63 protein-coding genes and 6 tRNA genes (2 of these 69 running past the window's edge) are annotated in these 55,325 nt (G+C 40.4%); 21 read left to right on the top strand and 48 right to left on the bottom strand.

Annotated elements, in window-relative coordinates; translation table 11 throughout:
• Together IMZ31_RS21705 and IMZ31_RS21700 are read right to left on the bottom strand one after the other, a co-directional pair.
• On the bottom strand, positions 1–73 hold the start of the coding sequence (locus IMZ31_RS21705; protein ID WP_371825519.1) for a YggT family protein. It extends 164 nt beyond the left edge of the window; only the first 73 of its 237 coding nucleotides appear in the window; the start codon lies at positions 71–73; the stop codon falls past the left edge of the window.
• Positions 74–107: 34 nt separating this feature from the next.
• Positions 108–902 carry a CheR family methyltransferase gene (locus IMZ31_RS21700; protein ID WP_207530527.1) on the bottom strand — a complete coding sequence of 265 codons (795 nt, stop codon included), beginning with the start codon at positions 900–902 and terminating at the stop codon, positions 108–110.
• A gap of 201 nt (positions 903–1,103) precedes the next feature.
• Here IMZ31_RS21700 and IMZ31_RS21695 point away from each other — a divergent pair, with 201 nt between their 5' ends.
• The gene (locus IMZ31_RS21695; RefSeq protein ID WP_207530526.1) at positions 1,104–1,568 is read left to right on the top strand and encodes a chemotaxis protein CheD; all 465 of its coding nucleotides are present in this window, start codon (positions 1,104–1,106) and stop codon (positions 1,566–1,568) included.
• 9 nt (positions 1,569–1,577) lie between these two features.
• Here the strand turns inward: IMZ31_RS21695 and IMZ31_RS21690 are convergent, their stop codons facing one another.
• Complete coding sequence (locus IMZ31_RS21690) at positions 1,578–2,219, bottom strand: M50 family metallopeptidase (protein ID WP_207530525.1); 642 nt, start codon at positions 2,217–2,219, stop codon at positions 1,578–1,580.
• A gap of 162 nt (positions 2,220–2,381) precedes the next feature.
• Between IMZ31_RS21690 and IMZ31_RS21685 the strand changes: the two genes are divergently transcribed.
• A complete protein-coding gene (locus tag IMZ31_RS21685; RefSeq protein WP_207530524.1) occupies positions 2,382–3,815 on the top strand; it encodes an RNA-guided endonuclease InsQ/TnpB family protein in 1,434 nt (477 codons plus the stop codon).
• On the opposite strand, the gene IMZ31_RS21680 is transcribed toward IMZ31_RS21685, so the two are convergent.
• The 3 genes from IMZ31_RS21680 to IMZ31_RS21670 all read right to left on the bottom strand — a co-directional run bounded on the left by IMZ31_RS21680 (position 3,812) and on the right by IMZ31_RS21670 (position 6,597).
• Positions 3,812–4,042, bottom strand: a complete 231-nt coding sequence (locus IMZ31_RS21680; RefSeq protein ID WP_207530523.1) for a hypothetical protein — start codon at positions 4,040–4,042, stop codon at positions 3,812–3,814. The two genes, IMZ31_RS21685 and IMZ31_RS21680, sit on opposite strands and share 4 nt — an antisense overlap.
• A gap of 146 nt (positions 4,043–4,188) precedes the next feature.
• Positions 4,189–4,695, bottom strand: a complete 507-nt coding sequence (locus tag IMZ31_RS21675) for a hypothetical protein (protein WP_207530522.1) — start codon at positions 4,693–4,695, stop codon at positions 4,189–4,191.
• Between the two features lie 93 nt (positions 4,696–4,788).
• Entirely contained in the window at positions 4,789–6,597 is a 1,809-nt protein-coding gene (locus tag IMZ31_RS21670; protein ID WP_207530521.1) for a monovalent cation:proton antiporter family protein, read from the bottom strand.
• A 128-nt stretch (positions 6,598–6,725) separates the two neighbouring features.
• Between IMZ31_RS21670 and IMZ31_RS21665 the strand changes: the two genes are divergently transcribed.
• Positions 6,726–7,286, top strand: a complete 561-nt coding sequence (locus IMZ31_RS21665; protein WP_207530520.1) for a hypothetical protein — start codon at positions 6,726–6,728, stop codon at positions 7,284–7,286.
• Positions 7,287–7,288: 2 nt separating this feature from the next.
• On the opposite strand, the gene IMZ31_RS21660 is transcribed toward IMZ31_RS21665, so the two are convergent.
• From IMZ31_RS21660 to IMZ31_RS21645, 4 genes are all read right to left on the bottom strand, one after another.
• Positions 7,289–7,561, bottom strand: coding sequence for a hypothetical protein (locus IMZ31_RS21660; RefSeq protein ID WP_207530519.1), 273 nt, complete (start codon positions 7,559–7,561; stop codon positions 7,289–7,291).
• Positions 7,562–7,613: 52 nt separating this feature from the next.
• Positions 7,614–8,609: a protease modulator HflC gene (hflC, locus tag IMZ31_RS21655; protein WP_207530518.1), complete on the bottom strand. Its 996-nt coding sequence runs from the start codon at positions 8,607–8,609 to the stop codon at positions 7,614–7,616.
• Positions 8,610–8,622: 13 nt separating this feature from the next.
• On the bottom strand, positions 8,623–9,570 hold the full coding sequence (hflK, locus tag IMZ31_RS21650) for an FtsH protease activity modulator HflK (protein ID WP_207530517.1): 948 nt from the start codon (positions 9,568–9,570) through the stop codon (positions 8,623–8,625).
• 170 nt (positions 9,571–9,740) lie between these two features.
• Entirely contained in the window at positions 9,741–9,908 is a 168-nt protein-coding gene (locus IMZ31_RS21645) for a hypothetical protein (protein ID WP_207530516.1), read from the bottom strand.
• Positions 9,909–10,213: 305 nt separating this feature from the next.
• On the opposite strand from IMZ31_RS21645, the gene glmS reads away from it, so the two are divergent.
• A complete protein-coding gene (gene glmS, locus IMZ31_RS21640) occupies positions 10,214–12,004 on the top strand; it encodes a glutamine--fructose-6-phosphate transaminase (isomerizing) (protein ID WP_207530515.1) in 1,791 nt (596 codons plus the stop codon).
• Between the two features lie 202 nt (positions 12,005–12,206).
• On the opposite strand, the gene IMZ31_RS21635 is transcribed toward glmS, so the two are convergent.
• Together IMZ31_RS21635 and IMZ31_RS21630 are read right to left on the bottom strand one after the other, a co-directional pair.
• Positions 12,207–12,902 carry a hypothetical protein gene (locus IMZ31_RS21635; RefSeq protein ID WP_207530514.1) on the bottom strand — a complete coding sequence of 232 codons (696 nt, stop codon included), beginning with the start codon at positions 12,900–12,902 and terminating at the stop codon, positions 12,207–12,209.
• A 91-nt stretch (positions 12,903–12,993) separates the two neighbouring features.
• Positions 12,994–13,686: a nuclease-related domain-containing protein gene (locus IMZ31_RS21630; RefSeq protein ID WP_207530513.1), complete on the bottom strand. Its 693-nt coding sequence runs from the start codon at positions 13,684–13,686 to the stop codon at positions 12,994–12,996.
• Positions 13,687–13,861: 175 nt separating this feature from the next.
• Here IMZ31_RS21630 and IMZ31_RS21625 point away from each other — a divergent pair, with 175 nt between their 5' ends.
• From IMZ31_RS21625 to IMZ31_RS21615, 3 genes are all read left to right on the top strand, one after another.
• Positions 13,862–15,508, top strand: a complete 1,647-nt coding sequence (locus tag IMZ31_RS21625) for a sensor domain-containing protein (protein WP_207530512.1) — start codon at positions 13,862–13,864, stop codon at positions 15,506–15,508.
• Positions 15,509–15,579: 71 nt separating this feature from the next.
• Entirely contained in the window at positions 15,580–17,412 is a 1,833-nt protein-coding gene (locus tag IMZ31_RS21620; RefSeq protein WP_207530511.1) for a tetratricopeptide repeat-containing glycosyltransferase family 2 protein, read from the top strand.
• Positions 17,413–17,441: 29 nt separating this feature from the next.
• On the top strand, positions 17,442–17,792 hold the full coding sequence (locus IMZ31_RS21615; RefSeq protein WP_207530510.1) for an Asp23/Gls24 family envelope stress response protein: 351 nt from the start codon (positions 17,442–17,444) through the stop codon (positions 17,790–17,792).
• Between the two features lie 119 nt (positions 17,793–17,911).
• Here IMZ31_RS21615 and IMZ31_RS21610 read toward each other — a convergent pair whose 3' ends face one another.
• Entirely contained in the window at positions 17,912–18,763 is an 852-nt protein-coding gene (locus IMZ31_RS21610) for a DegV family protein (protein WP_207530509.1), read from the bottom strand.
• Between the two features lie 129 nt (positions 18,764–18,892).
• Here IMZ31_RS21610 and IMZ31_RS21605 point away from each other — a divergent pair, with 129 nt between their 5' ends.
• Entirely contained in the window at positions 18,893–19,861 is a 969-nt protein-coding gene (locus IMZ31_RS21605) for an LCP family protein (RefSeq protein WP_207530508.1), read from the top strand.
• 67 nt (positions 19,862–19,928) lie between these two features.
• The gene (locus tag IMZ31_RS21600) at positions 19,929–20,948 is read left to right on the top strand and encodes an L-tyrosine/L-tryptophan isonitrile synthase family protein (protein ID WP_207530507.1); all 1,020 of its coding nucleotides are present in this window, start codon (positions 19,929–19,931) and stop codon (positions 20,946–20,948) included.
• Between the two features lie 8 nt (positions 20,949–20,956).
• Here IMZ31_RS21600 and IMZ31_RS21595 read toward each other — a convergent pair whose 3' ends face one another.
• Entirely contained in the window at positions 20,957–21,301 is a 345-nt protein-coding gene (locus IMZ31_RS21595) for a hypothetical protein (protein ID WP_207530506.1), read from the bottom strand.
• A gap of 453 nt (positions 21,302–21,754) precedes the next feature.
• Here IMZ31_RS21595 and ytvI point away from each other — a divergent pair, with 453 nt between their 5' ends.
• Positions 21,755–22,843, top strand: coding sequence for a sporulation integral membrane protein YtvI (gene ytvI / locus IMZ31_RS21590; protein ID WP_207530505.1), 1,089 nt, complete (start codon positions 21,755–21,757; stop codon positions 22,841–22,843).
• Between the two features lie 46 nt (positions 22,844–22,889).
• Here the strand turns inward: ytvI and IMZ31_RS21585 are convergent, their stop codons facing one another.
• Positions 22,890–24,146, bottom strand: a complete 1,257-nt coding sequence (locus IMZ31_RS21585; RefSeq protein WP_207530504.1) for a phosphodiester glycosidase family protein — start codon at positions 24,144–24,146, stop codon at positions 22,890–22,892.
• Positions 24,147–24,360: 214 nt separating this feature from the next.
• On the opposite strand from IMZ31_RS21585, the gene dapG reads away from it, so the two are divergent.
• The gene (gene dapG, locus IMZ31_RS21580; protein ID WP_207530503.1) at positions 24,361–25,584 is read left to right on the top strand and encodes an aspartate kinase; all 1,224 of its coding nucleotides are present in this window, start codon (positions 24,361–24,363) and stop codon (positions 25,582–25,584) included.
• On the opposite strand, the gene IMZ31_RS21575 is transcribed toward dapG, so the two are convergent.
• The 3 genes from IMZ31_RS21575 to IMZ31_RS21565 all read right to left on the bottom strand — a co-directional run bounded on the left by IMZ31_RS21575 (position 25,579) and on the right by IMZ31_RS21565 (position 27,267).
• Complete coding sequence (locus IMZ31_RS21575; RefSeq protein ID WP_207530502.1) at positions 25,579–26,061, bottom strand: hypothetical protein; 483 nt, start codon at positions 26,059–26,061, stop codon at positions 25,579–25,581. The genes dapG and IMZ31_RS21575 overlap by 6 nt on opposite strands.
• Before the next feature lie 67 nt (positions 26,062–26,128).
• A complete protein-coding gene (locus IMZ31_RS21570) occupies positions 26,129–26,335 on the bottom strand; it encodes a hypothetical protein (RefSeq protein ID WP_207530501.1) in 207 nt (68 codons plus the stop codon).
• A 68-nt stretch (positions 26,336–26,403) separates the two neighbouring features.
• Entirely contained in the window at positions 26,404–27,267 is an 864-nt protein-coding gene (locus IMZ31_RS21565) for a sigma-70 family RNA polymerase sigma factor (RefSeq protein WP_207530500.1), read from the bottom strand.
• 98 nt (positions 27,268–27,365) lie between these two features.
• Between IMZ31_RS21565 and IMZ31_RS21560 the strand changes: the two genes are divergently transcribed.
• Complete coding sequence (locus IMZ31_RS21560; RefSeq protein ID WP_207530499.1) at positions 27,366–27,905, top strand: hypothetical protein; 540 nt, start codon at positions 27,366–27,368, stop codon at positions 27,903–27,905.
• Between the two features lie 11 nt (positions 27,906–27,916).
• On the opposite strand, the gene IMZ31_RS21555 is transcribed toward IMZ31_RS21560, so the two are convergent.
• Positions 27,917–30,262 carry an AAA family ATPase gene (locus tag IMZ31_RS21555; RefSeq protein WP_207530498.1) on the bottom strand — a complete coding sequence of 782 codons (2,346 nt, stop codon included), beginning with the start codon at positions 30,260–30,262 and terminating at the stop codon, positions 27,917–27,919.
• A 139-nt stretch (positions 30,263–30,401) separates the two neighbouring features.
• Here IMZ31_RS21555 and IMZ31_RS21550 point away from each other — a divergent pair, with 139 nt between their 5' ends.
• Positions 30,402–31,271, top strand: coding sequence for a peptidylprolyl isomerase (locus IMZ31_RS21550; protein WP_207530497.1), 870 nt, complete (start codon positions 30,402–30,404; stop codon positions 31,269–31,271).
• A 22-nt stretch (positions 31,272–31,293) separates the two neighbouring features.
• Here the strand turns inward: IMZ31_RS21550 and IMZ31_RS21545 are convergent, their stop codons facing one another.
• A complete protein-coding gene (locus tag IMZ31_RS21545; protein WP_207530496.1) occupies positions 31,294–32,103 on the bottom strand; it encodes a tetratricopeptide repeat protein in 810 nt (269 codons plus the stop codon).
• 171 nt (positions 32,104–32,274) lie between these two features.
• Between IMZ31_RS21545 and IMZ31_RS21540 the strand changes: the two genes are divergently transcribed.
• Both IMZ31_RS21540 and IMZ31_RS21535 read left to right on the top strand, forming a co-directional pair.
• The gene (locus tag IMZ31_RS21540) at positions 32,275–32,625 is read left to right on the top strand and encodes a hypothetical protein (protein WP_207530495.1); all 351 of its coding nucleotides are present in this window, start codon (positions 32,275–32,277) and stop codon (positions 32,623–32,625) included.
• A gap of 72 nt (positions 32,626–32,697) precedes the next feature.
• Positions 32,698–33,003 (top strand): hypothetical protein, encoded by a 306-nt coding sequence (locus IMZ31_RS21535; RefSeq protein ID WP_207530494.1) that lies wholly within the window; start codon positions 32,698–32,700, stop codon positions 33,001–33,003.
• A 7-nt stretch (positions 33,004–33,010) separates the two neighbouring features.
• On the opposite strand, the gene IMZ31_RS21530 is transcribed toward IMZ31_RS21535, so the two are convergent.
• The 5 genes from IMZ31_RS21530 to IMZ31_RS21510 all read right to left on the bottom strand — a co-directional run bounded on the left by IMZ31_RS21530 (position 33,011) and on the right by IMZ31_RS21510 (position 36,546).
• Positions 33,011–33,664 (bottom strand): hypothetical protein, encoded by a 654-nt coding sequence (locus IMZ31_RS21530; RefSeq protein WP_207530493.1) that lies wholly within the window; start codon positions 33,662–33,664, stop codon positions 33,011–33,013.
• Between the two features lie 182 nt (positions 33,665–33,846).
• The gene (locus IMZ31_RS21525) at positions 33,847–34,158 is read right to left on the bottom strand and encodes a DUF3892 domain-containing protein (protein ID WP_207531574.1); all 312 of its coding nucleotides are present in this window, start codon (positions 34,156–34,158) and stop codon (positions 33,847–33,849) included.
• Positions 34,159–34,308: 150 nt separating this feature from the next.
• Positions 34,309–34,746, bottom strand: a complete 438-nt coding sequence (locus IMZ31_RS21520) for a hypothetical protein (RefSeq protein ID WP_207530492.1) — start codon at positions 34,744–34,746, stop codon at positions 34,309–34,311.
• 67 nt (positions 34,747–34,813) lie between these two features.
• Positions 34,814–35,086 (bottom strand): hypothetical protein, encoded by a 273-nt coding sequence (locus IMZ31_RS21515; protein WP_207530491.1) that lies wholly within the window; start codon positions 35,084–35,086, stop codon positions 34,814–34,816.
• A 296-nt stretch (positions 35,087–35,382) separates the two neighbouring features.
• Positions 35,383–36,546 (bottom strand): RNA-guided endonuclease InsQ/TnpB family protein, encoded by a 1,164-nt coding sequence (locus IMZ31_RS21510; RefSeq protein WP_207530490.1) that lies wholly within the window; start codon positions 36,544–36,546, stop codon positions 35,383–35,385.
• A 157-nt stretch (positions 36,547–36,703) separates the two neighbouring features.
• Here IMZ31_RS21510 and IMZ31_RS21505 point away from each other — a divergent pair, with 157 nt between their 5' ends.
• Positions 36,704–36,958: a hypothetical protein gene (locus IMZ31_RS21505; protein ID WP_207530489.1), complete on the top strand. Its 255-nt coding sequence runs from the start codon at positions 36,704–36,706 to the stop codon at positions 36,956–36,958.
• 40 nt (positions 36,959–36,998) lie between these two features.
• On the opposite strand, the gene IMZ31_RS21500 is transcribed toward IMZ31_RS21505, so the two are convergent.
• Positions 36,999–37,223 carry a hypothetical protein gene (locus tag IMZ31_RS21500; RefSeq protein ID WP_207530488.1) on the bottom strand — a complete coding sequence of 75 codons (225 nt, stop codon included), beginning with the start codon at positions 37,221–37,223 and terminating at the stop codon, positions 36,999–37,001.
• A gap of 235 nt (positions 37,224–37,458) precedes the next feature.
• Between IMZ31_RS21500 and IMZ31_RS21495 the strand changes: the two genes are divergently transcribed.
• Positions 37,459–37,641 (top strand): hypothetical protein, encoded by a 183-nt coding sequence (locus IMZ31_RS21495; RefSeq protein ID WP_207530487.1) that lies wholly within the window; start codon positions 37,459–37,461, stop codon positions 37,639–37,641.
• A gap of 13 nt (positions 37,642–37,654) precedes the next feature.
• Here the strand turns inward: IMZ31_RS21495 and IMZ31_RS21490 are convergent, their stop codons facing one another.
• From IMZ31_RS21490 to IMZ31_RS21475, 4 genes are all read right to left on the bottom strand, one after another.
• On the bottom strand, positions 37,655–37,822 hold the full coding sequence (locus IMZ31_RS21490; protein ID WP_207530486.1) for a hypothetical protein: 168 nt from the start codon (positions 37,820–37,822) through the stop codon (positions 37,655–37,657).
• Between the two features lie 485 nt (positions 37,823–38,307).
• A complete protein-coding gene (locus IMZ31_RS21485; RefSeq protein ID WP_207530485.1) occupies positions 38,308–39,528 on the bottom strand; it encodes a helix-turn-helix domain-containing protein in 1,221 nt (406 codons plus the stop codon).
• A 634-nt stretch (positions 39,529–40,162) separates the two neighbouring features.
• Positions 40,163–41,584, bottom strand: a complete 1,422-nt coding sequence (locus IMZ31_RS21480; RefSeq protein WP_207530484.1) for a hypothetical protein — start codon at positions 41,582–41,584, stop codon at positions 40,163–40,165.
• Positions 41,585–41,679: 95 nt separating this feature from the next.
• Positions 41,680–41,997 (bottom strand): hypothetical protein, encoded by a 318-nt coding sequence (locus tag IMZ31_RS21475; RefSeq protein ID WP_207530483.1) that lies wholly within the window; start codon positions 41,995–41,997, stop codon positions 41,680–41,682.
• Positions 41,998–42,102: 105 nt separating this feature from the next.
• On the opposite strand from IMZ31_RS21475, the gene IMZ31_RS21470 reads away from it, so the two are divergent.
• The gene (locus IMZ31_RS21470) at positions 42,103–42,537 is read left to right on the top strand and encodes a hypothetical protein (RefSeq protein WP_207530482.1); all 435 of its coding nucleotides are present in this window, start codon (positions 42,103–42,105) and stop codon (positions 42,535–42,537) included.
• Between the two features lie 16 nt (positions 42,538–42,553).
• Here the strand turns inward: IMZ31_RS21470 and IMZ31_RS21465 are convergent, their stop codons facing one another.
• Both IMZ31_RS21465 and IMZ31_RS21460 read right to left on the bottom strand, forming a co-directional pair.
• Positions 42,554–43,075 (bottom strand): ribonuclease H-like YkuK family protein, encoded by a 522-nt coding sequence (locus tag IMZ31_RS21465; RefSeq protein WP_207530481.1) that lies wholly within the window; start codon positions 43,073–43,075, stop codon positions 42,554–42,556.
• A 51-nt stretch (positions 43,076–43,126) separates the two neighbouring features.
• Positions 43,127–43,324, bottom strand: a complete 198-nt coding sequence (locus IMZ31_RS21460; protein WP_207530480.1) for a hypothetical protein — start codon at positions 43,322–43,324, stop codon at positions 43,127–43,129.
• A 127-nt stretch (positions 43,325–43,451) separates the two neighbouring features.
• Here IMZ31_RS21460 and IMZ31_RS21455 point away from each other — a divergent pair, with 127 nt between their 5' ends.
• The 3 genes from IMZ31_RS21455 (at position 43,452) to IMZ31_RS21445 (ending at position 46,864) form a co-directional block, all read left to right on the top strand.
• Positions 43,452–44,525 (top strand): RNA-guided endonuclease InsQ/TnpB family protein, encoded by a 1,074-nt coding sequence (locus IMZ31_RS21455; protein WP_207530479.1) that lies wholly within the window; start codon positions 43,452–43,454, stop codon positions 44,523–44,525.
• 329 nt (positions 44,526–44,854) lie between these two features.
• A complete protein-coding gene (locus tag IMZ31_RS21450) occupies positions 44,855–45,034 on the top strand; it encodes a hypothetical protein (RefSeq protein WP_207530478.1) in 180 nt (59 codons plus the stop codon).
• Between the two features lie 693 nt (positions 45,035–45,727).
• Entirely contained in the window at positions 45,728–46,864 is a 1,137-nt protein-coding gene (locus IMZ31_RS21445; protein WP_207530477.1) for a replication initiation protein, read from the top strand.
• 20 nt (positions 46,865–46,884) lie between these two features.
• On the opposite strand, the gene IMZ31_RS21440 is transcribed toward IMZ31_RS21445, so the two are convergent.
• From IMZ31_RS21440 to IMZ31_RS21365, 16 genes are all read right to left on the bottom strand, one after another.
• Positions 46,885–47,322: a hypothetical protein gene (locus tag IMZ31_RS21440; RefSeq protein ID WP_207530476.1), complete on the bottom strand. Its 438-nt coding sequence runs from the start codon at positions 47,320–47,322 to the stop codon at positions 46,885–46,887.
• Positions 47,323–47,437: 115 nt separating this feature from the next.
• On the bottom strand, positions 47,438–47,605 hold the full coding sequence (locus tag IMZ31_RS21435) for a hypothetical protein (RefSeq protein ID WP_207530475.1): 168 nt from the start codon (positions 47,603–47,605) through the stop codon (positions 47,438–47,440).
• A 185-nt stretch (positions 47,606–47,790) separates the two neighbouring features.
• A tRNA-Thr gene (locus tag IMZ31_RS21430) sits at positions 47,791–47,863 on the bottom strand.
• Between the two features lie 11 nt (positions 47,864–47,874).
• Positions 47,875–47,951: transfer RNA gene (locus IMZ31_RS21425), tRNA-Met, on the bottom strand.
• 11 nt (positions 47,952–47,962) lie between these two features.
• Positions 47,963–48,046: transfer RNA gene (locus IMZ31_RS21420), tRNA-Leu, on the bottom strand.
• 5 nt (positions 48,047–48,051) lie between these two features.
• Positions 48,052–48,126: transfer RNA gene (locus IMZ31_RS21415), tRNA-Arg, on the bottom strand.
• An 8-nt stretch (positions 48,127–48,134) separates the two neighbouring features.
• Positions 48,135–48,211, bottom strand: a tRNA-Arg gene (locus IMZ31_RS21410).
• A gap of 26 nt (positions 48,212–48,237) precedes the next feature.
• Positions 48,238–48,314: transfer RNA gene (locus IMZ31_RS21405), tRNA-Ile, on the bottom strand.
• A 67-nt stretch (positions 48,315–48,381) separates the two neighbouring features.
• Complete coding sequence (locus tag IMZ31_RS21400) at positions 48,382–48,855, bottom strand: hypothetical protein (RefSeq protein WP_207530474.1); 474 nt, start codon at positions 48,853–48,855, stop codon at positions 48,382–48,384.
• Between the two features lie 112 nt (positions 48,856–48,967).
• Positions 48,968–49,369 carry a hypothetical protein gene (locus tag IMZ31_RS21395; protein WP_207530473.1) on the bottom strand — a complete coding sequence of 134 codons (402 nt, stop codon included), beginning with the start codon at positions 49,367–49,369 and terminating at the stop codon, positions 48,968–48,970.
• Positions 49,366–50,346, bottom strand: a complete 981-nt coding sequence (locus tag IMZ31_RS24685) for a methyl-accepting chemotaxis protein (RefSeq protein ID WP_207530472.1) — start codon at positions 50,344–50,346, stop codon at positions 49,366–49,368. The genes IMZ31_RS21395 and IMZ31_RS24685 overlap by 4 nt, the downstream gene beginning before the upstream one ends.
• 96 nt (positions 50,347–50,442) lie before the next feature.
• Positions 50,443–51,558 (bottom strand): FIST signal transduction protein, encoded by a 1,116-nt coding sequence (locus IMZ31_RS21385; RefSeq protein WP_207531566.1) that lies wholly within the window; start codon positions 51,556–51,558, stop codon positions 50,443–50,445.
• 12 nt (positions 51,559–51,570) lie between these two features.
• Positions 51,571–51,777, bottom strand: a complete 207-nt coding sequence (locus tag IMZ31_RS21380; protein ID WP_207531565.1) for a hypothetical protein — start codon at positions 51,775–51,777, stop codon at positions 51,571–51,573.
• 298 nt (positions 51,778–52,075) lie between these two features.
• The gene (locus tag IMZ31_RS21375; protein ID WP_207531564.1) at positions 52,076–52,720 is read right to left on the bottom strand and encodes a CBS domain-containing protein; all 645 of its coding nucleotides are present in this window, start codon (positions 52,718–52,720) and stop codon (positions 52,076–52,078) included.
• A 262-nt stretch (positions 52,721–52,982) separates the two neighbouring features.
• Positions 52,983–53,516 carry a ReoY family proteolytic degradation factor gene (locus IMZ31_RS21370; RefSeq protein ID WP_207531563.1) on the bottom strand — a complete coding sequence of 178 codons (534 nt, stop codon included), beginning with the start codon at positions 53,514–53,516 and terminating at the stop codon, positions 52,983–52,985.
• A gap of 113 nt (positions 53,517–53,629) precedes the next feature.
• A protein-coding gene (locus tag IMZ31_RS21365) for a TSCPD domain-containing protein (protein ID WP_207531562.1) crosses the window boundary here: on the bottom strand, positions 53,630–55,325 show its 3' portion. Its footprint extends 1,190 nt past the window's final position; the window shows 1,696 of its 2,886 coding nt (coding positions 1,191–2,886); the start codon falls outside the window, past its right edge — the gene reads right to left on this strand; its stop codon occupies positions 53,630–53,632.

The raw sequence follows: 55,325 nt of genomic DNA, 5'->3' as shown, positions 1-55,325 counted from the left end.
CTATCATTTTGTGTTCTCTCAAAGGCGGTATCCACGAACTGAATATGTATATGATAATCATAAAATAATACACTAAAAAGCCATAACTTATAATGGCAAACACCCTATCATCCCCTCCGACTTACTTTCTTGTAAAAAAACGATTGCTCAGCTTTAAACCCGTATCGAGATGGATGGAAGATCTGTTCTGTACTCCCTACAAACAAGTATCCATCAGGTTTCAAGGACCGATGAAAGCCGTTGTACAAATCCTTCTTCGCTTCTTCTTTGAAGTAAATCATGACATTTCGACATACAATCAATTCCCACTCCTCTTTCTTAAAGTCTTCCTCTTTAAGAAGATCCGATTGTCTGAACGTGACACACCTTTTCACTTCTGGTAAAACTTCATAATCCCCATCTTCCCTCTTCCTAAAATATTTTCTCCTAAAGCGATCTCCGCAATTTTTCATCCCTTTTTCGCTATAAACTCCCTGTCTTGCTTTCTCTAAAACGGATTCATCAATATCTGTGGCATATACTTTTATGTATTCTAAGGGCAAAAACTGATTGATAGTCATAACCAACGAATAAGCTTCTTCCCCTGTCGAACATGCCGCGCTCCAGCATTTAAACACTTTATTACGATCCAAAATTCCTGGAAGCACAACCTCTTGAAGCGTTCTCCAATGCTTCTCATTCCGAAAAAATTCGGTCACATTAATGGTTATCCGCTCTAAGAACTCTTTATATACTTTTGGGTCTTTCACAATCGCATCCAAGTAATCATCGAACGTTTGAAACCCTTTTTTTATAAAGAGGCTTTTGACTCTTCTTTCCATTTGATCCCGTTTGTAGTTGTTTAAATCGATCCCGACATGCTTATAGACTTTTTTCACAAAAATCTGGTAATCCCCACACATGCACTCATCCCCTTTTTCTCCCTTGCCTGGTACGAAAGTTTGCAGTCATCCTTGTTTTTTATACTATAAAAACCTTATATTTCCTCTTCTTCATCCTTGTATTTGAAACCGCTTCCGAAAGCAAAAGAGAGGATATCTCACCCCATTCGACGAACACCTAAATACCTTAATCCAGAGGTCATCACGAGGGAGGGGATACAGGTGGACATTGTTCGAATGGGCGAATACAAACTAACCACACAAAACCATATTTTGAGAACGAATGCGCTTGGCTCTTGTGTCGCCCTAATTCTGTGGAATCCACAAAAAAAGAAAGGCGCCATGTCGCACATCATGCTCCCCTTTCCAACTTCCAACCAACCCCCCTCCCTGTTAGGGAAATATGCCAGCACGGTCATCCCGCAATTGGTGTATTGCTTAGGTAAAGAAGGGACGCAAGCCATGCTTTTTGGCGGGGCAGCTATGTACACACCCGAAAATCAGCCTCGTCTAAATATCGGAAAACGAAACACAGACTTCACAATTGACCTACTCCGACAGATCAACATCCCCATACTTTACTCCCATATAGGCGGAACGGTATCAAGAAGTGTTGAGTTTGATTCCTCCAAACAAAAGGTAACGCTCTTTCTCCCTGAAAATAAAATCGTCATCCGTCATTTTTAAAGGCCCTTTTCAAAGGGCCTTATGTGTTAGATAAAACATGATGGTCTCATAAAAAACATACGTGTTGAATATAAAGAACCCCAGTCCCCAAAATCTGGCTGATATCCACGTCAATTCTTTCAAGGACGTGGCATCCCCAGCATTCTTAGGTGTTTTGAATGCCATTTTCATAATTCCAAAAGATGATATCCATGCTTCTGACACAATAATGACCGCAGCGGCCAGCATAAGACCAGAAACATAATTCGTAAGTCCGAAGTAGATCAGGATTGATATACAAGCCAGGACAGAGATCACCCACAACATTCCGTACAGATTCCGAATCCAAAGCACTAAACTTAAGACGAGCAACGTCGACAGCGCCCAAAACACATAGATGCTTTGTCCATTCAATACCGCAAACATAATCCCTGAGCCTACAATCGCTTCAAACGGATACCCCGATAAGGTGATCAGAATATCGGAAAAGCGACCTCGGCTATACGTGATCACATCTCCCCCTGTGTTTGCATGCAAATGAATGCGCTTGACTTTCCCTTTCAGGAGCAACGCCATAAATGAATGCCCTAATTCATGCACAAACGTATTCAATAGTTTCACATACTGCTTAAGAAACGGAATAAACAACACGAGACATATGAACCAAATCATGCAATCCTCTCCTTTTTATATTGCGTTTTTCATTTCTATCAAACATAACCCAGAGTACCTCTTCAAAATCTACGATTTAGTGGGGGAATGGGTCTTTTTTATCCCTCTCCCTAATGTTCCCCCTCCTTTAAGCATATACTAGAAACAGAGGAGGTGAAAAAAATGACTTATGAAACTCAACAGATTTGGATTAAGAAAGGCCATAAGATGTACGGCTATTGCCAGTCTTCCTGCCAAAACGCAAAAAACATGTACAATACAACCAACTTTTATATACGGCAGGTATTCACGGCTTTTAAAAGTGAAAAACCGTTACAGCCTCTTCAAGAGGAGGTTTTAAACGAGATCAAAACGAACCTTGATGGGATGAATGAGAATCAGCTCCTTGCGTACAAACGAAAGCTAGAAAAAGAGAATAAGAAACCAAAAGAGGAACGCAAAGAGATTAAAGCGAATCTGTTCCAATTGCCAACAAAAGAGAAACCGTTTCTTTCGTACGGCTTTTTAGATGCCCTGTTTAAGCGTACAGGTCAGGCTGACTATCGTTCCCTTCCCACCCAATCCAGTCAGTGGATTATGAAAAGCGCCTTCGAGGACTGGAAAAATTTCTTTAAGTCGCTTCGGGACTATAAAAAACATCCCCATAAATATAATGGCAGGCCCAATATCCCAGGGTACTCCAAAGCCAGTCAAAAAGAGCTTCTCCTAACCAATCAGGACTGTACAATCAAACAGGATAGGTATTTAAAATTCCCGAAAACCAAAACCAAGCTCAACATCGGAAAGCTTGGGTATAACGGGAAGAAACTGAAACAAGTTCGCATTATTCCGAAATACAATCACTACGTAATCGAGGTTGTATTTCAGGGAGAGGAAAAAGATCTTTTAGAGGACAACGGGCGGTATATGGGGATTGATCTAGGCGTAAACAACCTTGCAACCATCATTACAAACACAGGGATGACCCCTGTTTTGTATAAGGGCAAGCGCGTAAAAAGCGATAATCACTTCTACAATAAAAAACGTGCTCATTATGTTGGGATTCTTCGGCGTGGACAAAACGAAAAAACAGGTTTGTTTTCATCCGCACGTTTAGAAAGACTCCACCGTAAGCGCTTTTTAAAACTTAAGGATCAGTTTCATAAGGTGAGTCATGGAATTATCAGGATCGCCTTAGAGGAAGACGTAAACACGATCGTCATCGGGGAAAACCTCGGATGGAAACAAAGCGTCAAAACAGGCAAAAGAAACAATCAAGCGTTTTGCCATATCCCCCATACCCTCCTCATTCAAATGATCCGTTACAAAGCGGAACGCCTTGGGATTACCGTTAAACTCACAGAGGAAAGTTATACGTCCAAAGCGAGCTTCCTGGACGGGGATGATCTCCCTCTCTATAAAGAAGGCGAAACCCATGCGTTTAGCGGGAAACGTGTCAAACGAGGGTTGTACCGTACGAAAAACGACATTTTGTTGAATGCCGATGTAAACGGAGCCTGTAATATCCTAAAAAAAGTAGTTCCAGATGCCTTTAAAGGGCTGGACGGAATAGAGGGGTTGTTTGTGTCAACTCCATGGGTGTTAAGCGTCCGTTAGGACGATACATCTGAAACCCCTTCAAAATGCATAGCATTTAGTGGGGGAGTATTCATGGTTTCCGTTATGCGCTTATTCACAAGCACAACTCTCCCTTTATACAATAAAGCCATTCGATCCGCTTTCTTCTTATGAAAGAAACGCTGCTTTTCAAGCTGATCATGACTGCTGTTTAATACTTTGCAGTATGTTGAATGGATGTCGTATAACGTTATTTTTTTCCTCAACTTCTTTCACCTCCACCTTTTACTCAGTATAGCGTGAAAAAGGTAGCATCAATAATAAAACTCCCTTTTATATGAACTACGAAAAACCGCATTCTTTTGGAATAAAAAAGAGTCCTGAAGTAGCTCAGGCCTCTTTTTTGAATACCCTATTTCTTGTTCTTATTTAGCAAACCTCTCCCATTTAGCAATGCATCTAACTCGTTGGACAATTCATTGTGATGAACCACTTCCATAATCTCTTGATTATTTTGAAATCTGCCCATTTCGTATTTTTTGTAAAGATAGTTTACCAATTCATACAATGACAAATCCTCATAGGTATACACATAAAAACCCATAAAGTAATGAATACCAGACTCTTCAATCATCTTTTTCTTAGAAGCAAGAAGGCGACTCCCTTTTGAAGTTAACGAAATTTCTCCCGAATGATTGATAATGCCTTCCAAATCAAGCTGCCTTAAGTCTTGTTCCAACTCTTTCGAATAGGCTTCAACATTCCATTTGACAAACGAATAATTAAACGTGGTTTTATCCTGATTACGCCCTTCTTTTTGAATCATAAAAACCATATTCCTCAACTTTTCTTTGCTTATTTGTTTAGACATTGCTATAAGTTTCATTACGAACCATTTATTTTGAACTTCCCTATTCACTAATAGCACCCCTCTGTCGGTCTCATCATATGGTTTCTTTCTTTTTTTATGCGTTTATTCCTTCGCTGTTCTGGCAGGAGTTCCTCTAAAACTTCACCCCAGCTCTTTTTGGAGTGTGCGAATATGGTTCAGACTGCCGCTGACGATTAACCGATCCCCTTTTTGCAACATCGTATCCCCGTGCGGAATAATAGACTGATCCCCTCGTATAACTTTAATGATCAAAACATCACCAAGGAAAGGAACACTCCTCAATGGAACAAAATTGAATTCAGCCTTTCGAATAGCCACTTCTCTTACAGTTTGCTCCCCGTCCATTAATTCCATCAGGCCTGGATAAGAGACGAACGTCTTAACCAATATTTGTGTTGACGTTAACGTTGAGAAGGTATGAAACCCGTTTTTCTTCATGTCTTCGCTTCGCTTCGGATCTTCTATTCGTGTTAATATACGCTCAATTCCGCTATCAAAAGCCCATTTTGCAATCGTCTCGTTTAAGCTGTCATTTTTAGTTCCGCATATAACCATCTTATCTTGCGCTTCAAACGCTCTGGTTATGGTTTCATTATCCAGAGAATCCAATTCAACAATTGGAAATTGGTGCTCTTCTTTCGTTTCCAACTTTTCCTGTCTTTCGCTCAAAATCCTTACGTTGTATCCTTCTTGCATCAAGTCTCGCGCAACTGGTAATGTAATACGGTTTACCCCTATAATAGTGACTCGTTCCACTTCTTGCTCTTTATGAAACGAAACAGCGTTGAATAACATGGGTGAAACCAAACAGATGACAACGGAAACTAAAATCATAGCAGATGCAAATTCATTTGTGATCATGCCCATTTGAAGGGCGATCTCTGTGGCAGCAATGACCAAACTTAACGTAGAAGTCAACAAAGCACCCATTCCGAGCATTTGAGGGAGAGTGAAATGCTTTCTCAAAAGAAACACAGGCAAAATTTTCACCATGTACATGACCCCCAGAAGAAGAGGCATGAGCAAAAGCATGCTTTTGTCTTTCATTAAAAGAGCGATATCAATGTTTACCCCTACCATGACAAAAAATATAGGGATCAAGAATCCATAACCAAAGGAATCCAATTGATGTTTAAATGACTCATCTGGAGACAAGAGGGAAACGATGACCCCTGCCAGAAAGGCACCGAGTATACTTTCCACGCCTAGACTTTCTGAGAGTACAACAAAGAAAAGAACAAGCGCGAACACACCTCTCACACCCAGTTGTACACTGCCTCTTTTTAATACGTCGAAAAAGGCAAAGGAAAGCAGCGGTTTCGCAAAATAATACGTAACAAACACCATGACAAATAACAAAAGAATAAGAATCGATAGTTCCCGCTCTTCAGAACGTATTGCCACGTATAAAGCCAAAAGAATCATAGAAACAAAATCCGCTATGACTGACACTAAAAGAATGGTCTGCCCTGTTTTGGTTTGAAGTAATCCCTTTTCTTTCAAAACTGGCAATACAACCCCAAGGGAGATGGTCGAGATTAATATCGTCATAAAGAGAGGATCCTCTACGACACCATAAACATATAAAAGGTACGAAGACCCGCAAGATAAAGCCAGAAGCCCCCCATAGACCAGACTCGCAGCCAGGAATGGATTGTACCCTCCTTTTCTTTTTCGATCAGGAGATCGCTTAAAATCAATCTCCAACCCACTGAGAAACATTAAATAGATAAAGCCAAGCATCGACAAAAGCTCTAACCAAGAATCACTTTCAATAACGTCTAACCCACTTTTCCCCAATAGAATACCAGCAATGATTTCCGCTATAACAACAGGAATAAAATGCAACCGAAATCTATGTAAAACAATCGGAATGATAAAGGCAATTCCTACAACAACCATTAACGATAACAACGAATCATGGTGCATAAGACCCCCTCCTTTTTTATATTCACTACCTTCTGAATGTACTTCTCTAATGAATTGAACATTTCTTTATTTTATACAACAAGAAAGGTTTTCCGAATTTTATAGAAAGAAAAAAAAGAGGTGATAATATGAATCAATCCAATAAGTGGGACCGACCGTGGGAAAAACACTCCTTTTCATACGCTCGCAAAATTCATGAACAAAAAAAAGGCTGGGAATCTGACTTTATTCAAAGCATTATCATTTTAAGCAATGTTGCGTTTGGCTGTTTTTTTACGTACGTTTTAGAATCAACTTCAAAGCATATCGCGTTTCGTAAAAAAGAGTTCAAGAAACACGTTTCGTCATTTAATCAAAAAGAAATGGAATCTATAACACGCTTTTATCTTTTTGACTACATCTCTGAGCTTCCAGAAACGACCTTGTCTTCCTATAACCTTGATCCAGAAAAAGTAACGAAGTCGCTTGTAGACACCCTGCTTTCTGACGAAGTGGACCGATCCTTGTTCGAAGAAATCAAACATAAAAAAACAACCTACTTCCCTTCTTCCCACCTCCTAAGAATGATGGGTGCAGGTTCCGTATCAACGGATGAAGGGATATTGGTTGGAATAGAAGAACTGAAAACCCATTTTTTCGATCAATACAACCGACATTTGAGCTCCATTCTAAAAAAACATTTTGAGTGATATTATTCTTTTCCACCTTTCAAAACAATCAAATTAGGCCGTTTTTTTTGATGCAATTTAGCAGATTGCAGTTTTTTCCCCTGAACCACGGCTCGTTCAATCTTCTTTTCAACTTTGTTTGAATCTGACACTATTTTCTTTTGATAGGACCATGTAAATCGAACCAAAAAAACAACGATCGCAACGGTCAACGCGATATGAAACAGATTCTCTGATTCAGAAAATGCTCCGATTACGGCAATAAACAAAACGGTTCCAAGAATCAGCTTTTTCATTTCTTCACCCCTATTCAACATACACCCCGACTTTATCAGTCGGGGTGTATGTTTATTTCATATTAAACAGAAAAGCCGCCAATTCGCTATCTGCTGGCAGCACTAGCGTGGTTTGTTCATCAACGATTGTTTCATAGGCCATGAGACTACGATAAAATTTATAAAATTCTGGGTCCTGGTTGTAGGCATCAGAATAAATTTTAGATGCCTCGGCATCCCCTTCCCCTCTTATAACTTCAGACTCTCTGTATGCAGCCGCCTTGATAATTTTGGCATCTTTCTCAGCTGCTGATGTAATCTTTCGTGCCTCTTTTTCCCCTTGAGAACGATACTGGTTAGCAATACGCTCTCTCTCTGTTCTCATCCGTTCAAAAATGCTTTCGAAGTTTTCTTTAGGATACTCTGTCCTTCGGATTCGAACATCCTCCAATTGCATACCATATTGCTTAATTTCCTTATTGGTATCCTCAACAATGTTGGCTAACATTTCTTTTCCGATTTCCATGTCTGATATGATATCGTGAGCGTCCGTTCGCCCAATTTCTTTATTTAAATTCGAATAGATAAAGTCATCCAAGCGGGCATTTGCTTTTTGAACATTTTTCAAGCTCACCTTAAACACGGCGGGATTTGTGATCTTCCACTGAGCGTAGTTATCTAATACCAGCTTCTTTTTATCAAGCGTTGTCACTTCTCGCGGAACCGTATCGTACGTTAATAACCGATCTGAAAAATACGTCACATCATCTACAAATGGCAATTTCCAATGAAACCCCTTGCTTCCCACGACAACGACATTTTTCAACTTAGAATGACCTTTGATCTCTTTTTGGACACGCTCCAAATCTTCCGAGGATACGACGATTTTTTTCACCTCACCAAACCTTGCAACCGCAGCCTGTTGCGTTTCGTTAACCCTAAAACTAAGCGCGCTTAAGATAAACAACACGACAACAAACCCAAAAATAACGAAAGCAGCATTTCGAACTAAATGACTGGCACCACTCTTCTCATAATTTTCATTATCACGCAATCGAAACCTGTCCATACGATATCCTCCTTTATTCTTTTGTCACAACTTGGTTTTGATTTAATGGCAAAAACTGAACAGTACTACCATTATCTTCTACTATGTATTTATCAACACCAGGAAGGATCCGCTCCATGGTTTCTAAATACATTCTCGTTCGAGTCACTTCTTTCCCGAGGTCGTATTTTTTTAAGATTTCTTCAAACTTAGCCACGTCACCCTTGGCTCGCTCAATCCGATCCTCTTTGTATGCCTCTGCCTGGTTTTTCATTTCACTTGCTTCCCCTTCTGCTTTAGGGATTAGCTGATTTTCTATACTGTACGCTTTATTTATCAGACTGTTTTTCTCTTCTTTTGCTGACACAACATCCGTAAATGCCTGCTTTACTTCTTCAGGCGGCTTTACATCTTGCAGCTGGACATTTCGTATTTGCACCCCGAGATTGTATTGTTCCACTATACTTTGAAACTCTTCTCTTATCTCGTTTTGCATATCACTTTTCTTATCTGTTAATACATCATCAAGAGAATGATTTGCCACTACACGACGTATAGCCGCTTCTCCTGCAACTTCAATGGTTCCGTATGGATCATCCACATTAAAGAAAAAATGTTCAATATCCGTTATCAACCATTGTACATTTGTTTCTACATGAACAAGGTTTTCGTCCCCTGTTAACATGATCGATTCGGCTGCGTTTTCTTTATAGGTAGCAGGCTTATTCGCCCCACCCTCGCTAACCACCTCATAGCCATACTCTGCTGACTTTGGCTCCGTTACATTTTCCACCCACACAGTCTGAATAGGTGCAGGCAGGTGCCACTTCAATCCCGCTTTTGTGACCGTTTTTGTATGACTTCCAAACGTCAACACAACTCCCTGTTCACTATCATCTAACATGTAGATGCCCGTTAAGCCCCACAGAGCAATAAAGAAAACCACCACACCCGAAATACCAAATTTAATTAATCGTTGCACCATGCTTCACTCCCTCAATTAAATGACCTTACTGTTCGTTCCTTTTCTTCATTAACGTTCATAGTGTAGTGAATCTAAACCCTAAATCCAATACGTATCTACTGTTTTTTTCTCGTTCAAACCAAAAGAGCAAGGGGGTGCTCACATGCACCCTCTTGCTCTTTTGAACATCAACAGCTGGACATCCTCTTTTCAAAATACTGATAAAAGGTATAAGTTTCCCTCGTCTCCTCCGACTCTTTTTGATAGTCATCTGCAATAAAATCTATGAGCTCATCCGTTAAAAGTACATTTCTTTTTCTGAAATCGATCATAGAGTATACTTTCGCTTTATTCATCATCTCACTTCCTTTGTGGGACGATTTCATGATTATGTTTAAAATCCTTTTTGTCCTTCGTTTTTTTACAGAAAACTCTACTCCCAGACCTTTGTTTTTCTCGAAGGTTTTTGTCCATCTCTCCACAATAAAAGACTAGCGCCAGGGCCATCCAGACGGATGTGCAGACGAGGAAGAGGACAATCGAATGATCGGCGGATACCTCTCAGCAGATGTTGCTGCTGGAATGGTTGTTTAAAACAAAAAGGTAACTTTTTCGACAACAAACAACCAACAACTCACCCATAAACGAAGGAGGAAATATTATGTGCGGTATTACAGGTTATATAGGCAGGGAAAATTGTACAGAACATTTGTTAAAAGGCCTAACGAGGCTTGAATACAGAGGGTATGATTCTGCGGGGATCTCGGTTTATGGTAACGGTTCGGTTCGGACTTTCAAGCAGAAAGGAAGGATCGATGATCTGAAAGCATTGCTCCCTTCCCCCCTTTACGGTAATCTCGGAATTGGTCATACACGCTGGGCGACACACGGTGAGCCCAACCAAAAAAATGCCCATCCTCACTCAAGTTCAAGTGGTCGTTATACACTTGTTCATAACGGTGTTATAGAAAACTACGAAGAACTTCAGTCAAAGTGGCTCCAAAACGCTCCTCTTACAAGTTCAACCGACACCGAAGTCATCGTTCAGATGATAGAAACACTTTCCCTTACAGGATTAAGTACCAAAGAAGCGTTCATTTTTACTCTGTCAGAACTGAAAGGCTCTTATGCCATCGCTATGATAGATCGCGATGCACCTGATGAATTGTGGGTAGCTAAAAACAAAAGCCCCCTTCTAATCGGATTAGGAGATACTTTTATGTCCGTAGTTAGCGATGCGATCGCTTCGATTCACGCAACAAATCAGTACATAGAGTTAAAGGATGAAGAAATTGTACGACTCACATCCTCTTCCGCATCCATCGAAACACTTCAAGGGGAAGAAATAAAACGAAAACCCTTTAAAGCCTCCATTGATGATTCGGATATCGAAAAAGGCCCGTACATGCACTACATGTTAAAAGAAATAGATGAACAGCCTGCGGTTATACGGTCTCTTATATCGCATTATTCAGATGGTAAAGGAGAAATAGACATCTCCTCTTCTGCAAAGGAATGTTTGCTAAAAGCTGACCGAATACACATCGTCGCATGTGGCACCAGTTATCACGCAGGTCTGGTGGGAAAAGAGTACCTGGAAAAAATAGCAGGCATACCAACAGAGGTTCATATAGCAAGCGAATTCGTTTACAATACACCCCTTTTAGGATCTCACCCTGTGTTTCTCTACCTTTCGCAGAGCGGTGAAACCGCGGACAGTCGGGCTGTTTTAGTGGAAATGAAAAAACTAGGGTATCCTTCTATCACCATAACAAATGCCAAAGGATCCACCCTTTCCAGAGAAAGTGATCATACGCTTTTATTACACGCAGGCCCCGAAATAGCTGTTGCCTCTACGAAAGCCTATACAGCCCAAATTGCTGTACTCTATTTGGTAGCTAAGAGCCTAATGAAGACCACCCGAGACTCTTCTATAAAGGACCTCTCTCGAGTGGCGCAATCCATGGAAGCTATCATTGACCATAAAGAAAACTATCAAGCACTGGCTAAACACTATCTTTTAGAAAGTCGAAACGCATTTTTTATAGGGCGAGCGATGGACTACCATGTTTGTCTGGAGGGCGCCTTAAAACTCAAAGAGATCTCCTATATACAATCAGAAGGGTTCGCAGGCGGCGAACTGAAACACGGGACGATTGCACTTATTGAAGAGGGAACCCCTGTGATCGCTTTAACCACTCAAACGGGAACGGACCCAAATATACGAAACAACGCAAAAGAAGTCTTATCAAGGGGAGCCCATGTTTTGTTCATTTCGACAGAGAACACAAAGAAAGAGGGCGACCAGAATGTGATCCCTTCGTGCCCAGAGTTATTGAGTCCTCTACTTTCTGTCATCCCCCTTCAATTGCTGGCTTACTATGCGGCTTTAGAAAAAGGATGCGATGTGGATAAGCCACGTAACCTGGCCAAAAGTGTGACAGTGGAATAAACAACACATGACAAGGCGATTGATGTTAAAAAAACAATATAGTTGAATACTCCAAGAATGAAGTAAAAGAGCATAGGTTACCCCTATGCTCTTTTGTCATAGTTATTATTATTTATTACTAACTACAAAAAAAGGAGGTAAAGAATGATCGTTGAAAGTTTTCGTATTGCTTTAAGTAAGCTTCGGGAAAAGTCATTTCGCTTCAGGCAATTCCGTTTTCCTCTCCGATGATGTCCGTCAAAAGCAACACATGCTCCCGACCATACAATTTTATAGAATCTTTTTTGGTAGGCAACGACCTGGCTTTTTTCAGATCAATAGGGAGGTCAATCAGTTTTGCCTTCACATTCATGGCATTACGAAACTTCTTCTTCTCATAGAACTCATTTGAGCGTTTCGTTTTCGTCCGTAGTTGGATTCCATACCAGGATCCCTTTCTTTTGACGAAACAATCAACCTTCGCTTCTATATCATACTTTAAAACAAACAACGTCTTCTGAAACGCGTCGCTTTCCTTTAACACATGGTAAAAATGAACATCCCGCAACATGGAAGGGTAAAATCGAGAAAGCCTTCCTACAAACGCTTCGTGATATTCTTTACCTACGTGATGCTTGACCCATTCGTTATGAATAGCAAAATAAAAAACGATGTATTCAACCTGATTCGGAATCTTTTTCTTCATGAACATATAATAATAGAACGTACCGACCATGGAAGGCTCGATGTGCAATCGATTTTCTATGTAGTCATCCTTCGCTTTTTTTGTAACCGACAAACAACACGTTCGGTAATAATCCTCAATGCTTCCACTTGAATACCCAATAGGATCAATGTACCCCCATGATTTCAGCTCTTTCATGCTCTCGTACATTTTTTGGTGGTCATTGATAATCATACTACCAACCCCTCATAAATTTTATGTATTTTAGCGTATTTCACATAAAAAATGTGGGTTTTGTTGTAATTTATATAAAAAAACATCCTTTCTACAAAGGATGTTTGTTTGTTTTCGTAATTATATTCGTTATTTTCCTTATATCATGTTGCGACAAACGAACCTTGCTCTTATTGATGACTTCCTTCATCCCTTCCCCATTCTTTATCACTGGAATTCGATTGGTCTTAACCCTTAACTCCGCCTTAGGGTTTGAGAAATAAACACAACCCTGAATAAAAAGATCAACACCTTCTTCTTTCAACACTTGAGCCAAACGATAGACATGCGTCCTCACCTGTTTAGTAGGATTGTAAAAGTGCTGGGTATGAGACACGCCTCGCTGACTTGTTTTCATTTGTTCCCATTTGTGTTGTTCCTCCTCTCCCTTTATTAGCCCCTTATGATTTTTTACTTCTGTTACAAAAACCCCGCGAGGACTTACTATTATAAGATCCATCTCACTCTTTTTTTCATCGTATACGATTTCAATATTCGGCAGTATAATGCATTCTTCAGAAAGAACCTGTTTCAAATGTCGGAGGGTTTTTTCTTCTCCTTTGTATCCATACAAATACTTTTTGTTTTCGTTGTATAAGAGTGGCACCAAGGCTAAGATAATAATGAGAAAAAAGTACCCCTCGTAAACGCCCCAAAGAGCTCCTGCTATAAAAAGGACAATCAACAATCGATACCGCCAAATGCGCTCCTTCAGGGCATTTTTAGATTCAACCACCTTTGCCATTTCATCGCCCCCTTCTGATAACTTTTATAGCTTATACCTGTAAAAAAGGACAAGTTTTTGGTCATCGTCTTCACCAAGCCTTCTTACCATTCTCGTAGAACTAGCCCGCCTTTTTTGTTCCTTCTCCTTGTATTTTTCATAAAAAGTGTTAGGTATTTATGTGGAGGTGAAAGTTATGTTGCCTAACATTCCTGAAAGTTCTGGTCCCCTTTGTGTTGCTCATTTGAATAAAAACAAGGAATTCCAATTTGCTAATTCTGCGTTTTTAAATCTTTTCGGGTGCAAAATGGAAGACCTCTCTTCTTCATCGAAAATCATCTTAGCAGATTCTGTTTCCCCAAAAGAAATGCGTCCAAAAATTTGGGAGCACGTTGAAAAAGAGGGTTTTTGGGAGGGGAAATTGTGGACCAACAAACCAAACGGGGATGCTGTATTCGTCCATCGAACCATTGTGAAAAATCCCACTCATACCCCGTCGGAATCATACTCCTATATCCTTATCGACAGAAAAACAACGCCCCCTTCTTCCCAGCCGTCTTATATAGATCCCGTGACTAACCTTCCTCATAGACAATACTTTCATGATGCCTTTGTTCGGGAAATACATACAGCTAAGCTGAAAGGGCGCAACCTGGCAGCTGCAACCATTGATATCGACCGATTTCGAAGTATAAACGAAAGCTTTGGTTATTCCGTAGGGGATCAGTTGCTAAAAGACATTGCCTTGAGAATTAAAAGCGTCATCCCTGACACCTTTATCGTTTCTCGTCTTGGAGGGGATAAATTCATCATCCTCATGCCTTCAATCCAATCAGACAAATCTATTATTCGTCCACTTGAAAAGGTCATTCGCACGTTTAAAAACGACCCGTTCCTCATAGATGGAAACAACTATTTTTTGTCCATCAGCATAGGAGTAAGTGTATATCCACATGATGGGACAACAAAGCGGGATTTAATTAAAGCCGCAGATCTCGCCTTATATCAGGCAAAGGAATACGGGGGCAGCTACTATCAGTTTTACAAGCCTCATTTAAACGTAAAGGCTTTTGAGCAATTCGTAATGGAAACAAATATTGTAAAAGCGATTCATAACAGAGAGTTTGTTCTTTACTATCAACCTCAGGTTTCTACCAAAACAGGGGAAGTATTAGGATTCGAAGCCCTTATCAGATGGGACCACCCAGAATATGGATTGGTGCCACCTGGACGTTTTATTGGAATAGCAGAAGAAACAGGCTTAATCAAACCAATCGGAAACTGGGTCTTATTTGAAGCATGTCGCCAGGCGAAGCGGTGGCAGGATGAAGGGTACCCTCCTATAAAAATGGCTGTAAACCTTTCCTTAAAACAATTTAATCAGAAAGATCTTGCAGGAATTATCAAGAAAGCGCTCAGAAAATCAGAATTAGCTCCCTCCTGCTTAGAAATTGAACTTACTGAAAGCATCTCCATAACAGACTTCAAAACCCTTTCCTCTACGCTGGAAGAACTTCATGAGATTGGAGTATCTATTTCAATTGATGACTTTGGAACAGGGTATTCATCACTTGGATACTTAGGAAAATTACCCTGGAGCTCCTTAAAAATCGATCGTTCATTTATAAAGAATATAACGGTTAACGAAAACGACCACGCCATTACGTCTTCCATTATGGCAATGGCCAAACATCTCGGATTGGAGGTCATTGCAGAAGGTGCAGAAACACTGGAACACGTAAACATCCTGAAAGAATTAGGTTGTCCAAAGTATCAGGGTTTTTACTTTAGCCCACCTGTTCCTGCTGAGGAGGCCATACGATTGATTCAAAAAAAGCAATAGGATTGTTTTCTGTTGCTTTTTTCAAGGTTTCCCTCTATTCCACAAGTATGTTTAAGGTAGGAGGGATGTGTATGTCTGACAAACTATTGTCCTGCTGCATGATCGTAAAAAACGAGGATTCAACGCTTGAAAGGTGTCTCAAAAGCATTGCACCTTACGTGGACGAACTAATTGTGGTTGACACAGGTTCTACTGATAACACGAAGGCCATTGCTGAACAATTCACACCTCATGTATATGACTTCAAATGGACTCACAACTTCGCAGAGGCACGCAATTTTGCATTATCCAAAGCTTCTGGAACGTGGATTGTGCAAATCGATGCCGATGAATTCTTCAAGAAAGAAGAAGCAGAGAAGATTCGAGCAGCTGTTGAACAGTGCGAAAAAAATGTGCTTAGTGTTCGTATCGTTAACGTGGTAGGGGAAAACAAAACAAGCTCCGCTCACTCTTCAGCCAGGATTTTCCGAAACATCCCTGAGCACCGATACCACTTTGCCATACATGAACAAATCTTGCACAACGGGGACATTTTAGACACCTCTTTTTCATCCATAACGCTTCATCATACGGGATACCAAACTGAAGTCATTTCCTCAAAGGGAAAGCACAGAAGAAATTTATCGATTCTTCAAAGAGAATTAAAAAAAACACCTTTGGACATATTTATGAATTACAACATATCTAAAGAATATTTGGGAATGAAAGACCTCAAAAAAGCCCTCCACCACTTGAGAATCGCCTACGATGAAAGCAAAAAACACCCCAAACATTTATTGATGTCTAGCATCTTATTCCAAATGATTGGCACTCTGTATGCAGACAAACAATACCAAAAAGGATTGAAGGTAGCTTCTGAAGCAGAATCCCTTTATCCTGAGCACACGGATCTCACCTACTACAAGGGTCTGTTTTTAGAGAAACTAGGGAGTATTTCCAAAGCTGCAAACCAATATGAGCGGTGTATACAGAAAGGGGAAAGCCCTTCCTATTACCAAACAAGAATAGGAATAGGGAGCATCCTCCCTTTAAAACAATTGTTCAACCTTTCTGTCCAATCAAGAGACTACGGAAAAGTTCAGGAATACGCATTCGCCATTTTAGAAATTGAACCTCACAATATCTCGCTCTATATCCCCTTAATTCGCTTTATGAACAGAAGCCACACCCCTGTTGACAGCCATACATTTTTGCAATCTCTGCAAGTGGAGGATTCTATCAAACTGAAGTTGGCAATATCCGTAAGATTGATCGATTCCATGCTTCGCCTTTACGACACATCGAATCTTTCAACGGAAGAACAGCAGATTCTTTCGTTTTATAAGACACTGAAATCAAACAACCCTAAAAATGGTCTCTCTGTTCTGAAGACCATGACGGCTCCTTTAAGTCGACATCTCACCGTGATCTATTATGCCGTGACTAAAGACGAAAGAATTTTCCACCAATTATCCCTAGCCAAAACAACACTTTTCTGCATAGAGGCATTCCGTTCAAAACCTAAAGCACCTGCTGTCGTAGACGAAATTGTTTTTTCTAAAGCGTTACTCGAACTGCTAATGCTAGGCATGTATGAAGAGGCCGAAACGTTGTTGGGATTGGTCGACCAAACTCAACCATCCTTATTAAAACAAATTGGCCGTACGTTTGAAGACGTGTATAACGATGATCTTGCTCTGCAATTTTACTCAAAATACTTAATGCAATACCCGAAAGATGTTGATATCACTTTGAAAGTTGCTCACCTCCTCCTGGCTTCATCAAACTTCCAAGACGCTATTTTGTTCGCTTCCTCCTTGCCTGCATCCAACATTCGCGCTCAAGAAATCATCGCTTCCAGTTATGCCGCGCTCGATAAAATATCGCCTGATTCTTCTATTCGAAATATAAGTAACATCGAATAAAATAGAGGAAACATAAGGAGGAGATATCCATGTCTTTTGAATATAAGAACGAATTGGGACACACCCATATATCTTTTGATGTCATTGCTGATCTTGTTGGAATGTCCATGGGAAACATCGAAGGAATCGTGGGCATGACGTCACAAAATCGGCTCAAAGACGGCGTCTATGAATTATTAAAGAGGGAGAATTATAAAAAAGGGATAACCGTTACAGAAGATAACGGTGAAATCGATATTGACGTATCCATTATTACGTTAAAAAAATGTTCAATACCTAAAGCCGCATGGGAACTCCAGAAAACCATCAAAGAATCACTTGAGGCCATGGTGGATTTGCGGGTACGATCCGTTAACATCAAAGTCGAATCTGTTAAATAAACCCATAAATGAAAAAGAAAAGCGACCATAACACATGGTCGCTTTTATCTCGAGTATTCCCGCTTGTCTACCTAAAACGCTCAGGTCAGCCTGAGCGTTTTAGGGTGGCTTCTAGCACATTACACAGGCGCAGGAACCTCGTTCACCCACCCGAGTCCAAGTGTGCCTGAACCCACATGAGCGCCTGGGACAGGACTCAACTCCGACACCGTAACTGTCATATGCGGGTACTTTTCCTTTATTTGGCCTGCCCACTTTTCGGCCCCCCCTAAAGCATTGGCATGAATAACACTCACACGCTGAACATGTTTGTGGTCCTTCTCAAGATATTCCATGATCCTATTTCTCGTTTTTTTGGCCGTTCTCACTTTATCAGAAAGCACCGCTTTCCCGTCTTGGAATTTTACAACCACATTTAAATTGATAAGCTGCGCGATTAATTGCTGCGAACCACTCACCCTGCCCCCCTTGTGCAATTGTTTTAAACTGCCAGGGTTTAAAAACAAACGTGCGCGCTCAGGCATATTTTTTAGTTCTTTTATGATCTTTTCAAGCGATTTCCCCTCTTTATACATCCTCACTCCATACCTTACCATTTCAGCCATCGGAAACGCCCCAACTTTAGAATCGATCGTAACGACATGAAACCCCGTAATCTGTGAAGCTAATACAGACCCCTGATAAGCGCCTGTTAAACTGGCTGAAGCGTGGATCGCGATAGCGCCATCATACTCTTTTTTTAACTGTTCAAACAAAGAAACGAAGTCCCCTGTACTCGGCTGCGAAGTAGTAGGCAACACCTTACTACTATCCATTTTTTCATAGAACGATTTGGTGGTTATGTCTTCTCCTTCTTTATAGTGAGTTTCACCAAACATTAAGACCATAGGTATAACATATACCCCCTCTTCTTCCAAAAACGCTTGCTCCAATCCAGCCGTACTGTCCGTAATCCAAGCTATTTTCTTCAAATTACCACCGCCCTTTTCTTATTGATTACAGAGTTTTGCCAAAAAACCTGACAAGAAGCAAAAGAGGTGTTGAGATAATTTTGTTTAATACTACTAAGACATGGTTATCAAAAGAGGTGTATATAAGCTATGGAGCGTTTTTTAAAAATTTTCAGCTTTCTATTTTCCTTTATTCTTATTGCTTTCATTGGCTACATTTGCTTAAAAATGTTTGTATGGGACGATTTTTATCAAGAGAGAGAAAAACGGAGCGACTTTTTGTCGAACTTCTATGAAGACGATACCGACGCGCCTTTATCGGAAGAAAACCAACCTGTTGGCGAAAATTTGCAAAATACGATTTACAACAGACCCTTCAGCCTGTTATTGATGGGCATAGACACCAACAACGTCAATGTCGGTCGTTCAGATACCATGATTTTGGCGATTGTGAATCCAGAAACGAAAGACATTTCTCTTTTAAACATCCCTCGGGATATGAGAACACCTATTTACGGTCGATCTGGTTCCGAAAAAATAACACATGCCCATGCGTACGGCTTGGAAACGGCCATTAACACAACAGAGGATTTCTTCCAAATCCCCATAGACTTCTACGCCACCATTAACTTTAACGGCTTTCGTGACCTCATTGACACCATCGGAGGCCTTGAGTTGGACGTTGAACGCCGCATTGCCTTTCAGGATCGCATCACTCATCAGTATTTCACCCTCGAGCCAGGGCCGCAGCATTTAGACGGCATGGAGTCTCTCAATTATGCCAGGTATCGATACGGACCTGATGGCGACTATGGGAGAATGAGACGGCAGGTTCAGGTTTTGCAAGCATTCGCAGATCAAACCGCTGACATCCGCAATATCCCTAAGTTAAATAAAATTATTGATGTGTTGGGTAACAATGTGAAAACAGACATCGACCTTACTCAACTGATTAAAATTATGTTGAACATGCATGACATCAATGGAGAAAACATTAGCACCATCCCTATGGAATCAACCCCGCAAATGATCAATGGGGTATCCTATGTTATCGTTTCAGATACAGAAAAATCCAACATTCAAAATACATTAAAAAACCTCCTAAAAGAGCGGTATTAAGTTTCTGCTCTTTTTTTATATACAAACCAAGAGATTTCACTATAATTTTGGAACGAGGAGGGATGACATGAATTCCATTTTTTCTTTTTCACTTCAGGACTTAGGTTTGACCGAAGCCCTCAGTCAATATTCCGTTCCTGCGTCGCAGGAGTCAACTGTCGCTGATCTTATCCTTTCGCATCTGAATTCAAAACCTGGCTTTATTAAGCATAAACGTTCCTTAACTAAAAACAGAGACATCCACAGTCTTTATTCGAATGCTGTCCACACCGTCGTTGCAAAAGGAGCCCCTTTAGATATCTTCATTACCGCGTTTACACCGAAAGTTACGAACCCTTCTACTACAAATGGTCACACCCTTCCTGATATGGCTGACTTGCTTAGCCTTATCCACCTTCACCTTGTAGCCAAAGGAATAAGGGAAATATACGACTATGGGTTCCGATTCATCGTTGCTTATAAAGGAAGAACGTACCAGCCTTTATTCAATTGGTCAAACGATACAGTCAAGGATACGTTCGATACCCTTTTAACACTTAGAGACGCCGCCGAATCCATTGTAGGGATACGGAATGTGGTCACGTTCGTGGATCTTGAAGATCTTATCGAAAAAGAAGGTCAACTGTTCCAAAAAAAGATCTTACATGAAATGATCGAGGTCCAAAATGCTTACAACGATAAGGTTCCGTACACGATTCGTAAAATTGACTCGTGGAAAAGAGACTTCCATAAAGCGATTAACCCAGCTGCATTTGACACAACTGAAAAAATCGACTCATTCCTTCACCAATACGCCCTTTATTTTCGATCCTTAAAAAACATTCAATACCAGGGAGGCGAACATGGGATCGGCATTTGTAACAGTTTTCCTCAATGTTTAATGGCTACGATCAGAGGCATCGATGAACAGTTAAGCATTCAGCTCAGTCCGTTCTTTCGATTCCACTCCCACCAAAGGCTGATCGCAAAAACCTCTAACGTATCGTGGAAAATGATGAAATGGTGTGACATGGAAAAGAGTTCCTCTGCCTTTTCCCCTGTTTACGTAAAAGAATTTAGCTATCCGTTTTATTTTGACAAAAAATAAAAAGCCGCTCATGAAGCGGCTTTTATTTCCACATACTTATCTTCGCTTATATAATCTGACGTTAATGAGCCCTTACGATCTACGGACACAATGTAGTACTTAAGATCCTTTTTATTGGTCATCTTCAATCCGACAGCTGGTCTGCCATCTTTTTTTGTAAACCAGACCACTTCTTTTGTATAAACGTATTCTTCATTTCCCATAAGGGACTGGAAAACGTCTACCTGGTCTAATGCTTCATCAAGCGTGAATGTATGATAAACCACTTCTTCTTTCTCCTGTGCGACCACTACGGATACGAACGTCCCTACAAGCATATGCGCTATGTATAAGCACCCCAAAAAGATGAACATGAATAACGCGTCTCTTTTTTTGAACAATGGTATTGGCCCCTTTTGCTTCTGCCATGTATTTCAACAACAGAAACACATTTTTCCTTACTATAAACGATTTCAGTGTTAAATCAATATTTTTTTATAAAAACGACACACCGAAAAAACATTGTTTGAACTTCAGAAGGAACATGGACACTTTTAGGATATTACATGTAAAAGGAAGGTGGAACTCTTGAACAATCGTTTACTGGACACAGGTCTATTTATGATGTGCTTTTGTTGTATTTTACTTTTTACATCTTTTATGATACGAATTTTGATTCTTTCCACGCTCGTTCGTTCTTTGTTTTTATTTTTACTAAGTATTTTACTAATCGGCCCACCTGTATTGTTCATAACAAAAAAAATCAAGAAAATTCAATTCCTTAAAGGTTGGTCTAAAATTCGGAATGGTCGAAAGGAGGAGACAGGATGTTAACATTTTATAAAAAATTTGGCAGATCATTTTTTGATATCATCTTAATCGGACTGACGTTTCTTGTTGGAGCATTTTTATTTCAACAATTCATAAGCATCACAGCTCCCATTTGTATAGCCATTGTCTTATATTATATATTGAACCCCATCACGACCTTTTTCCAAAAAAGAGGACTCAAAAGATGGGTGGCCTCTCTTTTCACCACTACTATTTTTTGCGCGACGATGCTTGCTGTTCTTTTTACTTTTGGGTTAGCTTTATTCGCAGAAGTTCAAAGTGTCATAAATGCCCTTCCCAAGTATACAAAACAAGCAGAAGAACTCATTATTAATGGAGTGGAGTACATCCAAAACCAAGTTGAAAACCTTCCACCCGAAACCTTTGAATCCATCAAATCCTACATATCCACATTTCTTGGACAAGGATCAAATTATGTGACATCCTTCTTTCTTGGCCTATTAACCGCTTTTGCATCGTTCTCAAAAGTTGTTTTCAATGTCTTCCTTGGGATTATCCTATTTTTCTTTTTAAGTATAGATCACGAAGAGTGGATTTCTTTTTTAAAGAAAAGTACACCAAAAACCTTCAAGAAAGCATTCTCATTTATGAAGAACAACGTCATTAGAGGTTTGGGTGCTTATGTAAAAGCTCAGCTTATTCTAGTTACGTTTACATTCTTAATTGTTTACATCGCCTTCACAATTTTAGAAGTAGACAATGCCCTATCCATGGCTTTGTTTGCAGCAGTCCTGGACCTTCTGCCTGTCGTTGGTATGCCTCTGTTATTTCTTCCATGGGGTGTGTATTCGTATTTTACAGGCGGAGAGTTGTTTGCCTTTAGTTTAGCGGGATTGTGGATATTCATTTTCATATTCCGACAAATTTTGGAGCCGAAAATAGCTGGTGATTCCCTGGGGGTTTCGTCTTTCACCATGCTTTCTTCCATGGTGATATCCATTACTGTTTTCGGCGTGATCGGCCTCCTGCTTACCCCCATCTTCATCGTCACGATTAAAGCCTTATATGAAGAAAAGCTATTGAGCAAATGGATTCATGCGCCAAAAGACGAATACGAATCATGAATGAAACACAAAAAGGAAGGATAACCCTTCCTTTTTGTGTCTACACTTATGTTTGAATCATCACTCGCGGGAAAAACCAATATAAAGCTTCTGACCACCACATTTTAATCCGTTCGACGGCATTTCCAGTCCATTGGCTTCCCTTTTCCAAAAAATCCATCGTTACAGACTGCAATTGAGGCAAAAACTCGGGAGGGTGTTTTTTTACCATATGTAGCGTCGTTGACACAGCCCTTTCCGCATTAGAGGGGACCACGCTCTTTAATTGTCCCCCTCTTTGAACCACCATGCTGCTTGACCCACCCCCATCCAAATTTAAAGCACGATCAACGCCTAATCGGGCGACATATGAGGCGAACGTTGCCATGTCCATTGCACTTTGGGATGTAATAAAAAACACATCTTCTCCTTTTACACCGACAGCAGTTCTGTTTGCAATGGCTGTTGCCCTTGGGCTCTTTAAGTTTATCGTTAAATGGGGCTCGCCGTCTTTCACAAGCAGAGGGCCACTACCCACAATATACCGAGCATTCATCCACTTTTCATTAATCATGGGGGCAATGTCAATTTGATCACCAATTCTTATACGTTCACCAAACTCCTTGGACAAGTCCCCGCCATGTATGGAGATGATCGCGTGCTTTTCCTTAGGATCATACTCCCCCTCTTCACCATATGGGTAAATTTCTACCACACGGCCTTCATAACGGGTTCCGTATGCCAAGTTCCCAGACTCGCTTAACTTTACGACAATTTCCATCGCGTACTTGTTTTTCGATTTTGAAGTCCCCCAATAATGATCACTATATATGATAACCTCCCCTTCTCTTTGTTTACGATTGATGGCATCCGCATTGTAAGCCTTCCCTTTATGTTCAAAGGTTACAGTTGTTTTATACTCATCAATTAAAGGGAGCCCTTCCTCTGTAATCCCGAACGCTATCGGTTTAAAACTATAAGAATAATCATCCAGACCAAGAATTTCACCAGCAATGATCTCATTTTCCTGAACCAACATATATATAGGATCTTTCGTAGTACTCATATAAAAAAAACCAGCATTGATGGAACCATAGACTTCACCAACTTCATTGTTCACTTTCTCTGCTTGATTACTTGTTCTTGACAGAGAAGAGAGTGGACTAGGAATAGATAAATAAACCTCACTCAAGGGATCGGAAGTGTCCATTTTCAACGCCCTCACCCCTTCCCCGTCCACTTCCACTACACGTTCAGCCGCCGCATGCATAGGGCTCAACCAAAACAAACCAAATACACAGATTAATAAAAATACCTCCTTCATCCTCACGCCGCCCCCCTGATCTTTTCCATATTTTGAATGGTAAAAGATGAGAAATGAAGGCGTATTAGTTGACTTATTTTCAAATTGTATTATAAGGGGGGCAGATAGAGAGAAGTTTGACGTTTTTCTTGGCGCCGCTTAACGCGGGGTCTTTTTTTAGGAAATATTCAAATCTAAAAGAATGAGTAGTAAAAACATATAAGGATGATGAAGAATGAAACTATTAGTTCAAAAGTTCGGGGGCACATCTACTGTATCCAGGGAATCGAGAGCTCATTGTGTAGAACACATCAAGAGGGCAGTTGACCAAGGCTATGCCGTAGTGGTTGTGGTATCAGCAATGGGGAGACTCGGGAGCCCATACGCAACAGACTCCCTTCTCTCATTATTAGAAAATGAACCCCTATTGGCGAAAAGCGAACTAGATCTTTTCCTTTCAGCTGGCGAAACAATATCAGCAGGAGTCTTTTCAAATGCTCTGCTCAACAGCGGAATTCGAAACACCATTTTAACAGGCGGGCAAGCAGGCATTATCACGGATAACCAATACAACAACGCCTCCATCCTTTCCCTCAACCCGCTCCTTTTAAAAGAAAAACTGACCCAATACCCTGTTGTGCTTGTACCTGGGTTCCAAGGGATAACAGAGGACGGGTTCCTAACAACACTCGGGAGAGGAGGGAGCGACACAACAGCAAGCGCTATTGGGACTGCTTTAGAAGCAGAGTTTATTGATATTTTCACAGATGTAAATGGCGTTTATACGGCTGACCCGAATATTGTCAAAGAGGCTCAACCACTCCTGTCTATGACGTACAACGAATCTTGTAATTTAGCAAACATGGGAGCCAAGGTTATACACCCGAGAGCTGTTGAGATGGCTATGAAGGGAAACGTACCTATACGCATACGTTCAACATTCTCCAACGAAACAGGGACCATGATTACCTCCTACACGAAGGATCAATCTTACAGAGAAAACCTCATTACAGGAATCACTCAGACGAAAGGAATTAAACAATTCACGGTTTTGCGAGAATTCGATGACACTCTTTTTCCTCTAAGAGTTTTTAAATGTTTAAAAGAACAAAAAATAAATGTAGATTTTATTAACATTACACCTGACCATACCACGTTCACTATACAGAAAAATGATGAATCCTTATCGAGGCATCTTTTAGAAAACTCCGAGGGATACAAGGTCCAAATACGGGAAGAATCATTAGCGAAAGTAGCCATTGTTGGGGCAAACATGAGCGGGGTTCCTGGCGTTATGTCAAGAATTGTGGAATCATTAACGAAAAGCAGCATTGAAATCTATCAGTCCGCTGACTCTCATTCCACCATCTGGGTCCTCATCCCTGAATTAAAAATGAACCAAGCCGTGCGTATCCTTCATAATGAATTCATTCTTTCAAAAAACCGTCTGCAATCATGACGGTTTTTTATTTGTTTCCTCAATGAATAGTTCTTCCTCATCCCCTGTTTCATGAATTCGATAAATACGTTTTTCTTTAATATGAACGCGATATTCATACCCCTCCAAAGGCGTAATTACCCCTCCTGTTGCTACATTTCCGTTTTCTGTCCCTAAATAGGCGTCAATGTACGTTCTGCCAGGGAATATGTAAAGGTTGTAACCCTCACGATCAATTTTTCCTCTCACTTCCTCAACACTATACAAAAGGTCCCTAACCGCTTTTTCATCAACGCGGTCCTCATCATTAATTGCTTCCCCTTCTTCTATATCGGAAAAGTCAACAGCTACTGGGACCTTTTGCATGTTCATAAGATCTGCCTGAGAAGGAATGTACACTTCTTCGTCATTCGTTGAATATACTTTTGGCTCCTTTTCTTTACACCCCGTAATCGATAACACCATCATCAGGAAAATGACTATATAACTTCTTTTCATTTGATTCCCCTCCTCATTGCCGATATTTTAAGCCGAAAATGAAAAAAATCCATCTTTTTTGATGGATTCAATTAAAAGGATTATTCTTTTCTAACCATTTTCTGAGTTTCTTTTTAGCTCTTCGCTGTTGCATTTCAGGCACTTCTTGAATCATTTTCGTATGGCTCTGTCCAAACAACAAATTCCTTACCTCTTCGCTCGTTTCCGCTTTTTCGGATAAACGTTCATGAATACGGTCATATTTCTTCTTTTTCTGAAAAGAAAGTAAGCCCAAACCGACTCCCCCTTTATAGATTGAAGCGTGCTTCTTGTGTGGTTCTTAAAGGTCTGTCGAATGAATCTCTAACCAATAAACTGCCCAAGCGTTTCATTTCTGCTCATACACTTCAATCTTTTTAAAGCTTTCATCTCTATGTGGCGCACCCCTCCCTCGGTAATTCCGAGCAATTTTCCCGTCTGTTTTAAGGTAAGGCGCTTCCCCCTGATCCCGTAACGGCAGCGAATAACGAATGCTTCTCTTTCAGGCAAGGCAGACACAAGCCGATTAATCTCTTCCATCGTTTCGGACTGCTCCATACCGTCAGTTGGAGAAGCATCAAACTCCTGCTCAACAAAATCTCCAACCGTACTCCCCTCTTCATCGCCGACAGGAGTTTCGAGCGACAAAGGGCCTTTGGCCACCCATTCCCACTCTTTCACCTTATCCTCACCTACTTCTAAATGCTCAGCAATCTCCCTTGTATTAGGCTCCCTTCCTAACTCCATCAACATTTCATATTTCGTTCTTTTGTATCGCTTCACGCTTTCAGCCATATGCACAGGAACACGGAATGTTTTCGACTGGTGAGCCAACGCTCTTAATATCCCCTGCCGAATCCACCACGTAGCATATGTACTAAACCTATACCCTTTGCGGTAATCATACCTAGCAGTGGCTTTCATCAGACCAATATTCCCTTCCTGAACAAGGTCATTTAAATCAACCCCTCTACCTTTATATCTTTTAGCCACACTTACCACCAAACGAAGATTTGCTGTAAGCATTTTTTCTTCTGCCTCTGCATCCCCTTTTTCGATCCGCTTCGAGAGCTCAAACTCCTCTTCCGCCGAGATCCGTTCGAACTCACCGATTTGCTGCAACCATGTGTTAAAGCTATCCTTACTACCAACCTCCTGTTTGATGTGCACATTCCCTTCTTTTTTCATAATCCCAATCCCTTTCTTCATTTTTCCTATTATACATTCGAAAAAAGTAGATTTGTAAATAAATACCAATATAATTAGACCGAAAGGAGGTGCTGAGGATGCTCCGTTTTCATCTTGTTTATTTTGAGTTCAGTCACGGCTATTGGCATGGGAACTGTATTGCTTTTGAAGAAGAAAATCCTGAAAAAACGCTTCAAATCGAGTTTATTTATAGGGACCGTTGCTCCATAAAGAAAATAAAACCAGCCTATCACGACCGCGATCGCCTCACCAGAGCCTTTCATTCGTATTTTCAAACTGCCTTAAACCCTTTTGTTACAGAAAGAGAATCCTTTCCTATTCCTGTAAAATTCCACACTTTTGAATACCTCCCCCACAGATCCAACCAACATAAAATTATTATTCGGTTTACGCTTAAAGAGGTTAAAGAACTATTCACCTTAACGCTTACCTCCAAAAAACAGCGCTGGCATTACCATATATCCTCTGCAACAAAACCTCTTTCTGATTATAAAACGTGTCTGTCATGGGAAGACCACGTTATGAAATGCTCACTGGAAAACCTTCGATGGATTAAGGACATCCGTCTTCTTTTTGTCTCAGCACCAGTGGTCTACAAATACAAAAGGGACGGCTAATCGCCGTCCCTTTATCGCATACGTTTTATAGCTTCTTTAATATCTTCTTTTAACACGCAAATTAACTCTTCTTCTGGTATTTCCTCTTTTGAGCTCATACTCAACCTTTCCATTTGAGCATCTTCTATATAACGCACAAAGTTACTGGACCACCTGCCATTCCCTTCGAAGTGTCCGTTTTGTTTCTCAGCATATTGCTGAATACAATCCGACAATACCTGCTCTTCTTCTCCGCTAATTTGTAAATTATTCTTTTTGATCAAATGCTTCGATATGTCCACAATATCTGATGTCGTATAATTTTCAAAAGGGAATGAAAAGCCAATCCTCGACCTAAAACCAGGATTCAAATCAATCATTTCGTCCATTTCCTTCTCATAACCAGCCAATATGACCACAAGATTGTCCTTGTAGTTTTCCATACAAGCGATCAATTCAGCAATCGCTTCTTTTCCAAATGAATCATATTCGCCTCCGTGCAACGAGTAGGCTTCGTCTATAAACAGAATTCCACCCATTGCTTCTTCTACTTTCGCCTTTGTATTCGTGGCGGTATGACCTTGATATTTCCCGACAAGGTCTGACCTCGATACCTCAACAAATTGACCGTTTGACAAAATTCCAGCCCCCTTCAAAAACTTTCCGATGATTCTTGCCACCGTTGTTTTTGCTGTTCCTGGAGGACCCATGAACACCATGTGCAGTCTGGCTCTGTCACTTGTTATCCCTTTTTGTTCTTTCTGTTTTTGAATCGTCAGCCGATTCAACATCCTTTTCACTTCGGTCTTAACTTCATCAAGACCTATCAAACTTTGAAGTTCATCGTAAGCTTCATCCCTCACACTCTTTAATCCCTGTTGTTCTTCCGAATCCTTGTTTTTGTCTAATGCTTTCTCCACATCATCAGGCGATATGAGCGTGGTTTCTTTTAGGCCAGGTTGCTTCCCAATTCGTATGTTCAGTTCATCGATGATTCGATCTACCATTTTTTCAACACTTCTCGCATTTCCGCTCATCATGCCTTTTTTAGCTTTCGATTTAATTTCTTTTAGTAGCAAAAATTTAGCTTCTTCACCTATGCGATATCCATAAGAGCTAAGCATACGAAGGGAAATGTCTAAGAGTTCATCAGGTGTAAAATCCTGAAAGGAAAAAACCTGAGCAATTCTTGATTCAAATCCAGTATTCATCTTCATCAACTTCTTCATCTCAACCGTATAACCCGCTAAGATTACGACAAAGGAGTCTTTATGATCTTCCATTGCCTTAATTAAGACATCAATGGCCTCTTGACCAAAATCCCTTTCAGACTCCTTTGCAAGTGCATACGCTTCATCTATAAACAACACACCGCCCATGGACTTTTTTATAATTGACTTCATTCTTTGCTCTGTTTCCCCTATGTGAGTACCCACGATTGAGGAACGATCCACTTCATTGCATACATTTTTCTCCAGATACCCAAGAGAATAGAGCAATTTCGAGACAATTCTTGCTACTTGAGTTTTACCTGTCCCAGGAGCCCCCGTAAACATCATGTGAAGCCTGGCCTTCCGCTTTTTAACTTTTCCCCTGTTTCTCAAACTCCCTCTCAGCTGTTCAATCAATCGTTTGATTTCATACTTCACTTCACTGAGCCCGACCATTTGCTGAAGATCATTCCACGAACGCTCAAATACTTTCCATCGTTCAGAAATGTCTTCATTCTGAGCGAACAGCACCTGAAACTGGAGAATATCAGGCATGACCCGTGGCGATGATTTCTTTTCAATATCTCCCTTTACCTCTTTAAAAAACTGCGAAAGCTTAGGGATGTTCACAAACAAATCTAAAACTTGCGTGTTTTCCCAATCCAAATAACTGCTCACAGCATCCGCAAACACTCTCACCTCTTCGTAGGAATGGAATTTAGTTAGAATCGTTCCTGTTGCAATATGGTCAAGGGCCCACAACCCATCCTTGCGTTGGTGAATGCCTAAACCATCTACAATGAGCTCCCCCTTAACGTGTCGATCCTTCCCTCCCTCAAGAACCATGTAACGAACTTCACCATTAGAGCTCATGGTCTCTCGGTAGAGAAAGTTCTTTCTTTTACTTACGTGATGCTTCGTTTTCAGTTCAGAAAAATACTGGTACTTCGGCGGGATCTTTTCCTGAATATAGCGAACGAAATCGTCTTCTTTATCCCACTCTCCCATGTTTTTTAACGTATTTGCCACCATTTTCGCTTCCTCTTCCTTTTCCAAACTCATGACAATACTCTGAGGTTTTTCTTGCCAGATGTCCCAATACCCCTCTTCATCTTGTTTCAGATACAGACCTGGAGCTATGATATGTTTTTTAGTAAATACACCCATCATAACCGTCTCCCTTACTGTTTTTTTCTATTATACTTTATTTTGAAGTAATTCAATTATTTTCATAGCCACAACTTCTCTCCCCCTCACCCTCATGCTATATTATGATTGCTTATAAAAAATAGTCGAGGTGACACGAATGAAACGTATAATTGTAACGGCTCTTTTGCTTCCTGCCGCGTTATTGCTAGGCGCTTGCCAGGATCAGTCAGAACCCCTTGTTAAGATTGGGGACAACACCATTACCAAAAACGATCTCTATACCAAAATGGAAGAAAGCGTCGGCAAACAGCTCTTAACAGAACTGGCTTATAAAACTCTACTAGAAGAGCATTACAACGTTGATGCGTCTGATGTGGATGCGCGTGTAGAAGAACTGAAAAAGCAATATGCCCTGGAATCAGAAGAAGATTTCCAAAACTTCCTCCAAAGCTCAGCCATGACAGAGGGTCAGCTTCGTGAGCAGTTAGAATTAGGCTTACTATTTGATGAAGCCCGATTTGATGGCGTGACCGTAACAGACGATCAAATTCAAGAATCCTACGAAGAAAGAAAACGAAGAGTACAAGCGAAACACATTTTAATGGAAACAGAGGAAGAAGCCAAAGACATCCTCGCTAAATTAGAAAACGGCCTTTCCTTTGAAGAAGCCGCAAAAACGTATTCCAAAGATACTGCCACAAAGGACAACGGAGGCGATTTGGACTTTTTCGGAAAAAACGAGGGAATGGATCCATCATTTGAAACTGCTGCGTTTTCGTTGGAAGTGGGAGAAACATCTGACCCTGTCGCCACCCAATTTGGATATCACATTATCCACGTAACAGACGAGCAGATCGTTCCATTTGAAGAATTAGAAGAGGCATTACGCGCTGAACTGAAAGAAGCCAACTCGAAATCACTCGGTGAAATTGTTGAAGACTTACAAAATAAAACCAAAGTTACGATCAAAGATAAAAAGTACGACACACTATTTGATGTGCAAGAAGAAGAAAATCATAACCACTAAAAAAGAGGGGGGTCCCCCTCTTTTAATCTGTAATCTCGAACGAATAGACCAACTTTTCAGTAGCCGCATAGGATGAAAGACTATTTGTGTATGTAGCCAATGATACTTTCATATTATTCAGATTATCATTTTCATGAACATTCATGTCCGTTCCTTCCTTGATCTGATTAACCGCACGAACCACATTCACAAACCCTTTTGCGTGTCTCTCCGCTACATCTGACAACCCCTTGTGAACATCTAACAGCGTTGTGTCCTCTATATCAAACGCTTTCGTATCAATACTCGCCTTTATTACATTCATTTCCCCTGCAATTTGAGTCACCCCTTTTTTCATCTCTTCATTGGATATCGCCGAGATCCCAAATGAACTCGACAACCTTTCCCATTCACTGGCAATCTTATAATAGTCTTTAACGGTTGGGGTGCTCCAATCAATATACTGGTTAAACGAGATCTGCTTTTCTTTCAGAAGAGAAACCTCCTCGAGTTTTAATTCGGCTTCCTCTTTTTCCACCTCCGTTAGATTCGGCAATTCATTGAGCTGTGTATACAAACGTTCAGCTTCTGTGTAATTCATAGCGGAATATGACTCACTCGCCGCAGCCAGAACTTCCTCTTTCTTTTTCCCTCGCGCTTCCCTTAACTTTCCAGCCGTGTCTGGGTTTTTGCTATCCAGTTGCAACGCTTTCATATAGAAACTGATCGCATCGTCATATTTTTCTTCTGCCAAGGCTTTATCCCCCTGAGTTACGTATTGTTCCATTTCCTTTGACCCGCACGCAGCAAGGAAAAGACAAAACGTAAGGAGCACTGCTGTTGCTTTTCTCATGTTACCCCCTCCCCAATATGAACTCTTTATAAACCGTAACAACAATAATGACAAGTTTTTTTTATGATTTATGAGAAGCGAATTGATCAACACGAATAAATATCTTTTTTTTACACACATGTCAACATTATAGATATAATAATCCTGAACAAAAAAGAAAGGATGATCCTAATGATCTACAACCAAACAAAAGCTTCAAGAAACTATTTTGCTGGGAATGGCAGACCGACATTCAGATACGAGATTACGAGAAAAGCAGGAGCTTTAGTCATCACGACGTCCAGAAAAGCAGAAGAAAACATGGTGGAGTTCGACGAGATTGCTGGTATGTTCGAACAATATTTCACCGATGAACATCTTCTGCAACTAGAAAATCTGGAAGATGGAGCCCAAGTAATCGTTACGTATAAAGAGTCTAAGTTTGTTTGTCAAAAAAATGAAAACGAGCTTTTCATTCAATCCATGTGGGGGCTAAATAAAACCCGCTCCTGGATGAAATCCATGCAAGTAGTCAACTTATAAATCGGTTCTCTTGAACCGATTCTTTCTTTTTATGATAAACTAAAGACAAACACAGCCGCGGAGGGGAAGATGATGAAAGAAATTCGCCATGTAAAGAAAACGATTAACGGAACAACAGAAGAATACACCATCTACTTTGAAGAATCCGTCCCATTTACGTTGCGCCAGTTGGGATTACAAGAAAATGAGGTAACTGGGCCCCTGATCTCTCTCTATGCCAAATTATCAGACGGGGAACACATGGTTTATCATGAAGATAAGAACACCGTTCTAAAGATTAAACGAAAGAAAGACTCCATCTTGCTCGAAAGCATTAAAAAGTTAACAGCCAGTATAGACCCTTATATGAAAGTTACCATCTATTCAAAAAATGACTGATTCTCAATCAGTCGTTTTTTTTATTTCGCTCTAACCAGATTTGATAACCTGCCTCTATCTCGGCAACGCCATCTTCCGCTGAAAGCGTTTCAAGGGCCATATCTATAAAAATTTGATCCAGAATGGTTTGATCTCTCCTGATAAATCGCTCGCTTAATCCCAGGCACTTATAAAATCCATTCACCAAATCTCTCTTGTGTTCACCTGAAATAAACCTGGCTTCCCCTCCAAAAAGATCCGTAATCGCCTTATCAATATGTAGTATGCATTGATTGATTTTTAAAAAAACCTCCGCTATTTCCACTTTATCAAGAGGGATGATGCGTCCCAAGGCATTTAAGTGAGTGTTTTTCACTTCTTTAAGAACATAAGATCGCTTCAATCCCTCCTCCATAAAATCTAATTTTATATCTTCTATTTGTTGTTCCAAACAGCCAGTGAAATCCTCCCCATTCGTAGAGTTTGCACAATAACCATATTCTTCTCGACGGACTCCTATCAAGTCCAGCGCCCCCATCCACAACTCTTCATAAACAGAGCGAAACAGCTCGAATTCTCCAGCTGCTTTTGGAAACAATTCTTCCAGCCTCACTTCCATATCTTGATCGAGCGTATAGACGTGTTTCATCATCCCTAATAGCCCTCTTGCTTGTTCTTCCATAAATCATTTCTCCTCGTTTCTTTCATTATAGAAAATAGATAAAGGGGGTAGAAGAGGCCATTACCGCACAAATTCTGAATTTGCCACCGTGTAATGGTATACACCTTGTTCGATAAGGAATGATTCTTCTGCGTAAAATGGATAAAAAAAAGAGATCGGACACGGATCCGACCCCTTTGGCGTTAAAACGTGGGCAAGTATTCAAAATTATTGCTTTCGATTCCATCTGGCTCACTTCTTACGATATCCCGTCCGTACTTGTGAACAACATCAACATGGAACAACTTACCTGCTTTCGCTTCTTCTAAAGCCGTTACATAGTCTAATTCTCGACCTGTATGCGTTTTGAAAGCTATGATATTGTCCTCCTCATTCCTGCGGACCGCCACGATTCGTTCTTGGCCCTTCATTTGCTTGGGGAGTTCTTTTACCGCATTGATTTTACCTTCTTCTTTATATTGGTTGAAAACATCTTCGAAATGACCATCCATCATCATCACCTCACCTCTTAGTATGAGGTATATGGCTGATTTTTATCCCTAGTTCAATCCACTTTTGAAGATGCCATACCAAGCCTATTTGTCCGTCTGGCGCGCTGCTTTTGGTCTTTCCCTTCAGAACAAGATTCATGATACGTGCTCTGATCAAATGGTCATCATCATCATCAAACCAATCCCACTCGTTTCCCCTTCATAATGATAGCGACTCCTTACCACTTCAACTCCTTTTTCCGTCATAGCTGCCATAAGAGCCAGTTCATGACGATGAGCGCCAGCTCCCTCAAAATCCTCCTGGCGTATTGCTCGTTTATTTGTTTCCTTACCCAACGTGAAAACAATCACAAATTGAACCCCCGTTGCATCACTATATGCGCTCAATTCTCTGATCCGCCCCATCCACCCCTCTGAAAGGAACACGATGTCGAAAGCTTTCATTTCATCTAAAGAAGCATTGGGTTTCCGCTCCAGTGCACATAAAGCTTTTAAGTGTGATGGCAACTCTCTCACCATGCTTTTGACGTGATTTACGTTCGTCGTACCGATTAACGATATAGTTCCCGCCATTTTTCTGCCCTTTTTCATTCAGATCACCCTTTCACCTTTAAAATGATTAAACGAAGTATAGCAAAACCCACAAAAAAAGACCCCTTCATGAGATCTTTTTTGACTTATGGGTATCTTTTATCCGTTCTCCGAACACGTCCGCGGCTTCCATATCAGCAAATTCAGCAGTTACCTGCACCATGGCACAGTTGTACAGATAATCAGCCTTTCTAATTTGTTGAGACGTTCCTGAATTTTGAATCTCTAAATAAAGAGGAAGGAATTGATTCAAAAAGGTCAGAGCTACTTTGATCCCTTGACGATCCACGTTCGTTTTGAAATAGCGATAAGCATTATGCAAACGCTGGTTCTCCTCCATACGTACCCCTCCTTTTTTCTTTTCATCGTATCATCTTTACGGAAAAAACGTTCACATTTGATTCAAAATAAGCAGTGACATCCTCACGGGATTGAGTTCCCGTGCTTCCCTGTGGAAGTTCGGTGGTGACTTGCTCAGAATGAGGCACGTCTCGCGACGTTCCAGTTGTTCCATTTCTGACCACTCTTCAATACAGACACCATAGGTAGAGTCACAACTACCCTCCTGTTCAGGGTTATACCTAACAGGCACACTTGCTATCAAACGTTGTCTATCTCTTATTAGGAGCTAGACAACTACACCGCAAGAGACGTGCTACTGGCAATATTACGACTTGCATTCAAATCAGCATGGCAAGTGTAGTTGCATTTTTTGCACTTAAATTTATCTTTTTTTCGATTTTTCTTTTCGACATGCCCACAGTTAAAACACGTTTGTGATGTGTACCTTGGGTCCACATACACCACCTGAACGCCACATTTTACCGCTCGTTCTTCAATAAACTGCTGAAGCTGATAAAATGCCCAGGAATGGATGGTTTTATCGGATTTTTTCATGCTACGGCAAGTCTTTCGGATGGTATACAGATTTTCCATTTTGATTACAGGGCGTTCAAAACCCATTGCAAACCCAACAATGTTTTTAGCCAACTTGCGGTTGTAATCTTCCATCCAACGGTTTTCTTTTTGCCCTAGACGCTTAATGGCACGCAGTGCTTTACGCTTTCCAAGCGATCGTCTAAGGGAACGAAAATGTCTTCGGGTGTAACCGACCTCTTTGCCACTAAAAAACTGTCGTTTTTTGCTGTTTAATTCAGAAACCACAGCTAAATGACGTAGGCCTAAATCGACGCCTATATACGATTTTGGCAACACGGAATAGGTTTTGATTTTGGATGATAATTCAATAGGGATGGCAACAAACCAACTTTTGTTTTTCCTCAACAATTGAATGGTGCCTCGGAATTCTCGATTTACATCCACACGTACATCCTTTAGGGTTGTTTTCCCTGTCTTTTTGCTCTTTACTTTTTTCTTTTGTTTCCTCCTTTTCGGTTCAAAATACGGGAAATATGTTCTCGTTATCGCATTCTCTTCAACAGGAACGTACTTTTTCTTTTGATCCACCACAAAACCAATGTACCAGCGTCCATTCTTTTGTTTTGTATCCCAGTTTTGATTGTTAATGGAAATAGGCAGTTTGCTTTTGAACTGGGGCACAGAACCTGCCAAACTTGTATTAAAATCAGAAACCGCCTTTTTGGCTCTTCTTATCGCTTCGTTCACAATGGCGGACTTCAAATCGGCAGGCACATTGGACGAAGAAAGGGTTTCCCCCTTTAACAATCTAGGGATACACTCATTTACACAAGAAGCATACTTTTGTTGTGCGTATAACCATTCTTTGTGTTTTTTGGTTGTTGGATTTTTGATTTTTATCAATTGGGTAACCGTTGCCATGGTCTCACCTCCTATTCCTATTATATGCATAAAGTAGGGAGATATAAGGCCTCCGATTCATCTCGTCAAACGAGCGTTCTCGGTTTAAAACATAAAACTTCCTTGACTTTATGACGCACGGTTTATAATAAGGCAAAACCAAGAAAGAGGGATGTTTATGTTTTATGAACATTATATTTTACTTACGCAAGGTTTAACGCAGTACACACTAATCGCAGATTTAGCGATCTTTAAACCGTTAGGTGTTTTAGGTTCAATTGCGGGATTTTTATCCTACCTACAATACCGTCAAAAAAAACCAGGCAAACGAATGAAAAACAAACCTACCTCTTCAACAAAAAAAAGGGGCTCAAAAGAATTTGAAATAAAAATCGGAGCCTTCGAATTCAGATACAAAAAGCGACATTACTAATACAAAAACGGTCCTTTCACAGAACCGTTTTTTTGATCCACTAACTTAATAGAGGCATCCACATATCAGGCGTGATGTGATTATTCAATGCCTCATCAATCTTAGAAGCCCATATGAACGGATTTTCAAAAAATCCTATTTTAGTAATCACCTCTTTATATCCCTCTACCACCATCATCGCTTCCTGGTGCGAGTAATGAAACACATCCACTAAACTAGCAATTACCTCTCTTTCTTCTTGGGCAAATTCATGAATATTCCTCATCCTGCACTCCCCCTTGTCGAGAAAAGTCTTCGGAGTAGTAAAAAACCCGTAAGACGTCCAAAAGTCTGCATGTTTTAACGGTTCAGCACCTCCTCTTGGTTACGGATATCTTTGCACTTGTATACGCTTTTTCTATCTGCTTGTCAATCTTTTTTTTGAAAATGTGAGTGCTATCCATCCAAGTAAGAATTAAAATCTGCTAAACTACACTATCACTTTAGGAGGAGGGAGAAAGATGCTAAAACATCTTATTTATTCATTTTCCCAATTGGACGATGATATTTTAGGAGAACTTTTACACACAGACCCCGTTCAAATTATGGAATGGCGGGATAACGGGGATTTGATATCCATCATAATGGAAACGTTCCAATCCTTAAATTCGGAGCAACAAGAAGAGTGGTTGGAAATCATATAACTTTTTTACTTCATCAGACTATAAAAATCCCCACCAAAACAATTGCACTTAGCAAAAAGCCTCCGACCGTTTCTATTATTTTTCGTTTTTCAGTTTTCTCTTTTTCATCTATTTGATTCTTCAAATCATCTATTTTCTTTTCAAGTTCTTGAATTTGCTCTTCATGCTTACATGTTTGCATCATATGCCCCTCCTTTTTTATTTCATTGGTTTTGGAGGAGGGGGTTCCCTTCTTTAAACACTCATTACCTTCATAAATACAATCAAAAATTAGGACATTGATTATGTTCAAAAATTAAAATCAGACATTAGGGCTATTGCAAATCCTCCAAATCTCTTATCTCCGTTGACTTCCAGCTATTCATGGATTATGAAATTTATGAATTCTAATAAAACTGATTCCATGTGAACATCAAATGTTCCTCTTCTGTAAAGTTTTATGTCTTACCTTCCCTGTTTTTTTCGAAGCATGTAATGATTCATTATCTTGTGGATAGAGAATTTTCTTCTTGTTCCTTATTTTTTTCTTCTGTGGATAAGTAACGAAAAAAAAGAAGATAACCTGTTTAAAAAAACAGGTTATCTTCTAAAATCGGCATAGCGAAGCTTTGTTGTTGGATCGTTTTGAAACTTTGACCTAAAAAAAGACAGACGTCTCCCTTGTATTTATGAAGCTAATTTTTTCTTCATCTCAGAACGCACGAATCCTCCGAAATTATGGATCACTTCAGCCTGTTCAGAGTAAAAGCATTCTTGTTTTACATTTTGAAGTGTAGTCATTAGCATAGAAACCCCGTATTCAAACGCAAGTTGAAGAAGGTCTGTTTCATCCTGCTTATTGATCAATCGATCGACATCCTCTAATTCCTTCTTAATGGATATCATATACTCTTCTTTTTTCTTTTCTTTAACGGTTTGACCATAAAAGGACTGATCCATTGTAAACGTCAAACGGTCGTCCTGATAGGAAGCGCGGAACATGGATGTTTCCTTTTGGGACAATTCTCTTACCTTCTTTTTATACTGGACATGTTGTGGTAAAAACGTCGTTAAATTGTTGTATGACAAAACAGAGGCAACATGATCCCCTCTTTTTTGACGCTGGATTTCATCACTATCGTAGACAAGGATTTTACGAAGCTCCAAACGAAGAAGATTGACATCTGACATGCCGATTAATTGCTCGAAAGCACCGTAGTATAAGGATAAGTAGTACCCTTGCGGATAGTCTTCTGAAATATGAGCATATTCTTCAATTTTATAATTCAGCACGCCTTGCTCCTTATGTCCATAACAAAGTAACCCAGCCTTCTCTAAGGCTGCGTTATTGTTTCGGACAGAACGCACACTACACCCAATGTCACGAGCGATTTGGTGTTCGCTTACACCAAGAACCATCCCGTTCCCGTCAGCTATAAAGTGAATGTATATGTATTGAAGGATCTGTAATTTAGAAAGACGTTTTTTTTGTGCGATATATACAGGCGGCTGGTCAGCAGCCTCCTCTTCTTGCTTTACTCCTTTCAGACGAGCAAGCCCTTCAAGAATGTAAGATAACCGTTCCTTTTGAGCTCCTGGTTCCATGGAATGAACCATAGCTTGAGCTGTATGGTAATAACGATGAAAGTCCGATTTTGCTTTCTGTATGTATTCTTCCGCAATATGAGGAGCACATTTCAAACGTCCGTCTTGATATAGATCTTTCATGCGTTGCTGCAATTCCTCTTCGGATACCTGCTGATCCTGAATGTCGTCATGACGCATGTGCCCTGGAAAAGGGACAATCTTTTCGTCGCGAATTTCTTGCAATGTTTTATAGATTTCAACAGAACCAGACAATCTTTTCAACACAGGCTTACTAATTCTAGCAAATTCTTTCACTCTCATCGTTTCACCTCCTGACAGCCTTATAACTGACGTCATTATAGCAAGACTGCTAAAAGCAGGTAAATACGACGTTATTTTCGCTAAAATGGAGACACTTTCGTGCAATGCCCATCAAATCAACCTCTTATCTCCGATACGCTAAAATGGAGACATTTCACCACGGTAGGCGGTGTAATGGTTTTTTGGTAGGTTTTATGCCTCATTTTTCAGTGGATAATTTTTTTTTATGCTGCCCAATACGCCAAAACGGAGACATTTTTCGTTATTTTCGTCTTTTTTCGCGTCCCATACGCTAAAATGGAGACATTTTTATGTTTATAGTCGTATTTCTTGTCGCATACCGATAAAATTTGTTCTATTTTATCGAAGTTCATACGCTAAAATGGAGACATTTTTAAAGTTTGTACGCCAAAACGGAGACATTTTGTTTCTGGATATCCCTACGCATCTCCCATACGCTAAAATGGAGACATTTTTAGAGTTCATACGCCAAAACGGAGACATTTTTAGAGTTCATACGCTAAAATGGAGACATTTTTCTGATTTACGCATAGTTCACGTGAACCTCTCGACATCGAAATACCGAGGATTCCCGCTTGTTTACCTAAAAAAATAACCCTCTTCATAAGAAGGGTTATTCATTAAATCCAAGTGACATTTGTTCTGTATCTATCATTTGAGTGTTTTCACCTAAAAGATCTACAATTTCATAGTTTTGTATAGGAAGGAATTTTATATAAAAGTATTCATTTTTTCTTTGAAAACTTTCCACCGTTACCCCTCGGTCCACAAACTCCTGTAAGCATTCTTCGATCTTTTTCATGTTTTCTCTTTTACGTGAACGTTTTAATTGCATGCGGTGGCAAAAGAACGAATAGGTTAATATTGTTGTTTCATTCTCACTTCTCAACATACTTAACCTTCTTCTCTGTAAAGGAAATATAATTAAATTGGATAAATCATGTTTCAATTTATTCAGTTTATCTCCATACATATGTGTAACCTGATTGTTGATAAACTCTTGTTGGATGTCTTCATTAACGGTTACCACAAACTCATTTGTATTTTCTGTTCTTTCGAGTTTGTCAAATAAGTGAAAGATTTTATACCCATTATCTCCTTGAATGATATGAAATGTGATATGCGCCATCTTAATAAGGCCTTGCTCAACGCGCTCGTACCGTTGTTTAGAGGTATCATTGAATATGTCTCGAACAACTTGACCGCTATCAATATAAATCTTCTGATCACTAATAAAATCAATGTTACGGAAAGAAAGAACAGACTGAAAAATTTTTCGATCCGTAGAATCTAACTTCCTTAAATAAAACTTAACAACATCCTCGTTCTCAATCATATCTTTCTTATACATGGTTTTAACCGTAAATTCATCATCGGGGCTATATTCACTTGTTAAATAAGGTTGTCCGTCTAATTCAATTCCTTCATCAGAAATAACAGGGCTTTCTCTGGAATAGGGGGCGAAAATCCCCTGACTGACAGAGTCATTTTCTCCTTTTATAACGTTTCGAAGGCTAGAAGTGCTAAATTCATTTAACAAAACATCCGCAATGACAATGGAAGCATCTGCATTCCAGGCATTTTGAGCCGCTTTTTTTGTTTTATACATGAAAAAAGGATACTCGGTTAAACGACTGTCCTTATCCTCTTTCCAATCTCTCGTTTCTTCTAATCGGATCCTTTTTAGATCATCTATATCGACCGCATTGTAAAACGTTTTAAACTTTTCTTCCCCATACATCGTAAGAAATTTTTCGGCCAATTCCATTTCTTTGACGATATCCGTTCTTTTAGAATCGCCCTCCATCACACTTTTAGAAATGGTGTTGAACCAGCGTTTTTTATTTTTTTGGATCGCATCCTTGTTGATTTTATAACGAACTTCTTTCGCGTCCTTGTCTTTGAACTGCTGAACAATCAAATGTTTAATGTGATCCTCAATGTCCTCATCAAACAATTTATCAAATATACTATTAGACGTGTTACCTAACTCATTTTTTACAACTTTAACCAAATAACTAGGGATTTCAGACATATTATCACCTCTCCCTTTTGATAATGTTCATTATACAAGATTCACAGAAGCTTTGCATAAGAAAAAAGAAGTGGTAATAAAGACCACCACTTCTTTCATATGATGAAAGCGCCTTCCTTTGTGAAGATTAATTCTTCCCCTCTTTGCATATTAAAACACATGTTTACTTTGTCATATGTAAGCCTTCCTTTAGCTCTTTCTTTAACCTTTTCAGCTTCTGTTCTTGTAAGGATCACGATGTTATCATCTGTTGTTAAAACAAACCCTCTGGGATTGCTTTTAGATTCTCGCTTAACCTCTGTTTCCCAACCATTTTTGACCCACACGCATTCATATCGAGGGCATCCTTTATACGTTTTAACCGTCCATTTCATTTCGTTTCGATTGTAATGGATCCTCACCTTTATTCCCAAATGCCCCGCCCCCTTTTGGTTATTATAGTCTTTTTCTCTCATACCCCCTCCTTTTTTGACATAAAATCCTTGTATACTGTGTAAAACAAAGAAGGGTGGTATACCATGACTGCTAAGATCCACGAGTTTTATGTGTGTTTGTCAGAAGAAGAAAACCATTCGTACCTCAGACTTCAAAACCGTCAGAAACAGACCGATGATACGAATGCTGTTCTCTCGTCTCTTTTTTTATCCAAAACATCCTCTCTTCAGTATTTGCTCTTTCAAAAAATTAACACATGTATGAAAGAGGGGAAGTCCGTGGTGGTTCACCACTCCTCACAAGAAGCATGTGACCACCTGCGTCAAAGCTACGGCCGCGGGGACGTTTTTTTTACAGCAGAACCCTCCCCATATCAGTGTGATGTAATCATTCACCTGGATCACCCCAACAAACAAGCTGTCGAGAAGCGGGAAACTCACGCAAGTCCAAATGAGATAGTGCACATGCTTATATCTGGCACACAACAGGAATTGGAATACTATAAAACCAAAAAATAAGCCCCTTATAAGGGGCTTATTTTGTGTATTTATTCGCATAGCTGCTGGCCACAATGGCTTCAGGCTTAATGACAGGCTCCATACCTAACGATTCGATTCTTCCAACCATTTCATTCACGAAGACCCTTGTTTTGTTCCGTTTCCCCTCACCAATATCAATGTGTCCCTCAATGGAGAACGAAGCCCCTTTATAGATATGAGGCAGCACGATGGCAATGAGTTGTTCTTTGATCTCTTCGGTGAACAGCCCTGCCACTTCTTCTGTCAATGAAGTTTCATGTGAGATACGTTCATGGAGCGCTCTCATTTGCCTGGGAACATTAACCTTACGAACACAAGCCCATGCCCCTTTTCCGATTCGTTGTATAACGACTCCTGTTATAAATCGTGTGTTGTGGGTATGAACCTGCGAATCGGTCCCCACCATCAGCTTATATTCACCAGTCGGATCCTTCTTCATAAAAGCAACAATGTGGGTAACAACATCTTCAAACGACATACAGTCTCTCGTAAGGTTATAAAACTGAACAGACGCCATCTAATCCCCCCTTCTAATTGTATTTCAAATAGAATCTGAGGTTCCTAGAATTTATAGAGACAACCTTTTCACCAGTTCCTTCGCAAACCAGTTCAAACCTTTATGAGCCAGTTGCTCGTTTTCAAATGAAACGTTTGTTAGTGCTTGTTCTGCTATACGCTGCGCTGTTTTCTTATCAAGGGGAGTGTTTGCAAACTCCAACAGGGCCCCTGCAAGTTGATCCCTCAACATGTAAGTCTGATCCTCCATCCTATTCTGCCCCTTTTTTTACGTTCACAACCGAGAAAGCTCGGTTTTTTAAAGCCGAGATGAATCGGGAATTTTGCCTGTTATTCTTGTTGGTTTCTGCATAAAATAGGAACAGGAGGTGAAAATCATGTCTACTGTAACCTATACCGTCCAGTTAAAAAAGCTAACAAGACAAAAGCATAAAACGTTTTTAAAGGATCAAAAGGAATACTCCAAAGCCGTAAACTGGTCTGTTGGGGAACTTCAAAAGGGGACCAAGTTGTCCTCTAAAGACGTGCCTGGTCCGCTTAAAAGTGCGATTAAAAACGAAAGCATCCGACGGGCTAAAAAAGCCCTTTCAGACGTTAAGCAGGGGCTGGCTAAACGAGTCCCTCGTTTTAAGTCGTCTCTTCCAATCTCTATAAACAATCAGAACTGGAATACCGTCGAGAAAAAAGGCAGATGGTATGTCAGTTTCACGTCAGGCCTTGGTAAACTCCAACTTCCTGTGATCGAGAATGAAACCGTACGGACCTATTTCCCTTTTTTAACGAAAGGGTATAAAGGCATCCGAAAGACCTTGCAGCTATTCCGAAAGGGAAAGAAATGGTATGTAGCGATCCCGATTGAAATGGCCACTCCAATTGATGGAATGGGCAGAGATCAACAGACACCGATTGGTGTCGATGTAGGTCTTCGTCATTTGGCTGTTGTTTCCGAACCAACCAGTGGAAAACGTCAGTTTTTCAGCGGGAAAGAAGTTGGGTTTAAACGACGTCATTTTCGTTCCCTGCGCCGTTCGTTAAGTAAAAAGAAGGCACTGCGTGCCGTTAAACGCGTAGGTCAAAAAGAAAAGCGTTGGATGACGAACTTTAACCGTCAATTAGCCCGTGATATTGTGTTGTTTTCCCTTCAGTTTGAAAACCCTGTAATTAAACTTGAGAAATTAGATGACATACGAAAAACGTGCAAGTCGACCAAACGAAGCGATCGTACCATCCACTCCTGGGCATTTTATCAGCTTAAACAGTTTATTAGGGAGTGCGCCTCGAAATACGGCATAACCGTAACGGATATCGACCCGTACAAAACGAGTCAGACGTGTTCTGCATGTGGTCATGCTGAAAAGAAAAATCGATCGAGAGATCGATTTAAGTGTCGTTCTTGTGGGTACGCCTCGCACGCTGATTTAAACGCAAGTCATAATATCGCACGAGCCTAGCGGTGTAGCCAGTTTTCTGGTGATAGACTGGGTGCCCAGACGGTATAATCCGAGCTGGGAGGGCCGCGTGACACGGCCTGTGGTCTCTACGTTGAATTCGGGTTGGAAACAGAACAACTGTAAAGCAGAAAAACACTGCTTTATTCCGAAGGAGTAAGAGACTTCCTTAGATCCTTGCAGGATGCATGGGGTTTTAACCCCGTGAGGATGTCACGCGATTAAGAAGGAAAAGGCAATACAATGATCTAGAAAAAGATTTGTTCTCATAACTATTTCGTTCTTGGCGTACACTATATCGTTACCCAATACGGATCACAGGAGGAATAGACATGTCAAAAGGCCTTCGCCTTCTTATATACGGAACACTGCTTTTTTGTTCGACGTCGCTCGCTTCGTATCTTTTTTATTATACAGACCATGTACTAGCAAATGTTGCGACACTATCCTTACTGATAGCGGTGTCCGTCCATATTTTTAAAAGAGTCATCCCTGTATTCAAAAAGGAATAACCAAAAATGTACGGATAATCAAACCCTTGTTTTGGTGTTTTTCCTTGTTTTACACCGTTTTATTGTTTTGTTGTTTTCGGAACTTTAAACCCCTTGTCTCCCGTAGGTTTTGAAGTTGATTCCCGTACAAGTTTGGTGGTTTCCTTGTACAGTTCTGGTTAGAAACCCGTACAGAAATGGTGCAACACCCGTATCCTTTTGGTGCAACACCCGTACCATTTTGGTTAAAAAGCGTACAAATTTGGTTGCAGGCATGTAACCCGTACTTTTTTGGTTATCCTTTTCCCGTTTTGATTACGGATGGCCCCCTCTATGTTTTTCCGCTTTATACCCGTACATTTTTGGTTACAACGATTCAAAAACCCATACACTTTTGGTTATCAATACAAATATTGAAGCGTTTTGCATAGAAATCGAAACGGACTCCGTCACTTTTGGTTAGACAATCCACAAGAAACCCGTACATTTTTGGTTATGAAGATAAATACAGAAGCTTTTTTGCATAGAAATCGAAACGACTCCGTACACTTTTGGTTATAAACTCTAATACAGAAGTACTTCAGGCGGACATAGGAATAAACTCCGTACATTTATGGTTAAAGACATTACAAGAAACCCGTACACTTTTGGTTCTGTGTACGAAAATCTCTTCGTGTGCTAAACTTCCTTTAGAAGCATTAAGGAGGTTCATACATGTCAGGGAGTAATCTCATTGCACAAAAACAAGAGGAAAATGTGGTAACGAAACTTAACGCACTTGTAGAAGCTAATTATCATTTGACGACGACGGAACAGAAAATCGTATTGTTCCTTGTGAGTGAAATCCGAAAAGATGACCAGGACTTTAAAACGTATAAGCTTCCTATAAAACTGTTTTGCGAATTAATTGGTCAAACAGGTACGCCTAAATATTCAGAACTAAGGGCGATCACGAAAAACCTGATGTCCAAAATTCTTGAGATCAAAGACGGACAAAAGACAAAACAGATGGGATGGATTTCTTATGTAGAGTACGATCACAACGAGGGAACAATTCTTATGTCTTTTGATCCTCGCTTAAAACCTTATTTAATACAGTTGAAACGGGAATTCACCTCTTACAAGTTGAAAAACATCTTAGCTTTGAAAAGAGGTTCTTCTATACGGATCTACGAGCTTTTGAAAAAATGGGATCGGATCGGTGAGATGACCGTGAATCTCTCGGACTTCAGAAAACAATTGGGGCTACAAGATAAATACAAAGAATTTCACAACCTCAGGAAACGCGTCCTCAATCCTGCTAAAGAAGAATTGAAACAAAAAACGGACATCTCTTTTACATACGAAACGATAAAGAGCGGAAGAAAGGTTTCTGGAATTCGTTTTCAACTCGTTAGAACTTCGAACGCAAGAATCGAAACGTTACCTTCAGGCGACGAATGCGGGGAACCAAATGAGGACGAACTTCATCGTTCTATGAATTCCCTTTTATCCTCATCAGGAGACCAACTAACGGAGGCTACATTTAAAAAATTAGTGGCATGGTCGGAATACATTTGGGACGACAATCCCCGTCACAACCTTTATGTAACCTTTCATTCTTTGATCCAACAGCCGAACGTAACAACACCAATCGGCCTATTGATTCACAAGCTGAAAGAGTATTATGGATTAAAAGAGGCTGGTCACGCGGTTGACGCTGCTACCTCTGATCATGCGCCTGTTCCAGGTTGGTTTTTAGAACAGAAGAAAGACCCGCCGTCTGATGAACCCGCATCCCCGAAAACACAAGAGGAAATCGAAAGAGAAAAAAGAGAGTTGAAGAAAGAACTAGAAAATATGGTTGAATAAGAAAAAAGCGATAAAGGGATTCATCGCTTTTGTTCTGTACTGACTTTTTTACCGTTGATTTTTAAAACCATCGGCTTCGCGCACTTATAAGCCCCAACTCCAGCAACTCCAAGACCGATCACCTTTAAGCAGGCAATGACCCAATCAAATAAGAAGGAAACAGCGTGAAACTTGATAAACATCCACGTTTGTTGAAAGAACGCGAACATTTCATCAAGCGGCGTGGGGATCCCCATGTTGGATAACATAAGACTTAGCCCACCGAGAACCGATCCACCTAAGATAGCAGACCCAGCAACAGCACTTTTAGGATTCATAGACCCTAATTCAACCGCGCTTGTCGAAGAGGCGATTTCCTCGCCATACACACTCTCGAGTTCCCTTATTTGATGCGGAGCAAGAAAGGAAAGTCTCCCTTCAATTTCCTGGCGTTTCGAATCGGAGAGATCTTTGTACATAAGTAATTCCCCCTATAAGTGTTTGGGGTACTATACCATGATTTTGGCTTTTTTTGATGAAAAACCCCTTTATTTCATCGTCGTTAGCGAAGGAGACCCCTTCCGAATCTCTGATTTAGTGGGGGTAGTTGACAAGAACCCGTAATGCTTGTTCCACATAATCTTTTGATGTTGTATAGATACATGACCCCATTATCATAAGGGGTATACCGATTGCCGCTGTAATTTCATCTACTAAACGTTTGAGTTCATTTTGATTTTCGTTTGCACATATGAAAACCATGTTTTTCTTCCTCCCTATATGCATCTCCTAATATTATACAAAGAAGTTGTTGGAAAAACTAGATTTTTATACGATTCTGACAGAAAAAAGTAGATTTACTTATCATTAAAAGATAAATAAATCTACTTTTTCGCAATTATTTACAAGAACAACGACTTTATTTGAGAACGCTGTCATATAAGCGACGCTCACAGACGGGTTCGAACCGCCGACCTCTTCCTTACCATGGAAGTGCTCTACCGACTGAGCTATGGGAGCGTAATTGAAAATGGTTGCGGGGACAGGATTTGAACCTGCGACCTTCGGGTTATGAGCCCGACGAGCTACCAGACTGCTCTACCCCGCGATATGATAAAATGGTACCGATGGTGGGATTCGAACCCACACGTCCGAAGACACTCGATTTTGAGTCGAGCGCGTCTGCCATTCCGCCACATCGGCAAAGCTGGCGCCCACGACAGGAATCGAACCCATATTCTGAGAGCCGAAATCTCATGTGTTATCCTTTACACTACGTGGGCAAAACATATGGCGCGCCAGAAGGGATTCGAACCCCCGACCCACAGCTTAGAAGGCTGTTGCTCTATCCAGCTGAGCTACTGGCACAATAAAATGAATCAGTTTTGCATCAATGGTGGACCCAGCAGGACTCGAACCTGCGACCGATCGGTTATGAGCCGATTGCTCTAACCAGCTGAGCTATGGGTCCATTATTCGAATCATTTATAAGCGTTCATATTGTAGACGATTCCATTTGAGTAGACTAGAGGAAATGATTATATTTTTTCTATTTTTACAAAAATGCCTTCATATTCTTCATAGTGCAAACAAATGTCTTCGTTTTGAGTTTGAATTTCAATATCATTCACTTCCGCTCCATTACACATTTCCCATACCCCTAAGAACGACTCTATAAGAGGCATTACCCTTTTTTTCATACTTTCTTCTATTTCCTGTTTAACATGAATGTCCTTACACTGAATATTGGTTTTATCCCGATGCCAACGAACTTCTTCCTGGTAATCTTTCAATTCTCCACCTGTCAAGAAATCAGGCACGGTTGGCTCTTCTTCTATTAAAAAAACTTCATATTTTTCCCTGTTCTTTTTAATCAGGAACTCGTACCGATAAAAACCGTACAGCGAAAATGATATGGAATGAACTTCATGAGACAACATGAAACCAACCATCTTGGTAACCGCTTCCTTTAATCCAGGCTCAAGGTCTGAGGTAACGTTCCATTCGATCATATCAATTCCTCCTCTTCTTCTTCTTCTAATGTATTGTAGAACCAGAATGAAAAAAAGGGAATACCTCGGGTAAACATATGCGCCATATGCGTACAAAAAACCCTTTCCAGGGTTATGAATCCATGACTTTAAAATGCATTTGATAATAATTACGAATCGTTCGTTCACATATTGTAATGGTCTCACGCAAGAGAATTGCAGCTTTTTCTTTGTTTTTTGTAAACTGTTCTTCATCCACGTATGCCCAGTATTGATACACCACTCTTTGCATAGCATCTAACGTTTCGTCTAATTCATCCATATCCTTTTTGTCGAAATCCCATCTTTGTGCAAGGGACCTTGTTTTTTCTTTTTCGTCTTGAAAAAAGAACAAAAACTCATCCATATCCTTTTGGATGCCCGCAGAATCCTTCCCTTTACACCATTTCTCTATAAGGTTAATCCCGTAATCCATAAACAAGTATAATTCCAAATACTGGTGTCCAAGAACGACATGGTTTTTCCATTCATTCACAACCGTTCCACCTCCTCAAGCATTTTTTTGTATCGCCCTTGTCGTTCCATCCATCCTCCTTCTTGCTCTCCCGTTTGTCTTTTCCATTCCTCATAACTGTCTTCCAGATCGTTTGCGTATGCATGCAACAGATCACGCATTTCTTGAACGTTTTCCCTATTTTCCTTATGGAGCAACTCAATCGTTTGTTCTGCCTTTAGACCCGCTTCTCCCAATGACAGGATAATAGACATGCTTTTCTCGGTGTCATGCTCTAATTGCGTCATGGATGAATTGGTTTTTCCGATGGAATCATTCATGTTTTCAATAATAGATGCGATTTTGGCTACGTTTGTCTGAGTCTGATCCGCTAATTTTTTCACTTCATTTGCCACAACTGTAAACCCCTTCCCTTGTTCCCCAGCCCTTGCTGCCTCTATCGAAGCGTTTAAGGCAAGTAAATTAGTCCTTTCTGCTACACTCTGAATAACCTGTATAATGTCATGGATGTTTCCTGCTTGCTTGTTTAATACTTTCATATGATCGGATGTTTCGTTAGAAGACATCGCTACATTATTTGTTTGTTTCACAACTTGAGCGATGTATTCACTTAATCTTGTATCTTCATGCGTTTGGTTTTCCTCTTTTATTTTTGGGAGATCGGGGAAGCGAAACTTCACCCAATCTACAACAACATCGCCCTCTATTTTTCCTTTATGTTCATTTAAGAGCCTCTTAATCTCCTTTTCCTTGTTTTCATATTTACTCTTCGTCTCTGTCAAAAGCTTCTCATTCTCACTTTCCCTTTTTCTGTTCACACGTTGTAGCTCCTCCACCTCTTCCATTAAAACAGTATTCTTCTTCTTTGCATCAAGCGTAACCCACAAAAGAATACTAATCACTCCTAACAAAAGGGTTATCAGAAAGGAAGCAAAGAGAGAAGAGACTGCAATGAATAAGCATGATGTTGTGACATACATCCCCACTTTCCCTTTCATGGGACCCCTCCTTCATTTTCTATACACGATCTACCACACTTCCGTTTCATAGCTCAAGTTTTTATCCCCACAAAAAAACAGAGGCAGTTCCTCTGTTTAACGGAAGACTAGCATGGTCGCGGATTGATTAATATGAGCAATGTACGATTCTCCAAAACAAGATATTCCTACGTGAGGAACGTGGTTGAAAATGTTCGCATACTCATGAATCAAATCGCGATTCTCAAGTTCAATGGTTCTAGCAGAACAGTTGAACTGAATCAACGCTGTAATATCTTGCTTTTTATTGATCCGTTTAATAAGCGCATCTGTTTCATCGACAATTTCTGTCTCTTCCAACAAATGAGCATCCATATCCTTTAGGATATTACAGCAAAACATAATGCTGCCATCTTCCCCGCCTGGTATCGGGCTTCGAACAAACGGGTGATCGGTAACGACGATTCCAACTGGATTTGTCCAGAAGTAATTCTCTGCTTCAGAAACATCAACGTTCAGGGCCCTGGCATATTCCTCAAGCGCTGGCTTTCCGTTGAATTCATGAACTAAACGTTTTTCTTCATCCACTTTCGTGGCCATCAGCTTCTCATTTAACACACGAAAGCTTTGGGTTTTAATAATTTCAAATGGCCGCTTAGGCTTCATCAGCACCAATACAGCTGAGTCCCGAAAAGCCTTCCCTTGAGCGAAAACACTGTGTTCTTTGAAATCGACAAAATCTTTATCAGCACTCGTCCCGCCAACAAATACGACGTTTGTATAATCCCCTATGTGTTCCATCACTTTTTCTTCAATCATACACCAATCCACTAAAACCATTCCGACGTAGGTATGTAAGTTCATTCGGTTTGACGCTTCTCCATAATGGTTTTCAAATGAACGAAAAGCATTTTTCGTCTTTGTTTTTAAATCCTTATGTACATCTTCAATGACTTCCACGGATATATCCTCAATTAATTCATCACCCAAAGCCATAACAACCGTTGAGTTTTTGAAGTAGGACCCCTGTATATACTCCCCGTATGAACTGCAACCAAAAACGGTCGAACAAGGAAAAGCCCCCTCGAGCTCCTTAATCAAACTTCCGTGGTCATGACTCCAGGATGAAAATACCAACAGTGCTTTCGGTATGTCATTCCCCAGTTGTCCCTTCAAATCATTAGCAATGCTTTTTGGATCTTCTTTATGTGAGACTAGTTGTTTTGATAACATATGACCCCTCCTTTATTTTGTAATCGTTACCCCTAAATTGTGAGCTAAGTCTTGAAGCTTGCCTAACACTTCAGGGTCATCTTCTGTGTGTACATCATACAACCTAGGATTAATGCCCTTCATGATGATCTTGGTTTTCGTCATTTCTTCTAATAAAGAGTCTCCTTTTGCATTTTCTGTTATAATTTGCTCTATCGCCTTTTTTACTTTTCCAGCCATACGATTCCCTCCCTTTTCTGTTCCCTATGATTAGTTCTACTCATCTAAATCGTTTCCTCTTATGTAATGAAACCCTAAAAACAGTCCTTTACTTTCGACAGGTGAGCAAAAAGTAAAGGACTGAAACGGTTTACTGTACTTCCCTAGCAACGTAAACCCTTATGCGTGAGTTATTGATTCAATAACCTATGCAACACTGCGTGAATGATAAAACAAAAAAAAGCCTTTTCGGCTTTTTATATCTATCATACATAACCCAGAGTACCCCTTCAAAATCTTTGATTTAGTGGGGGAGTATTCATATCGATTCAATGTGGATGATTCTAAACCCTTTCTCATCCAATTTTCTCTTAAGAGTTTCCTTCCTGGTCTTATCCAGGGTCATCACAGCAAACATAACTCGTCGAACAAAACGACTCCCATCATCAAGAGTGGTCATGCCTTCAATGTTAATGTTTAACTTTTTCAAAATCTTGGTTAGCTCATACAAGGAACCGATCGTTTCTGGGCATGCCAAGGTGTACAAAAGATTCCCCGAGTGCAGTCCAAGCGATTGCTCTAAAATTTCAAATACTTTGTTGTGTGTTAAAATGCCTGCAAAGCACCCTTTTTCGTCCACCACAGCCACAAAAGGGAGCCGTTTCACGGTACTTAACGCCTTTTGAAACGAACTCTCTTCTTCAACAATCGCCTTTTTTTCAGCAGCAAGGAACGCACATTCCACTCCCATATCTGGTTCCTTACCTTGTCTGTATGAATTACTTAGATAGGTTTCAATATGCTTGTGAAATAACATCCCAACATATTTTTTCCCTTTTTTATCTAAAATGGGAATGCATCGATAATTGGATGTTTCAATGATTCCTAAAGCTTTTTGTAGTGATGTAGTTTCTCTAACACTAACAACATCATCTTTCAGAACATAATTATTTTTGACTATCATTTCCTTGTACCCCCTTTATAATTTGGACCTTACACATTATACACACGCTTTTCGCAACCGTAATGATTTGTATCGTTTTTCTCCCCAGCCATCGTACAAGGGGGGCAAAAATCGAGACACCCGTTTTCGGTTTAATCATCCACAAATATAGCGCGATGAATAAAAACCGCAAACAAGATAAGAAGCCCCTTTTGAATTGTTTGCATTATTGATGCAATGACGTAACTCTGACGACTGCATGATCGATGCAATGAAAAACCCCTCAACACGAGAGGTTTTTCATTCTATTTGCAAGGAATAAGAACTGTTCTTGGTCCCGATTCTCCAAAGCTTGATCAATTTCTTTTTTCAGTTCCTCCATCTGCTTTTGTTGAACCAAAGCCATCAGGAAATGCTCAGCTACTTTTTCATCTTCATCCTTAAATGGATTCTCCGAGGTGGATTCATCCTCTTCCAATATATATGCATACTTATCATTACGGATGCTGTTTTTGAAATTCAATTGAATATAATACGCATCATCCCGATTCAAACGAACATCATGAAACCCTTCTTCCGCATCTTTAATGATTTCTTGATCCTTGTAATAACAAAAAGGTTCCCCAGCACATCCGTGAGCCGATATAACGATTCCTCTTTTGTATAAACGCGCGTCTCTTACGAAGTGAACCCGCTCTAACATGGATTCATGATTTAAAAAATATGCGAGCATCCAATTCCCTTCGCGTCTTTTCATTTTATGGTGGTTAAGAAACCAGCGAATGAAGCCTTTTTTATCCTCAATCGTAATTTTCATGGCTTCGCCCCTCTTCTGATATTTTACGTATTGTAGCACATCGCCCAGCAAAGAGAAGACAAGGTTTTTGTTTACCACAGAAAAAATCTCCCCCTGAAAAGGGGGGAGATCCTTTAATTGCATTTGCCGCTTCCGCATTTATGGCACACGCAATTCACTTTATCAAAATGATTCTCTCCGCAGCTTGGGCATTCTGTTAACCCTGAACCCGATTTTTGCTGTGATTGAAATCCCTGAATGGTTTTTTTGAGTTCATCTGAAAGTTCTGCCATGGCATTCGCTTCATCACTGTTTAACTTAATCGGAACAATGGATACTGGATCTTTTTGCAAAGAACGGAGGATATTCGCAAGTCCAGCAGGCAACGTTCCCATCGTCTGATCATAACTCAACGTATCGATCACCTGCTGCAAATTATCATCCGCAGCTCCTAACCGAAGCATCTTTGTGGACATGAGACCGAGAGCTTTAGCCAAACTTGATGCTTCTTTTACTTTTGTAGAGATAAAAACTTCCCACGGTTGTCCATCTTTAAGGTTAATGGTCACGTAGGCTTTCCCGTATTTATCTCCGCATGTGAACCCAATTTTATCCGTGAATCCATAAAGACGTTTTGGTCGCTTTTCAAACGTAAAGGTGCGTGTTTCGTCCCTTTCGATAGAGGCATTTGAACTTTTTTGTTTCACCTTTTTAGCTTCAGTAGCTTCAATGTGAGATTCAAGCTTTGCATCCTCTTTTTTCGTAGCCAAAACCTGAGCCTCTCTTGAACCGTCACGGTATATGGTCATCCCCTTCAGCCCAAGATCATACGATAAGGTATACAACTCTTCGACCTGTTCAACGGTATAGCCACTAGGACAATTGGCCGTTTTAGAAATAGAGGAATCCGTCCACTTCTGAACAACAGCCTGAACTTTTACATGCTCCTCTGGTTTTAATTCCATAGCCGTTACAAAGTAAGAAGGCAAATTTTTAGCGTCTTTTATCTTATGTTGGACCATGTAATCGTGCACAAACTGAACGGTTTGTTCGTGCATTCCAAGCCGCCCTGCTCTCCAGTACGTCCAGGAATAATAGGGCTCGATACCTGTTGTGGTGCCTCCAAATTCTTCCCTAAATTGAGGGATGTTATCTATGTAGGTTCCCGTAGTGCCAGTCGGCGCCTGTGTATTTAACGTAACGTTTCGAATGCCGTACTTCTGCAAATCGGTTTTCAGACCAGGAAACTCCGACAGAAGTCGTTTCATATATTCTGAAGATGCAAAACCTTTATAATCGAACTTCGGAAAAGCGCCTTTTTCTTTCGCAATATCAATGCTCGCTTTATACTCATGGTATGCAATGAATTTATAAAGCTTATCAGCAAAAGCGTTCCCTTCTTCACTTCCGTATCGGAGCTTCATTTTGATTAATAAGGTTCCAAGCCCCAGGGACCCGATCCCCACGCGCCGTTCGCTCATTTGTTGTTTTTTGTTTTCTTCCAAAAAATATGGAGTGTAATCTATCACATTATCTTGCAGCCTTACCGCTGCTCGGCATGCCCGAGCCAGATCGTCCCAATTCACGTCATTGGTTTTCGAATCATAGAAACGAGGTAAGACAAAGTGGCCTAAATTACAAACGGAAAATTCTGGCAATCCTTGTTCGCCACACGGATTGGTCGCTACAATATACCCTTCTTCGTAGTAGTTGGAGTTAGACTCTTTGTTGTATCGCTCCATCCAAAGAACACCAGGTTCCGCACTCCCATGGGCAGATGTTGTGATAAGGGTCCACAGTTCCGACTCCTTGTTCGGCGTTTTGGTCTCT

It is taken from the genome of Pontibacillus sp. ALD_SL1 (assembly GCF_017355605.1).
Note: the sequence above shows the minus strand (reverse complement) of the source record. Positions and strands in the feature narration are given on the sequence as shown.

What these genes read in the sequence shown, in the direction of transcription:
- IMZ31_RS21700 (WP_207530527.1), bottom strand. Translation starts at nt 902, where the DNA reads ATGTGTGGGGATTACCAGATTTTTGTGAAAAAAGTCTATAAGCATGTC.
- IMZ31_RS21690 (WP_207530525.1), bottom strand. Translation starts at nt 2,219, where the DNA reads ATGATTTGGTTCATATGTCTCGTGTTGTTTATTCCGTTTCTTAAGCAG.
- IMZ31_RS21685 (WP_207530524.1), top strand. Translation starts at nt 2,382, where the DNA reads ATGACTTATGAAACTCAACAGATTTGGATTAAGAAAGGCCATAAGATG.
- IMZ31_RS21670 (WP_207530521.1), bottom strand. Translation starts at nt 6,597, where the DNA reads ATGCACCATGATTCGTTGTTATCGTTAATGGTTGTTGTAGGAATTGCC.
- IMZ31_RS21665 (WP_207530520.1), top strand. Translation starts at nt 6,726, where the DNA reads ATGAATCAATCCAATAAGTGGGACCGACCGTGGGAAAAACACTCCTTT.
- IMZ31_RS21660 (WP_207530519.1), bottom strand. Translation starts at nt 7,561, where the DNA reads ATGAAAAAGCTGATTCTTGGAACCGTTTTGTTTATTGCCGTAATCGGA.
- hflC (WP_207530518.1), bottom strand. Translation starts at nt 8,609, where the DNA reads ATGGACAGGTTTCGATTGCGTGATAATGAAAATTATGAGAAGAGTGGT.
- IMZ31_RS21645 (WP_207530516.1), bottom strand. Translation starts at nt 9,908, where the DNA reads ATGAATAAAGCGAAAGTATACTCTATGATCGATTTCAGAAAAAGAAAT.
- glmS (WP_207530515.1), top strand. Translation starts at nt 10,214, where the DNA reads ATGTGCGGTATTACAGGTTATATAGGCAGGGAAAATTGTACAGAACAT.
- IMZ31_RS21635 (WP_207530514.1), bottom strand. Translation starts at nt 12,902, where the DNA reads ATGATTATCAATGACCACCAAAAAATGTACGAGAGCATGAAAGAGCTG.
- IMZ31_RS21630 (WP_207530513.1), bottom strand. Translation starts at nt 13,686, where the DNA reads ATGGCAAAGGTGGTTGAATCTAAAAATGCCCTGAAGGAGCGCATTTGG.
- IMZ31_RS21625 (WP_207530512.1), top strand. Translation starts at nt 13,862, where the DNA reads ATGTTGCCTAACATTCCTGAAAGTTCTGGTCCCCTTTGTGTTGCTCAT.
- IMZ31_RS21620 (WP_207530511.1), top strand. Translation starts at nt 15,580, where the DNA reads ATGTCTGACAAACTATTGTCCTGCTGCATGATCGTAAAAAACGAGGAT.
- IMZ31_RS21615 (WP_207530510.1), top strand. Translation starts at nt 17,442, where the DNA reads ATGTCTTTTGAATATAAGAACGAATTGGGACACACCCATATATCTTTT.
- IMZ31_RS21605 (WP_207530508.1), top strand. Translation starts at nt 18,893, where the DNA reads ATGGAGCGTTTTTTAAAAATTTTCAGCTTTCTATTTTCCTTTATTCTT.
- IMZ31_RS21600 (WP_207530507.1), top strand. Translation starts at nt 19,929, where the DNA reads ATGAATTCCATTTTTTCTTTTTCACTTCAGGACTTAGGTTTGACCGAA.
- IMZ31_RS21595 (WP_207530506.1), bottom strand. Translation starts at nt 21,301, where the DNA reads ATGTTCATCTTTTTGGGGTGCTTATACATAGCGCATATGCTTGTAGGG.
- ytvI (WP_207530505.1), top strand. Translation starts at nt 21,755, where the DNA reads ATGTTAACATTTTATAAAAAATTTGGCAGATCATTTTTTGATATCATC.
- IMZ31_RS21585 (WP_207530504.1), bottom strand. Translation starts at nt 24,146, where the DNA reads ATGAAGGAGGTATTTTTATTAATCTGTGTATTTGGTTTGTTTTGGTTG.
- dapG (WP_207530503.1), top strand. Translation starts at nt 24,361, where the DNA reads ATGAAACTATTAGTTCAAAAGTTCGGGGGCACATCTACTGTATCCAGG.
- IMZ31_RS21575 (WP_207530502.1), bottom strand. Translation starts at nt 26,061, where the DNA reads ATGAAAAGAAGTTATATAGTCATTTTCCTGATGATGGTGTTATCGATT.
- IMZ31_RS21565 (WP_207530500.1), bottom strand. Translation starts at nt 27,267, where the DNA reads ATGAAAAAAGAAGGGAATGTGCACATCAAACAGGAGGTTGGTAGTAAG.
- IMZ31_RS21560 (WP_207530499.1), top strand. Translation starts at nt 27,366, where the DNA reads ATGCTCCGTTTTCATCTTGTTTATTTTGAGTTCAGTCACGGCTATTGG.
- IMZ31_RS21555 (WP_207530498.1), bottom strand. Translation starts at nt 30,262, where the DNA reads ATGGGTGTATTTACTAAAAAACATATCATAGCTCCAGGTCTGTATCTG.
- IMZ31_RS21550 (WP_207530497.1), top strand. Translation starts at nt 30,402, where the DNA reads ATGAAACGTATAATTGTAACGGCTCTTTTGCTTCCTGCCGCGTTATTG.
- IMZ31_RS21545 (WP_207530496.1), bottom strand. Translation starts at nt 32,103, where the DNA reads ATGAGAAAAGCAACAGCAGTGCTCCTTACGTTTTGTCTTTTCCTTGCT.
- IMZ31_RS21540 (WP_207530495.1), top strand. Translation starts at nt 32,275, where the DNA reads ATGATCTACAACCAAACAAAAGCTTCAAGAAACTATTTTGCTGGGAAT.
- IMZ31_RS21535 (WP_207530494.1), top strand. Translation starts at nt 32,698, where the DNA reads ATGAAAGAAATTCGCCATGTAAAGAAAACGATTAACGGAACAACAGAA.
- IMZ31_RS21530 (WP_207530493.1), bottom strand. Translation starts at nt 33,664, where the DNA reads ATGGAAGAACAAGCAAGAGGGCTATTAGGGATGATGAAACACGTCTAT.
- IMZ31_RS21525 (WP_207531574.1), bottom strand. Translation starts at nt 34,158, where the DNA reads ATGATGGATGGTCATTTCGAAGATGTTTTCAACCAATATAAAGAAGAA.
- IMZ31_RS21520 (WP_207530492.1), bottom strand. Translation starts at nt 34,746, where the DNA reads ATGAAAAAGGGCAGAAAAATGGCGGGAACTATATCGTTAATCGGTACG.
- IMZ31_RS21515 (WP_207530491.1), bottom strand. Translation starts at nt 35,086, where the DNA reads ATGGAGGAGAACCAGCGTTTGCATAATGCTTATCGCTATTTCAAAACG.
- IMZ31_RS21510 (WP_207530490.1), bottom strand. Translation starts at nt 36,546, where the DNA reads ATGGCAACGGTTACCCAATTGATAAAAATCAAAAATCCAACAACCAAA.
- IMZ31_RS21505 (WP_207530489.1), top strand. Translation starts at nt 36,704, where the DNA reads ATGTTTTATGAACATTATATTTTACTTACGCAAGGTTTAACGCAGTAC.
- IMZ31_RS21500 (WP_207530488.1), bottom strand. Translation starts at nt 37,223, where the DNA reads ATGAGGAATATTCATGAATTTGCCCAAGAAGAAAGAGAGGTAATTGCT.
- IMZ31_RS21495 (WP_207530487.1), top strand. Translation starts at nt 37,459, where the DNA reads ATGCTAAAACATCTTATTTATTCATTTTCCCAATTGGACGATGATATT.
- IMZ31_RS21490 (WP_207530486.1), bottom strand. Translation starts at nt 37,822, where the DNA reads ATGCAAACATGTAAGCATGAAGAGCAAATTCAAGAACTTGAAAAGAAA.
- IMZ31_RS21485 (WP_207530485.1), bottom strand. Translation starts at nt 39,528, where the DNA reads ATGAGAGTGAAAGAATTTGCTAGAATTAGTAAGCCTGTGTTGAAAAGA.
- IMZ31_RS21480 (WP_207530484.1), bottom strand. Translation starts at nt 41,584, where the DNA reads ATGTCTGAAATCCCTAGTTATTTGGTTAAAGTTGTAAAAAATGAGTTA.
- IMZ31_RS21470 (WP_207530482.1), top strand. Translation starts at nt 42,103, where the DNA reads ATGACTGCTAAGATCCACGAGTTTTATGTGTGTTTGTCAGAAGAAGAA.
- IMZ31_RS21465 (WP_207530481.1), bottom strand. Translation starts at nt 43,075, where the DNA reads ATGGCGTCTGTTCAGTTTTATAACCTTACGAGAGACTGTATGTCGTTT.
- IMZ31_RS21460 (WP_207530480.1), bottom strand. Translation starts at nt 43,324, where the DNA reads ATGGAGGATCAGACTTACATGTTGAGGGATCAACTTGCAGGGGCCCTG.
- IMZ31_RS21455 (WP_207530479.1), top strand. Translation starts at nt 43,452, where the DNA reads ATGTCTACTGTAACCTATACCGTCCAGTTAAAAAAGCTAACAAGACAA.
- IMZ31_RS21450 (WP_207530478.1), top strand. Translation starts at nt 44,855, where the DNA reads ATGTCAAAAGGCCTTCGCCTTCTTATATACGGAACACTGCTTTTTTGT.
- IMZ31_RS21445 (WP_207530477.1), top strand. Translation starts at nt 45,728, where the DNA reads ATGTCAGGGAGTAATCTCATTGCACAAAAACAAGAGGAAAATGTGGTA.
- IMZ31_RS21440 (WP_207530476.1), bottom strand. Translation starts at nt 47,322, where the DNA reads ATGTACAAAGATCTCTCCGATTCGAAACGCCAGGAAATTGAAGGGAGA.
- IMZ31_RS21435 (WP_207530475.1), bottom strand. Translation starts at nt 47,605, where the DNA reads ATGGTTTTCATATGTGCAAACGAAAATCAAAATGAACTCAAACGTTTA.
- IMZ31_RS21400 (WP_207530474.1), bottom strand. Translation starts at nt 48,855, where the DNA reads ATGATCGAATGGAACGTTACCTCAGACCTTGAGCCTGGATTAAAGGAA.
- IMZ31_RS24685 (WP_207530472.1), bottom strand. Translation starts at nt 50,346, where the DNA reads ATGAAAGGGAAAGTGGGGATGTATGTCACAACATCATGCTTATTCATT.
- IMZ31_RS21385 (WP_207531566.1), bottom strand. Translation starts at nt 51,558, where the DNA reads ATGTTATCAAAACAACTAGTCTCACATAAAGAAGATCCAAAAAGCATT.
- IMZ31_RS21380 (WP_207531565.1), bottom strand. Translation starts at nt 51,777, where the DNA reads ATGGCTGGAAAAGTAAAAAAGGCGATAGAGCAAATTATAACAGAAAAT.
- IMZ31_RS21375 (WP_207531564.1), bottom strand. Translation starts at nt 52,720, where the DNA reads ATGATAGTCAAAAATAATTATGTTCTGAAAGATGATGTTGTTAGTGTT.
- IMZ31_RS21370 (WP_207531563.1), bottom strand. Translation starts at nt 53,516, where the DNA reads ATGAAAATTACGATTGAGGATAAAAAAGGCTTCATTCGCTGGTTTCTT.